General features: G+C 41.5%; 40 protein-coding genes (1 of these 40 only partly in view). 16 read left to right on the top strand and 24 right to left on the bottom strand.

Annotated elements, in window-relative coordinates:
* Positions 1 to 476 precede the first annotated feature (476 nt).
* On the top strand, positions 477 to 2,570 hold the full coding sequence (locus Q4574_RS15345; protein WP_303475080.1) for a lipopolysaccharide assembly protein LapB: 2,094 nt from the start codon (positions 477 to 479) through the stop codon (positions 2,568 to 2,570).
* Positions 2,571 to 2,631: 61 nt separating this feature from the next.
* Here the strand turns inward: Q4574_RS15345 and Q4574_RS15340 are convergent, their stop codons facing one another.
* The 3 genes from Q4574_RS15340 to Q4574_RS15330 form a co-directional block, all read right to left on the bottom strand.
* Positions 2,632 to 4,875 carry a hypothetical protein gene (locus tag Q4574_RS15340; RefSeq protein ID WP_303475079.1) on the bottom strand — a complete coding sequence of 748 codons (2,244 nt, stop codon included), beginning with the start codon at positions 4,873 to 4,875 and terminating at the stop codon, positions 2,632 to 2,634.
* 300 nt (positions 4,876 to 5,175) lie between these two features.
* Entirely contained in the window at positions 5,176 to 5,442 is a 267-nt protein-coding gene (locus Q4574_RS15335; protein WP_303475077.1) for a hypothetical protein, read from the bottom strand.
* A gap of 624 nt (positions 5,443 to 6,066) precedes the next feature.
* Positions 6,067 to 7,143, bottom strand: a complete 1,077-nt coding sequence (locus Q4574_RS15330; RefSeq protein WP_303475075.1) for a hypothetical protein — start codon at positions 7,141 to 7,143, stop codon at positions 6,067 to 6,069.
* On the opposite strand from Q4574_RS15330, the gene Q4574_RS15325 reads away from it, so the two are divergent.
* On the top strand, positions 7,142 to 7,720 hold the full coding sequence (locus Q4574_RS15325) for an aldehyde dehydrogenase family protein (RefSeq protein WP_303475073.1): 579 nt from the start codon (positions 7,142 to 7,144) through the stop codon (positions 7,718 to 7,720). The two genes, Q4574_RS15330 and Q4574_RS15325, sit on opposite strands and share 2 nt — an antisense overlap.
* Positions 7,721 to 7,877: 157 nt before the next feature.
* Here the strand turns inward: Q4574_RS15325 and Q4574_RS15320 are convergent, their stop codons facing one another.
* Together Q4574_RS15320 and Q4574_RS15315 are read right to left on the bottom strand one after the other, a co-directional pair.
* Complete coding sequence (locus Q4574_RS15320) at positions 7,878 to 8,558, bottom strand: transglutaminase family protein (protein ID WP_303475071.1); 681 nt, start codon at positions 8,556 to 8,558, stop codon at positions 7,878 to 7,880.
* Between the two features lie 325 nt (positions 8,559 to 8,883).
* A complete protein-coding gene (locus Q4574_RS15315) occupies positions 8,884 to 9,576 on the bottom strand; it encodes a hypothetical protein (RefSeq protein ID WP_303475069.1) in 693 nt (230 codons plus the stop codon).
* Between the two features lie 212 nt (positions 9,577 to 9,788).
* Here Q4574_RS15315 and Q4574_RS15310 point away from each other — a divergent pair, with 212 nt between their 5' ends.
* A complete protein-coding gene (locus tag Q4574_RS15310; protein ID WP_303475068.1) occupies positions 9,789 to 10,223 on the top strand; it encodes a hypothetical protein in 435 nt (144 codons plus the stop codon).
* A gap of 189 nt (positions 10,224 to 10,412) precedes the next feature.
* On the opposite strand, the gene Q4574_RS15305 is transcribed toward Q4574_RS15310, so the two are convergent.
* A complete protein-coding gene (locus Q4574_RS15305) occupies positions 10,413 to 10,604 on the bottom strand; it encodes a hypothetical protein (protein WP_303475067.1) in 192 nt (63 codons plus the stop codon).
* 362 nt (positions 10,605 to 10,966) lie between these two features.
* On the opposite strand from Q4574_RS15305, the gene Q4574_RS15300 reads away from it, so the two are divergent.
* On the top strand, positions 10,967 to 11,218 hold the full coding sequence (locus Q4574_RS15300; protein WP_303475065.1) for a YdcH family protein: 252 nt from the start codon (positions 10,967 to 10,969) through the stop codon (positions 11,216 to 11,218).
* A gap of 40 nt (positions 11,219 to 11,258) precedes the next feature.
* On the top strand, positions 11,259 to 11,726 hold the full coding sequence (locus Q4574_RS15295) for a hypothetical protein (RefSeq protein ID WP_303475064.1): 468 nt from the start codon (positions 11,259 to 11,261) through the stop codon (positions 11,724 to 11,726).
* A gap of 200 nt (positions 11,727 to 11,926) precedes the next feature.
* Here Q4574_RS15295 and Q4574_RS15290 read toward each other — a convergent pair whose 3' ends face one another.
* The 3 genes from Q4574_RS15290 to Q4574_RS15280 are packed head-to-tail and all read right to left on the bottom strand — an operon-like array spanning position 11,927 to position 14,043.
* Complete coding sequence (locus Q4574_RS15290; RefSeq protein ID WP_303475062.1) at positions 11,927 to 12,598, bottom strand: SCO family protein; 672 nt, start codon at positions 12,596 to 12,598, stop codon at positions 11,927 to 11,929.
* Entirely contained in the window at positions 12,546 to 13,184 is a 639-nt protein-coding gene (locus Q4574_RS15285; RefSeq protein ID WP_303475061.1) for a toxin-antitoxin system YwqK family antitoxin, read from the bottom strand. Before Q4574_RS15285 ends, Q4574_RS15290 begins: the two co-directional genes overlap by 53 nt.
* Positions 13,171 to 14,043, bottom strand: coding sequence for a YHYH protein (locus Q4574_RS15280; RefSeq protein WP_303475060.1), 873 nt, complete (start codon positions 14,041 to 14,043; stop codon positions 13,171 to 13,173). Before Q4574_RS15280 ends, Q4574_RS15285 begins: the two co-directional genes overlap by 14 nt.
* 271 nt (positions 14,044 to 14,314) lie before the next feature.
* Between Q4574_RS15280 and Q4574_RS15275 the strand changes: the two genes are divergently transcribed.
* From Q4574_RS15275 to Q4574_RS15265, 3 genes are all read left to right on the top strand, one after another.
* Positions 14,315 to 14,941 carry a LysE family translocator gene (locus Q4574_RS15275; RefSeq protein ID WP_303475058.1) on the top strand — a complete coding sequence of 209 codons (627 nt, stop codon included), beginning with the start codon at positions 14,315 to 14,317 and terminating at the stop codon, positions 14,939 to 14,941.
* Positions 14,942 to 15,119: 178 nt separating this feature from the next.
* Complete coding sequence (gene msrA, locus Q4574_RS15270; RefSeq protein WP_303475056.1) at positions 15,120 to 15,707, top strand: peptide-methionine (S)-S-oxide reductase MsrA; 588 nt, start codon at positions 15,120 to 15,122, stop codon at positions 15,705 to 15,707.
* A 244-nt stretch (positions 15,708 to 15,951) separates the two neighbouring features.
* Complete coding sequence (locus Q4574_RS15265) at positions 15,952 to 16,893, top strand: LysR substrate-binding domain-containing protein (protein ID WP_303475055.1); 942 nt, start codon at positions 15,952 to 15,954, stop codon at positions 16,891 to 16,893.
* Positions 16,894 to 16,920: 27 nt separating this feature from the next.
* On the opposite strand, the gene Q4574_RS15260 is transcribed toward Q4574_RS15265, so the two are convergent.
* The 7 genes from Q4574_RS15260 to Q4574_RS15230 form a co-directional block, all read right to left on the bottom strand.
* Positions 16,921 to 18,378 (bottom strand): NAD-dependent succinate-semialdehyde dehydrogenase, encoded by a 1,458-nt coding sequence (locus tag Q4574_RS15260; protein ID WP_303475054.1) that lies wholly within the window; start codon positions 18,376 to 18,378, stop codon positions 16,921 to 16,923.
* A 115-nt stretch (positions 18,379 to 18,493) separates the two neighbouring features.
* Positions 18,494 to 19,849: an MFS transporter gene (locus Q4574_RS15255; RefSeq protein ID WP_303475053.1), complete on the bottom strand. Its 1,356-nt coding sequence runs from the start codon at positions 19,847 to 19,849 to the stop codon at positions 18,494 to 18,496.
* Positions 19,850 to 19,879: 30 nt separating this feature from the next.
* Entirely contained in the window at positions 19,880 to 21,037 is a 1,158-nt protein-coding gene (locus Q4574_RS15250; RefSeq protein ID WP_303475052.1) for an iron-containing alcohol dehydrogenase, read from the bottom strand.
* Between the two features lie 67 nt (positions 21,038 to 21,104).
* Positions 21,105 to 23,747 (bottom strand): TonB-dependent siderophore receptor, encoded by a 2,643-nt coding sequence (locus tag Q4574_RS15245; protein WP_303475050.1) that lies wholly within the window; start codon positions 23,745 to 23,747, stop codon positions 21,105 to 21,107.
* 74 nt (positions 23,748 to 23,821) lie between these two features.
* On the bottom strand, positions 23,822 to 24,847 hold the full coding sequence (locus Q4574_RS15240) for an alpha/beta hydrolase (protein WP_303475048.1): 1,026 nt from the start codon (positions 24,845 to 24,847) through the stop codon (positions 23,822 to 23,824).
* A 431-nt stretch (positions 24,848 to 25,278) separates the two neighbouring features.
* Positions 25,279 to 25,872 (bottom strand): glutathione S-transferase family protein, encoded by a 594-nt coding sequence (locus Q4574_RS15235; RefSeq protein ID WP_216048649.1) that lies wholly within the window; start codon positions 25,870 to 25,872, stop codon positions 25,279 to 25,281.
* Positions 25,859 to 26,305, bottom strand: coding sequence for a VOC family protein (locus Q4574_RS15230; protein WP_216048650.1), 447 nt, complete (start codon positions 26,303 to 26,305; stop codon positions 25,859 to 25,861). The genes Q4574_RS15235 and Q4574_RS15230 overlap by 14 nt, the downstream gene beginning before the upstream one ends.
* Before the next feature lie 100 nt (positions 26,306 to 26,405).
* Here Q4574_RS15230 and Q4574_RS15225 point away from each other — a divergent pair, with 100 nt between their 5' ends.
* Complete coding sequence (locus tag Q4574_RS15225; protein ID WP_303475045.1) at positions 26,406 to 27,317, top strand: LysR family transcriptional regulator; 912 nt, start codon at positions 26,406 to 26,408, stop codon at positions 27,315 to 27,317.
* Positions 27,318 to 27,396: 79 nt separating this feature from the next.
* Here the strand turns inward: Q4574_RS15225 and Q4574_RS15220 are convergent, their stop codons facing one another.
* Positions 27,397 to 27,711 (bottom strand): DUF1840 domain-containing protein, encoded by a 315-nt coding sequence (locus Q4574_RS15220; RefSeq protein WP_303475043.1) that lies wholly within the window; start codon positions 27,709 to 27,711, stop codon positions 27,397 to 27,399.
* 611 nt (positions 27,712 to 28,322) lie between these two features.
* Here Q4574_RS15220 and Q4574_RS15215 point away from each other — a divergent pair.
* Positions 28,323 to 30,314 (top strand): serine hydrolase, encoded by a 1,992-nt coding sequence (locus Q4574_RS15215; protein WP_303475041.1) that lies wholly within the window; start codon positions 28,323 to 28,325, stop codon positions 30,312 to 30,314.
* Between the two features lie 149 nt (positions 30,315 to 30,463).
* On the opposite strand, the gene Q4574_RS15210 is transcribed toward Q4574_RS15215, so the two are convergent.
* Entirely contained in the window at positions 30,464 to 31,186 is a 723-nt protein-coding gene (locus Q4574_RS15210) for a tetratricopeptide repeat protein (protein ID WP_303475039.1), read from the bottom strand.
* Between the two features lie 285 nt (positions 31,187 to 31,471).
* Complete coding sequence (locus Q4574_RS15205; RefSeq protein WP_303475037.1) at positions 31,472 to 33,562, bottom strand: TonB-dependent siderophore receptor; 2,091 nt, start codon at positions 33,560 to 33,562, stop codon at positions 31,472 to 31,474.
* 248 nt (positions 33,563 to 33,810) lie between these two features.
* On the opposite strand from Q4574_RS15205, the gene Q4574_RS15200 reads away from it, so the two are divergent.
* Complete coding sequence (locus tag Q4574_RS15200) at positions 33,811 to 35,154, top strand: hypothetical protein (protein ID WP_303475034.1); 1,344 nt, start codon at positions 33,811 to 33,813, stop codon at positions 35,152 to 35,154.
* Positions 35,155 to 35,235: 81 nt separating this feature from the next.
* Here the strand turns inward: Q4574_RS15200 and Q4574_RS15195 are convergent, their stop codons facing one another.
* The 3 genes from Q4574_RS15195 to Q4574_RS15185 all read right to left on the bottom strand — a co-directional run bounded on the left by Q4574_RS15195 (position 35,236) and on the right by Q4574_RS15185 (position 37,713).
* Positions 35,236 to 35,409, bottom strand: coding sequence for a hypothetical protein (locus Q4574_RS15195; protein ID WP_303475033.1), 174 nt, complete (start codon positions 35,407 to 35,409; stop codon positions 35,236 to 35,238).
* A 219-nt stretch (positions 35,410 to 35,628) separates the two neighbouring features.
* Positions 35,629 to 36,366: a hypothetical protein gene (locus Q4574_RS15190; protein WP_303475030.1), complete on the bottom strand. Its 738-nt coding sequence runs from the start codon at positions 36,364 to 36,366 to the stop codon at positions 35,629 to 35,631.
* Positions 36,367 to 36,405: 39 nt separating this feature from the next.
* Positions 36,406 to 37,713: an MFS transporter gene (locus Q4574_RS15185; RefSeq protein WP_303475028.1), complete on the bottom strand. Its 1,308-nt coding sequence runs from the start codon at positions 37,711 to 37,713 to the stop codon at positions 36,406 to 36,408.
* 316 nt (positions 37,714 to 38,029) lie between these two features.
* Here Q4574_RS15185 and Q4574_RS15180 point away from each other — a divergent pair, with 316 nt between their 5' ends.
* The 3 genes from Q4574_RS15180 (at position 38,030) to Q4574_RS15170 (ending at position 42,315) form a co-directional block, all read left to right on the top strand.
* Positions 38,030 to 39,025, top strand: coding sequence for a hypothetical protein (locus tag Q4574_RS15180; RefSeq protein ID WP_303475026.1), 996 nt, complete (start codon positions 38,030 to 38,032; stop codon positions 39,023 to 39,025).
* Between the two features lie 235 nt (positions 39,026 to 39,260).
* Positions 39,261 to 40,982, top strand: coding sequence for a thiamine pyrophosphate-binding protein (locus Q4574_RS15175; RefSeq protein ID WP_303475024.1), 1,722 nt, complete (start codon positions 39,261 to 39,263; stop codon positions 40,980 to 40,982).
* Positions 40,983 to 41,187: 205 nt separating this feature from the next.
* Positions 41,188 to 42,315, top strand: a complete 1,128-nt coding sequence (locus Q4574_RS15170; protein ID WP_303475022.1) for a DcaP family trimeric outer membrane transporter — start codon at positions 41,188 to 41,190, stop codon at positions 42,313 to 42,315.
* Here Q4574_RS15170 and Q4574_RS15165 read toward each other — a convergent pair.
* Positions 42,312 to 43,217: a LysR family transcriptional regulator gene (locus Q4574_RS15165; protein ID WP_303475020.1), complete on the bottom strand. Its 906-nt coding sequence runs from the start codon at positions 43,215 to 43,217 to the stop codon at positions 42,312 to 42,314. The two genes, Q4574_RS15170 and Q4574_RS15165, sit on opposite strands and share 4 nt — an antisense overlap.
* A 177-nt stretch (positions 43,218 to 43,394) precedes the next feature.
* Between Q4574_RS15165 and Q4574_RS15160 the strand changes: the two genes are divergently transcribed.
* Both Q4574_RS15160 and dld read left to right on the top strand, forming a co-directional pair.
* The gene (locus Q4574_RS15160) at positions 43,395 to 45,101 is read left to right on the top strand and encodes an L-lactate permease (protein ID WP_303475018.1); all 1,707 of its coding nucleotides are present in this window, start codon (positions 43,395 to 43,397) and stop codon (positions 45,099 to 45,101) included.
* 124 nt (positions 45,102 to 45,225) lie between these two features.
* Positions 45,226 to 46,929, top strand: coding sequence for a D-lactate dehydrogenase (gene dld / locus Q4574_RS15155; RefSeq protein WP_303475016.1), 1,704 nt, complete (start codon positions 45,226 to 45,228; stop codon positions 46,927 to 46,929).
* 52 nt (positions 46,930 to 46,981) lie between these two features.
* On the opposite strand, the gene Q4574_RS15150 is transcribed toward dld, so the two are convergent.
* Positions 46,982 to 48,137, bottom strand: the 3' portion of a protein-coding gene (locus Q4574_RS15150; RefSeq protein WP_303475014.1) for a methyl-accepting chemotaxis protein. Its footprint extends 494 nt past the window's final position; 1,156 of the gene's 1,650 nt are visible here — the last part of the coding sequence; the start codon falls outside the window, past its right edge; it ends in the stop codon at positions 46,982 to 46,984.

The raw sequence follows: 48,137 nt of genomic DNA, 5'->3' as shown, positions 1-48,137 counted from the left end.
ATTATAGTTTTTTGTTGGTACTCACTAAAAAATATTAAGTTGTTATCACCACAACCTAAAAAGATGCCTGTCCATATTGATAATATTGATATGATCCGTTTACCATCTTAAAATACATGATGTAAAACGTATTGATTAAATTATGAAGAGTGTCTTTATAAATTTATTCACCAATGGCACCGCAGGCTAGCGCACCGCTGGCGTTAGAATTGGTTAATTTATTGCTCAATTGTACTGCCTTAAGCGCAATGTTCACGGGGCTTACTTTTCATTGAACTGGCATGAGAGGCTTATCGATAACAAGGTGGTAAGTCGTGATCAGTCGATGCCTATCGTTGCACAAACGAGTAATTTTTATCGTCATTTCCCCAAAAACTGATTGAAAAGTAATCTCTTCTCGGCAATATATGCAAAGTACGGCAGCATAGTAGCGGTTTTTATGGGGTCGAATTTAACTGTGAGAGTTATTGGGGGCCTTGTTACGAAATTGGTTACATGGTGACTTTGCGGTATGCAATGCGGGTGTGAGCTCAAGTGATATGGAAAATCGACGAAGAGTACGCGGCGTAAAAGCGTCGCGACAAAAATTAGAAGCCGCCATGGCGGATAAAGGCTTTAGTACGCAAATTCAGTTAGCCAAATACTTGGCTGATCTCGAGAATTTGTCGAGCCCGCCCAAAGATTTGATCAACAAGGTGTTTCGCGAGCAACCTGTATCTTTTCACAATCTCACGCGGGTAGCAAAAGCCTTAGGCGTAAAGGTTTACACTCTCATACTAGCTTCTGATGATCCGTCAGTATTTACCTTGGCAAAAGGACAAAGCGCTGAACAAGACACCGGCGCTGAAAAGGCCGAAAGTGACGATGGCGACCAGGTTAAACGTACTGAGGCTAGGTCAAGAATAAGGCGCGCATTACCTTGGTTGGCGTTTGCATTTGTCAGTACGGCGATTATTGTAAGCCTGATAGTTGGGCTAATACCACAAGATAGGGGTGACAGTACGAACAGTACGCATTTCGCCAGCTTGGTTCCCGCTATTGGCCCTACTCGTGTCATAGTGATTGCCGATCTTGAGCTGCGTGGCCTTGGCGCAAAGTTTGTTGAGTACACTCACGACAAGCCGACCATTAATGCTGTGCTTATTGACGATAACGATGCCACGTCGATGAGCAACAAAGCCGCTATTGAAATGTGGGATGCACACGTGGTGATACGCTTGCAACATACTCGCGCAAAACACTACTGGGGGATCACAGTTACCTTGGCCTCAGCGCGGCATAGTTTGGTGGCGTTACAAGAGGTTTTTCATCCCGAGGCGCAGCGCGCTCGCACAGAAAATATTGTTCGTACGCTTTTTAAACGCTTAAATCGAGTGCTTGTCGGTAAGGCGTTAGCGCCGCAATCTATTGCTCAACCCGCTGCCTTTCGGGCCTATGTTGAAGGTGTAGATCGCAGCTACACTAGCTACAATATGTCCCATTACCAGCGCGCCTTAGCGAGTATTGAACAGGCTCGAGAGCTCGACCCTAATTACGGCTTAGCCTATGCAGAGTCTTGTCGAATCAAAGCGAATATGAGTTGGCAGGGAGAAGAAGCCACATTATTAGAGCGGGCGGCTAGCGATTGTGCGAAGGCCGGCGCGCTCGCAGCCCCTCATATTTCGGTCATTCTTGCCAAGGCCGAGCTACTATCGCGTTTGGGCGAAAAGGCCAATGCACTGGCCATGGTGCAAGCAGCCCTGGTATCCGCGCCTCATAACGCCGATGCCTTGAGTCTTTTAGCAGAATTGACCTTGCAGATATGGAGTGGCAACGAGAGTAGCGCTGTATCGGATGAGAATATTCCACGCTTTATCAACCGAGCGCTGGCTCTGTCTTCTGACAACTGGCATGCATACAATACCCTTGGCAATTACTATTTTGCCAAGGGCAATATTGAAATGGCCTTAAAAAATTTTAAGGCTGCCAATCAGTTTGTGAAGCAAGAGGTGATCCTTTCTAATCTGGGAATTATACAGTTGTGCTTAGACGATCTGGCTGGGGCAAAAGCCACTTACGGCGAACTCATTACTCATTTTGAGCACAGTGCATTGGGCTATGAAAACCTCGGCACCGTGTTTTACTATCAGCACAATTTTCACACCGCATTAGACTACAAACTAAGGGCCATTAGTAAACGAAAAGCTGTGAATATTCATCAGATTTGGGGCGATGTTGGTGACGTTTACTGGCAGTTGCAGCAAGTTGATAATGCCATTAACGCATATCAGCAGGCCTTATTGTTGATTGATAAGGACGAGCTGTTAGGCAATGCGTCAGTGAGTCAGCAAGTTGCTAAAGCTTATTATAAAGCACGCCTAAAGCAGTTGGGCGTTACGCAACATGTGTTTCCCCATTTTGAGTCTATCATCAGCCAATTGTTAGCCCATGGCGAGAGGCTTAACGTTAAGTCGAAAACGTATTTAGCCTGGTTGGCACAGCAGTTTGGTCAGACACAAGCGGCGCAGGAGATTTGGGACGCACTGACTTCTACTTGTCCGGTGTATGACCGCTATCCGTTAAAACAGTAAAAAGGGTATTGTGCGTTAGCATCAATACCCTTGAGTGTTTTTACTCGTTAAAGTGAATAGCTTATAAATCGGGGTACAGTACAGCCCTGACCGCGGTGCCTCCGCCCAGAGCAAGAATGGCTATTTCGGCCGAGTCATCTAATAACAGCACTTGATCACCGTCGTTAATAATATAATCACTTTCGATGAGTTCATAATCCTCTACGCCAAGTTGGGTGTGTAAGTACACATAACTTCTTAATATTGGGTAGCCATCATCATCGTAATACCACACTGGGTGTGTGTCGTCTTGCACGAGTTGCACGCCGGTGTTGTTAGTAAAGGCGAATCGGATCCCCGGCGAACCGTTCACGTACAACCACTCCATATAATCCGGGGTCAGTGCGGTGTAGGTGGTATCGTCGGCCACTATGTTGTATTCAGCTTCTAAGGCAAGCGTGATTCCAGTGACCTCGGGAAAGCTAAGGTCCTCACTGGCTGTAACTGCGTATTGGGAAAGTGTTAAATGGATCATGGTAGAGCCGCCAGGTGGTAAACAATCTAAACCAGGAAAGTTGACGCGATTAAAGCTAGTAAAATCATAGCTGTATTCGGTGTCATTAAATGAGTAGGCAACCGTTACCGATTTCGTTAACTCGGTACCGTCTGCTTTCATCATCTGCCAATTGTCGGTATCTTCCAAGCAGAGCTCGTAATCACTGGTATTGGTGATAGCAAAAGCCCCTTCTATGATAGTCTCAAAATAGGCTTCATCGTTCTCGCCGACGTAAGCAACGCCCTTGTCTACTGTGCGAGCATACACTTTTACATTGCTATCAATACTCAAGCTGCCATCGCCGGCACCGTCACCGGTTGTCACTATGGTCGCGGTTAGCGGTTTGGTAAATTTACTATTATCAACGCTTAACAGGCCAACACAGTTTCCGTCATCGGTGGTATAAGACAAGCCGCCATCTAATTGCGCTGCTGTGCTGGTCGCTAGGTTAGTGGCGCAAAACGTTGACTCAGTTGGCGCCTCAGAGCCCACCCAATCTGAGGTATCTACGTATTCATCACTGCTTAACCATTCGACTGAGCCGCTAACTAAAATCGAATCGTTGCCGTCTTCCCAGATAAATTCTGAGTTAGCGAAGGTGATCAACTGCGCCTCGATATCAATAGTAATTTCGCAATTTACGGTGCATTCAAAGTTATATTCAACCCCGTCAACCACCGAAATAATGCTTGCTCCCGTGATGTTGGTGCCATCGGCAAAGGCAGCTACTAAGGCAAACCCATTATTGGGTGATGCGGTTAAATTGCTCAAGGTTTCAACAGAGTCAATATCTTCGCCACCCACTAAGAGAATAGACGTTTCAACGCCGGTAAACTCCACGTAGCCTACGGCGATGTCGCGAACCTCTAAGTAGTCCCAAAAATCGCTCAATGCGCCGTCATTACTGGTAACACTGAGGCTGGTCGAAGAACCTGTATCACTGCCAGAGTCACCACCGGTGTCAGTGTCGTCGTCACTGCCAGTGTCATCGCCAGTGTCTGTGTCGTCGTCACTGCCAGTGTCATCGCCAGTGTCTGTGTCGTCGTCACTACCAGAATCATCGCCAGTGTCTGTGTCGTCGTCACTACCAGAATCATCGCCAGTGTCCGTGTCATCGTCACTGCCAGAATCATCGCCAGTGTCCGTGTCGTCGTCACTGCTAGTATCATCGCCGGTGTCCGTGTCGTCGCTATTGGCTTCATCATCAATACTAGTGAGAGTGGTGTCTAAGTGCGCAACGGCATTGTCTATGGATACCATGCGTTCGTAGTTATATTCTAAGTGGCTGGCGAGTTGTGCGAGGGCAGCCGTGACTTCACTATTTTCGGCAAAGGCTGCGCTAGCAATATCAAAGCTAATGGTATAATTCTCAGCTTCTAGGCGCACGTTTTCACTAATCTCTATACCATTTGAGGGATCTCCGTCGAGATCCAAAGTTTGTAAAAATCGCGCAATATTAATGGCGATATCCGTAGAGTTTGTGGTTGCAAATGAATAGGGAGAAACAATGGCATCGCCGGTCACCGTGCCAAGTTGAATATTGCCTATCGAAAAGGTAACTGTATCACCTTCACTGTATAAAAATGTACCTTCGTCGTCAGTGATCCCCGAAGTTGTTCCCGTGGTGTATTGTAAGCCCTCTACTGCACTGTCTAGAAATACGCCCTCTATTAATTCACCACTGTCATCACTATCACTACAAGCTGTCAGTGTTAATGCGACTGAGGCACCAACGCACATGCGCAAAAATTGATTAAACGTAGCTTTCACGATTTTTTCTCCCTAAATATTTCAGTGAACACAGTGCGAATCTATCCCCATGAAGAATATAAGTTAGCGCAGCGCTGAATCAATGAAATTTGCGCTCGTCGGTTTTTAAGTAGCGTTAACTGGCGTTAAATATCGCTGAGTATTTATACCGAGTTCACGGTGAAAGGAGATGTGTGGGCCATGAGAGATTGCAGTATTTAGCGTATCCAATATGTAAACGTATTGGTTTTACCGGGCTTGAAGTTTAGGCTATCGCCATCAGGAATTGATGGATATCACAGATTCGCAGTGGTAAGCAGTTTAGCTACCAAACCGATGGCTACTCCTTATTCGATACCAGCGTGTCTTACTTTTTAGATATACGTATTTAAGATTTTCTAGTGTATCTGAAAGGGCGCTAATCTGATCGATACTGAAGCCAAAGTACATATCTCGCTCCTCAAGGATATTACATCTGATCAACGTAGACAGCCATTGATCAACGTGGACAGCCATCAACGTAGGATCAACAACAGCCACACACAACGTAACATGGACAGCCACACACAACGTAACATGGACAGCCACAAACTAGACCCTAGGGAAGAGATCAACGTAGACAGCCATAAACTGGGACGTGAGGAACCGTCAACGTGGACAGCCATAAATCACGATCAACGTAGACAGCCACAAACTAGACCCTCAGAAAACTAACTATGTTGAAGTTTGCTTAGTTGAGGTTCGACATATTCTGCTTGTCAACTTTACCCAGGTTTTCGGTCATTGCTTTTAAGAAATGCTTTTAGGCTGGAGTTACGTTTTGGTTTAAGTAGCCATATGAATAAACATTTCCATAGTAGGCATGGCTGAATGCATTAATTTGAGACAAAAAGGCATTAATTTTACAAGGGGTGAGGTGCGCCCGCTTTATTCTTTTTTGGATGGTTCGCCGCAGTACTTGTAAAACAATTTCGAAAAAGCCGACAGTGAATAAGAATTTGTGACAAAGAGTTGTTTCCACGTACTTACTAAAAAATTTACTATTTCAAGGTTGGATGCCGATATATCACTCTATATTTCCCTGTACCAATTGCACTCATGGCCAAGTTAAACCTATATTTGATGGCAAAGATGTTTCACAAAACCAATATGACGCCAAATTTTAGTAGCTTAACCCAAGCAATCAGCCGACTTTGAAGAAGGGCGCAGAGCTTATTTTATCGGTTTCACATCTGCCGGGAATGTATGAAGTGGCAACATGCCTTCTTGCGTCGCAAGGAACAGCACTACATGACTTGAAACCAATTCATATTGATATTCTCTAGCTGTCAGTTTTTTTTCAGTCAGAATTCGCTGTTTGTAGGCTTCGTGGTCTTCTGGAATGAGTTCAATAGTCATAAAGGACGCATAGCGTTTATTGTTAATTTGGGCTTTGTTTATAAGCGTTTCTGCTTCGTATTCATCCATAGGCAAATAGGCACCATGGGACCCTCTTCCTGATAATCCCATTTTGGGTCCGATGTACATAGTTTCAAACACAGCATATTTCTCTTTGAATTTACGGCTGTAATCACTGGGCGATGTGGTTACGATTTCACCATAGGGATAGAAACCATAATCAGTGAATAGCTGAACTAGAAAGCCTTTGTCGTCGAAGCTATATTCAGACATGAGCGACCAGTTAAGCACAGCAACACGGGTGATATGTTTCAATGGTTCGGCGTACTGCATAAGTTCAGGTATTGCTTCGTCTAAAAAGGTCCTCAGTAATCGTCTTTGCTCAAACGGATTGCCATTAAATACGCTACAACGGCTAAGTGAAAAATCTACGCTTTTCATATTTATATCGGGGCAGAAGTACTTGTGTATATGTGCAACCTCTGCAGAACTTAAAAACGCTTTTTTTAGCCTTTCTAGCATCCAGTCTGCACGGCGCTTGGCTAGAGCGACATCATAGGAGGGGGCACCGCCATTTTCACCTTTTGGGGTAGTTTTATACCACTTCACCAGTTCGTTTTTGTCAATAAATGAAGCAATGTCTAGAAAATCTCTAAGGGCTCGAAAACGTCCTTGCCAGTCAGGTACATTAGATGGAGTATAATTGGGTTGATAAGATGGCGCTGCTTTTGTCCCCGTGGAAAGAAGTCCGTTGCTGACCAGTGCTGGGATACCCTCATATACCGGCAAATGAAATGTTTTGTAGTTGAGGTTTTTGAGAGTAAAAGCGTGATCCGCGGTGGCCCATTGCTTGATGAACTCTGGACAGTCATGTAATGCACCATCGCGCATGCTGGTACACAAAGATCAGTACGAGCAGGCAGTCGCAATTGCTAAAGCAACGGCGCAAGGGATAAAAGTTGAAAATCCAATCACCGCAGAGCCTGGGTCCTTGGGTCCCATTTCAAATGGTCGTCAGTATCAAAAAATTCAAGATCTAATTCAAAAAGGAGTATCCGAAGGGGCTGTCATCGAAACTGGTGGCTTGGGCCATCCTGAAGGACTAGATAAAGGCTACTTTGCGCGTCCAACTATCTTTTCAAATGTGAATAATGATATGACCATTGCCCGCGAAGAAATTTTTGGTCCGGTGATGGTTATGATCCCCTATGAAAATTTAGATCACGCTATCGAAATAGCAAATGACACTATCTATGGTTTGGCCGCATATATCCAGGGGTCTCTTGAGGAAGCTAAATCTGTTGCTACAAAAATACGCGCAGGACAAGTCGTAATTAACGGAGCTGAACTCGACTTCTCTGCTCCGTTTGGAGGCTTTAAGCAATCGGGTAATGGTCGTGAATGGGGCGCACATGGATTCGAAGATTTCTTAGAAATCAAAGCAGTAATTGAACCTGTTGAACAATAAAATTTTACCGCATTTGATAGAAATATGGTCTGATCATATCAATTGGTTTGATCAGACCAACCTTTAATCTCAAATGTTAATTAAACTAAAAGGCGAAAACAGATTTTTACATATGCCTATTTATTTAATTGCTTGCTAATTACTGGTTAGTTTGTACTCATTCCTTTTCCATTGCCGGTGCAATATCTGCACTGTATTCTTTATTCGATAGTTTTCCCATAAAATGAGGATAATGTTTATTAAAATTATCCATAATAAAGTCTACAGGTAACTCGGCGAATGTTCCCCAATCGGTAATATACTCCATATGCTTATGTCCCTTCTCTGTAAAAGGTTGAAAGATGGAATCATCTTCACCATTGAACTCCAACGGGAGGCTATGCATTTTTTCACATAAAGAACGATTAAAGGCCGGAGTTGCTTTTACCCACTTTCCCTCAATACACACTTCAACATATCCATGCATTGAAAAAATATCCGTACCCAGCATCTCTAATAATTTCGGTGTAGCAAGGTGATTTTTAACATCAGCTAAACCAAGACGTGCAGGTATGCCAGCTTTTCGACATAGTGCAATCATTAGTGATGCTTTGGGAATGCAATACCCTTCGTTCTTTTCACAACAATAACTCCCTCTAAAGCTATTTATTCCATCAACAAAGCAGTAGGGGTTGTATAAGTAATTGTCTCTAACGAGGTAATATATTTCTATTGCCATCGCTTTTGGGCTGCCAATCTTAATTTGTTCGAATAGGCTTGTTATTTGTGGGTCATCGTAGTCGAAATATTCAGTAGCACACAAATATTGCTGCATGTCTTTTTTAGATATTGCGGTCATTAAACTATTCTTTTGATTTTGGCCAAAAAACTATAATCAGAATATCCTAAAATAGACGAAATAGCATATAAATGTTAATCATATGTTGTTCTATTGTTTAGTTATAATATGATCTCTTAAGTGGTCACTCATAATTAAATATTCTTCAATCTTTGCTCTTAAACTTAGACAGGGCGCTCAGTCATGGACCGGCTTTCAGTCATGGACAGCCACAAACTGGGACAGCTACTAACATAGACAGCCATAAACTGGATTTTTTTAAAGTATGTCCACGTTTAAAAAGATGCCTGTCCATGTTTAAAGTAGTCCATGTTTAAAGTATAACTTAGCTTTTTTCCTTGATGAGCATGCCGTTAACTTTAGCAAAGCTTGCTTTATGATCTTTCAGTAATAGTAGTTGGCTTTCAAAAATATCTTTATAAAGGTTAATGGCGATAATTAAATCCGCTCTGGACCCTGACGATGATACAGCCTCATCCATCGGTAAAACTTGAAGTAAAGAACCTAGCCGTACAAGCGGTGTCACATATGGCCTTGACCACTCACGACTAGCTTGGCTTGCGTGCAAGTATAAGTTTGTTAAAGAAGCATGGTTCACAAGTTCAGCACGTAAAGATTCGTTGTTTAAAACGCTCATATCACCGTTGGTTATAAGCTGCTGGTATGTATCTGAATGGCCTTCAGGAGGGGGCAAGTTGAATGCCGTTTCAAAGAAACTTTGCATCAGCTCCAAATCCGTACCTTTGGGATAATTGGTAATTTGTTGCTGGAACTTTTCTATTATCGGTGCGTTAACCTCAAGAAATTCAATATACTCGTCGGTATTTTTCTCAAGCATCGTAAAGTCGGAGTGTAACCGTTCTATGATTTGTTGCTCACGTTTGTTGTCTTTGCGTTCTTCATTCCAACTGGTGATTTGAAAGGCAATCAAGATGCCGGCCACGACTATGAAAAAATCGATGGCAACAGCAAACCAATTCTGTTCTTTGACGTGTTGTGAAATTCTTCGTAATAACAAATCGAATCCCTCCTGATGTGTTTGCCAAGCTTAGCACAGTAGTTTTGCAATAAAGAATACAATAATAAAGAAGACACCCACCTTTTAAAAATGATCTTGAAAACAGATTAATGGGTTATAGAAAGGCTAAAATTACCTCCGTTTTGGTATAGTATTTACAGTGCCAATATGACTTTTAAGTTTAAAGTTGATTGTGATGAAGGTGTAAGTCAGTGCAATTAAAAAGTAAAAAAAACCGTATATCAGAATTTATTCTCTCGTTGTTGGATAGAACCTCATACACTAGACATGAGCTGGACAAAATAATTGTCGGTTCAATTAGTCGTCGATATTTGTCTGAGCCGATGTATGCGGTAGATCACTTACGAAGAGCACTTGTTGATTACGGATACATGTCAAAGGATCCTGTTACCGATATTTACACCATAACAGAAACAACCGAAAAGCTGCAGGTACAGCATCATCGTATTGAAAGTGGACTGCAAAAGGCAATAGACGACGCACCCGAGGTGAAAGTGCAGTGTGAGTTTTGCGATAATAAAGCTAAGCCATCAGCAATGCTGAACCACTATTATAAGAAGCATTCACTGAAGGATTATTTAGATACGATTAAACAAGAGTTTGGTAATTCTTACATCAATGGTTAACTAATATCGCCAATTACATTGTGTGTCTTTAATCAACGACTTACCTGGTATCTGAAGAAGGTAGAGACGTGTCATATCAAGGTGACAGGAATCTGAAAAGCCATGATGACAGCCATGATTGCAGCCGATAGATTGCAGCCGATAGATTGCAGCCCTTATTACCTGAGTAATAGTGACACGAAAACTGTGTTAATCAAACTTGCGCTTTCGTTGCTTTAGTCGCTCTTCGCGCTTTTTTCTCTGTTTTATTTTATCCCGCCAAACAGAGACAACGATTGCAACAATTATGGCTACAAACAAAAAAGCAATGCCCACTCCAGACCAAAAACACAATTGCTCGTAAACACATGGTAAGCCAATTTGAATTTCAGTGTTGTTCACAATTTTTGCTTACTCCAAACGTAATACTTTGTGCCAATTCGCCAGATGTAAGTGACTTATCATTCTGACCATTTTTACTCTTGATAGAGTAGACCTGTTTTTTGTCAAAAACCTTTCTGTTTCTGCATTATTGCGATCAAATTCAGTAGGAATCAGTAATATTAGGAAAGTCGACGACACTAAGTAGATTCAAATTTTACTTTCAAAAGTAGGGAGCCTCTTAAAAGTTTTGAAAGAATTTAAACGTGCTATTAACTCAGTAGTTTATCCCGTTAAACATGACCTAGATCAATATATAAGGCTGCCTAAGGCGTACACTGAAATTGTCAAATTTAAACCATAAATATGAGGTAAATTGCAGCATGCAAGTAGAAAAACATACGCTTAGTCATGATCTTCCAGAGCATAAACACACTATCCGTCATCTTAAAATGAATGATAGGCACTTTGTTAAACAATTTGATCAGTATCATGATGTTAATAAGGAAATTCATCACATCGAAGAGCAAAATGAAGCTGTTTCAGATGATTATTTAGAGTCGTTAAAAAAACAACGAGTAGTACTTAAAGATCAATTGTTTGCGCAAATAACTGAGACTGAGAAAGCGCTCTAATTTTTAGCAAGCTTTTTGACAATGACAAGGCGGGTATAAAATGAAAATGCACAAAGGTTTAATGGTTTTCTCTGTTTCCCTTCTGCTTTTTGGCGTTATGTTCATCCAGGGATGCACCAGTCAGATGGCCACTAATCTCAGAAAAGTTACTTACCCGCCAGATTTTAAATACGTTGAACCGTCGAAATTGCGTTCAGATATGGATCGCCTCGCACAACAAATGCGTGTTTTAGAGTTTGCGTTAAGCCAGCAACATGAGCCGCAAAGTGTGGGGTTTGCTAATCAACAGCAGCAAGTATTAACTACTTTACACAATATTGAAAAGATTGCTTCTGGACTGCGTGCTGGAGATGCGGGTGCCAGTCACCCTTTTTTGCAAGATTATATGCGTGACTTTGTCAGTAAAGTTGATAATGCACGCATTGCCGCCTCTTTAGAAAAACCGAGTTATTATTTGGCTGGTAAAGTGTCTGGCGCATGCACTAATTGTCATAGTGTAAATCGCTGAAGCAGTTAGAAAGTGAGTGGTTATGAACTACAGCTAAATGCTTCTTAGTGATGTTGATTAGTCACTAACTTTAAAAAAGTCCCTACCTCTTCAACCCTTGTCACCCTATAAGCGTGACAAGGCTATTCGATACCGATTAATCAAATTCTAAACACAGGTTTTACTAGATAGCTGAAAACTGAAATATACTTTATGGAGTCTTACTTTTTCGCAATGTTGCTCTTTTTTAAGTTTTCAATATCGGCAATAAGATACGCCACTGAGGCTTTATTCAGACCATTATATATACCTCGTACATGACGATTTTGGTCAATGAGTAGCAGGCTTTCAGTATGCAGAAAATCATCTGTATTTTGAATGTTACCTAAATCTTCACTGGCAAAATATGCGGATTTAGCAAGTGAATATATTTCGTCTCTATTGCCAGTGGCTAAGTGCCATTTACCACTAACTATGCCATTGGTATTGGCATAATCCTTCAATAGTTCCACTGAATCAGACGTTGGTCTAATGGAGTGTTGAAGAATTTTCACCTCAGGATCATCCAGAAATTTTTCTTGAACCGCTATTAATTTCGATCGAATTGAAGGACAAATTCCGGGGCAGGTGCTAAAGAAAAAACCAGCAACATAAATTTTATTTTCGAAGGTTTTTTCGCTGACTTCTTTACCATCTTGATCCGTAAAACTAAATGGTGGAATTTGATGAAAGTTTTCAAGCTCTTTACTATCCGGCTCTAGCCAGATGGGCGTAAACTCTTCACTGTTGTAGTAGGGCAAAGTATCAGACGCGTGGGTAAATGCACTTAAGAGCAATCCACTAAAGAGAATTGCTTGCTTGATTTTGGTAGTAATCTGGCGAAACGATTTCATTTTCAACCCCAACACAGTTATTTGCTTTTCTAAGACCATAAATCCGCCCATTTTTATATTCAAAATTGGAAAATAGTTTTCCGTTTAATCGCCAGGCTTGTTGCAACCCTATGGGTTTGCCCGCGAGATAGTTAAATTTCTTAAACTTCGCCCCGTTTCTGTACCAGCGCCATGCCGTGCCCTCAACTTTGCCGTTAATATAAACAAAATGAGATCGTCGATTGCCGTTGACCCACCATGTTTTGGTGTCACCATCACGTTTGCCAGAAACATAGTGAGATTCGTACCCTAAGGTTCCATTTGCAAACCATTTGCGTGCGAACCCCTGACGTCTTCCATTCACAAATTCATCGCTGGTGGCTACATTTCCTGCTGGGTGATAACTTCGCATATCACCGCTAAAGGGTTCATTTTGGTATACCCGCTGCCCTTTGCTGTTAATGGCAATTTCTGATTTATCAACAACAAGTGGGGTGACAGGGATAAACGTCTTCGCCGCAGCAATGGCAGTTACTATCAGTACCGCCAACACACATATTGAGTGCGGGCCAAAGCAAAAGCCGTTTTGGCGACTAGTTGATATCACTCGGTGTACCCTGAAAATTACCTGGGAAAATTAAATAGTAGTCACCATTTAAATATTGTTCGGTTGAAACGTGATAGTGATATTCGGCATCTTCTTCTGTTCCGCCGGTATATAAGGTGACTGAAGTATGCCCGTTAGACTCATCAAGATCCGTTGGATAGCCAGCTGTCGAATAGCAACGTCTGCCAAATATAAAAAAGCCATCAGCCATAATGCCAACCAGTGAATCATCATCATAAGACACTGCTCTCGGTTCTAAATGGTAGTGGTAGGTTTGAGGGCCTGTGTGCGCGCCGTTGCGGTCAAAACCCTGAATGACACCTAAGGAAACATCACCATTACCTTCTGAGTCGTTGAATATGGGAGCGCCACTTATGGCAATACCAATAGCGCCAAGAGGTGTGGCTGAAGACGTGGCCGCAAGCTCTGGGTTTACGGGAACCGTTAAATCATAATCATTAATATAATCTTCGATATCCCCTGGTGAGCGTTGCTGATCAAATAATTCAGCATCTTCAGGTTCAACATATAAACCGCTTTCGTTGCCAGAATCCCAGTATGAAGAAGTGTGATCAGGTTTACCTGCTGACTCCAGCGCTACCGTGCAGCCATCTTCAGATAAAACAACAGTGACGTTTGGCGCTGCTACAAATTCAAGAAATGCACTCGATAGTTCAGTCATCGGCGTGTCGCAGGAACTGGTGTCTGAACCTGTATCCGTTCCTGAATCTGTTCCCGTTCCCGCATCACTGTCGTCTTGGGTAAGCGCAGTATCTGATGAACTTCCGCCGCAGGCTACGAGCAATGAAAGCATGCTGAACACACAAACTATACGCAATGGATTTTCTAATTTAAACATAATCGCTCGCTCCGGCCGCTTTCGTTACACAGGGCGGCTTTATTTGTATTAATAAGGTCAATTCATGTGCAATTTAGCATTAAATAAAAATGTAGAATGTGCATTTTCAGAGGAGATTTACCTACAATAAATTGCACTTTTCAGTGGACAGCTATTAAATTTCGTTGTTTAAAAGTTTTATCTCCACAGGTTTACAGTGGTTCGTGTGCTAGGTAACCTTGCTGAATTGAAACCCTAACCACCTTGCTATTAGCAATCTAAGAGAAAATAGATGATACCCATTGAAACTTTACTGATGTTTTTGGCTGCGTCGGTGGCGCTGTCTTTTGCGCCAGGCCCAGATAATATTTTTGTGTTAACCCAGTCAGCACTCAATGGTCGAAAAGCGGGGATTTTAGTGACCTTAGGTTTGTGTACAGGCCTGTTTGTACATACCGCTGCGGTGTCATTCGGTGTTGCCGTTATTTTTCAAACCTCGGCACTGGCGTTTAACATTCTTAAAATCGTGGGCGCTGTTTATTTATTATATTTAGCCTTTCAGGCTTTTCGAGCCGGTGCCGCTGGCTTAGATGCTAAATCAAATACCCAATTGCCTTGGCGACAACTCTATTCACGAGGCATCATCATGAATATTACCAATCCTAAAGTGGCGATATTTTTCCTTGCTTTTCTTCCTCAATTTGCCGATCCCGACAAGGGTTCTGTTACCTTACAAATGGTAATTTTTGGTGGGGTTTTTATTGTTACGGCCCTAGTTATCTTTAGTTTGATTGCCTGGTTTGCTGGTTATCTAGGAGAATGGCTAAAAGGATCTACAAAAGCCCAGGTGGTAATGAATCGAATTGCAGGAACTGTTTTTAGCGCCCTTGCGTTGAGGCTTGTTTTAAGCGAGCGTTGATATGCTTCTGCCATTTATCGCTTGTGGGAACATGAAGCTAAGCCACGTGCTCTATCGCACCAGATAGTCATGAAAGCACAATCAACCCATATTCATGAAAGCACAAAGGAGCTTTCCTGTTCTATATCTTAGAATGCCACAATTTGTTGGCCATATGATTGTTGTTTGAAGGATGTCTATGAAAACTATTTTGTCTGCGCTGATATTCAGTGTGTCGTTATTTTCTACTTATACGCAAGCCGATGAGACTATCTTAGCGGGTGGTTGTTTTTGGTGTATGGAGTCTGATTTTGAGAAGTTAGATGGGGTTACTGATGTCGTATCTGGCTTCACCGGTGGTAGCTCACCAAACCCTACATACAACGGCAATCACCGCGGGCATTATGAAGCGGTCAAAATTACCTATGATGCCAATGTGGTGACTTATCAGCAAATATTAGATCATTTTTGGGTAAACATTGACCCCTTCGATGCACAAGGGCAATTTTGTGATAAAGGCCATAGTTATTTGAGTGCAATTTTTGTTGCTAACGATGAAGAGCGGGGGATAGCTGAAAAATCAAAAGCGGCTGTGCAGGCTAAATTTCCTAGTCAGAAGCTGGTGACACCCATATTAGCGGCTACCCGTTTTTACCCAATTAAAGGCGATGAGATTGGACATCAAGATTTTTACAAAAAGAGTCCGGTTCGCTACAAAATATATCGTTGGAATTGCGGACGTGATCAACGTTTAGAAGAAATCTGGGGCGACAAGGCTAAGCATTAAATTTGCTACAAGTCAGCAGTCAGGGGTTTCGCAGTGCTGTTAAAGGCAAAGGGGGTAGGTTTTTACCTTTTAGTCAATGTTGGTGGGCTTATTTGCTGATTTGGTGGGGTTAAGATATATTGCTTTTCATATCAAGAATATCGAAAAAGTTAACTTTTTTAACAATGTAGGGAAGGGATATTTTCTTATTAAATAAACTAAGTTGAATGATTTATTGCTAACTTTTTGATTTTAAAGGCCTTATATGTCTAAACGTTTGCCGCCGTTAAACACGCTATGGGTATTCCTCACCGCTTCTCGTTTATTAAGTTTTACTAAAGCCGCCGATGAACTCTTCATCACCCGGTCTGCTGTCAGTCGGCAGATTAAAAATTTGGAAGAGTATTTTGGGTTTAAATTATTTGAACGCCATAAAGTGGGTTTAGAACTGACTGAGCAAGGCGTTATTTACGCTAACTCCATATCGAATGTTTTTGCAGATTTAAAAGTTGCCACTGATACAGTCCATCACGGTAGCGAAAATCGAAAACTAAAGTTGGGGATTTCTGCTACTGTTAATTCTACGTGGTTGATGAGTCGGCTATGTCGGCTTGAACAACATCACCCTGAACTGACATTGTCATTTTTTACTAACAGTTTCGATACTGGTAAAGATTCAATCGATTTTTCAGGCGAAAATATGAATGCGGCGATTCGTCTTGGAACAGAAGAGCAATGGCAAGGTTGTCACTTCGACAAACTCATCGATGTCTATGTGCAACCTGTGTGTTCTCCGTCTTTGCTTGATGAATCTCATAACCCTGAGGACATCTTGGATTTAGCCAACTACAATTGGTTGCACTATGGTCACTTGTCAAAATTATGGGCTCAATGGTTATCGAATAGTCGTTATCCTGCTTTGCAAACAGACAAAAAAAATATTGTTCTAGACAATGTTGCTGTGGCGACGCAAGCGGCTGTTGATGGTTTAGGCATTATCCCAATGTATCGACCATTAGCTGATCCCCTTATAAAGGAGGGAAAATTAGTGGTTGCTCATAATTATATGATGCTAAAAAAAGAGTCATACTACTTTGTTTGCCCTGAAAATTATAAAGATAATCAAACACTAAAAATCTTTCGAGACTGGTTAGTTAACGAGTCTGAGCAAGCACAACAACAGTGGGATAAAGAATTTTTAGACTAATACTCTAGGCCTATTGGGGCAGCCTAGCTAGATGCCGCCCATACACAGATATTTGATCTCGATGTAATCGTCGATACCGTATTTAGACCCTTCTCTGCCGTTACCGGATTCTTTTACTCCGCCAAAAGGGGCTACTTCTGAAGAAATAATGCCTTCGTTTATACCTACAATGCCATTTTCTAAGTTTTCGGAAAATCGCCAAATTCTTGCGTAATTTTGGGTATAAACATAAGAAGCCAATCCCGCCTCAGTGGCGTTGGCTAATTCAAGGGCCTGTTCTTCGGTGTCGAATGGAATAATTGGCGCAACAGGGCCAAATATTTCTTCATTAAATATACGCATCTGAGGGGTAACATTGGTCAAAATGGTAGGCAAATAATAATTAGAACCCAACTCGCTTGCTGCGCCGCCTAACACCTTAGTTGCACCATTTCTTTCAGCATCTGTCACTAAAGCATGTATATTTTGTACGGCATCGGTATTAATCAACGGACCCATAGTGACGTTTTCGGTATTGCCGTTTCCTACTATGAGTTTTTTGGTTTGTTCAATAAACTTTTCAGTAAATTCTTGATAGACGCTTCGTTGCACCAAAAACCGGTTGGCACAAACACAGGTTTGGCCAGCGTTACGAAATTTGGATGCAATAGCGCCTTGAACAGCTTGATCTAAGTCAGCGTCTTCAAACACAATAAAAGGGGCGTTGCCGCCAAGTTCCATTGAGGTCTTTTTAACCGTATCGGCACATTGTTTAATTAATAATTTCCCAACCTTAGTGGAGCCTGTAAATGACAGTTTTCGCACTAGTGGATGATCTGTTAACGCTTTGCCTATCTCTATGGCGTCAACTCCTACTACGATAGAAAGTAACCCTTTAGGCAGACCTGCTCTATCGGCTAGCTCAGCTAGGGCCAGCGCACTTAATGGCGTAGCTTCTGCAGGCTTGACCACAACAGCACAACCGGCAGCCAATGCTGGCGCCACTTTGCGAGTGATCATCGCATTTGGAAAATTCCAGGGTGTGATGGCTGCAACTACACCAATAGGTTGCTTAACGGTTAGCAGTCTTTGATTTGCATTGTTACTTGGAATGATATCACCGTAAATACGTTTGGCCTCTTCTGCAAACCATTCAATATATGCAGCGCCGTATTGTATTTCCCCTTTGGCCTCAGCTAAGGGTTTCCCTTGCTCTGCACATAGAATTAACGCCAAATCATCAATGTTCTCCATGATCAGGGCATGCCACTGTTTTAATATTTGAGTTCTATATTTGGCTGTTAGTTGACGCCATTTTTGCATGGCATTTTGGGCACACTTTATCGCTGTATTAGTATCATTTTTGTTGCCGCTAGCAAGCTTGCATATTTCTGTGCCTGTGGCCGGGTTGACTATAGGAAAGGTGTTTCCTGAGTCACCGTTCACCCATTCCCCATTGATAAAAAGTTGTGTTTTTAACAGCAACGGATCGTTTAGCGATAGCATTTTAACCCCATTTGATATTGGCAATAACGTTGATAGAGGGCCTTCGTTTCACTGAAGGCCCTGAATTGGCTGAAGGCTCTCAACCAGTTGAAGACTTATATTTAGTTGAAGACTTCTATTTAGTTGAAGACTCCTCCAATGAAACTAAGGTTGCGCGGTAATGAGGTAAGCATTTTCCTAGCAAAAAGGCCGAGCCGCCCATGGCGATGGCTGAAACTAATATTATTGAGTAGCCAACCATGTCAGGTGAACCAAAAATGTAGTCTGTCGATAAGGCTACCAATGTTGGCCCTAACCCTAAGCCGATTAAGTTGACAATGAACAAATATAAGGCACTGAATTGTCCTCGCATATTTGTCGGCACTACTTCTTGAATTGCTGCAGGTCCTAAACCCATCATAAAGTTTGCAAAGAAAGTTGAGATTGCCAATATAACCAAAATGATCGTTAAATCAGAAAGCAAAGGGTAAATCACCGTAGGAATAATACCTAAGATCATAGCCCACATTGCGACTCGCATTTTCGCATCAGTTTGACCTGCTCTATAACGTTTATCAGCAATAATGCCACCAACAATTACCCCTCCGGCACCACAAAACAGTACGATTAGACCGAATGCCATTCCGACTTCACCACTTGACATTCCGTGTACTCGAATCAAATAACTTGGCACCCAAGCTAAGGCTCCGTAACCAGCAGCGGAAGCTAGGGCTGCTCCAAAGTTATGTAAGAGCACGGTTTTTTTGTTTTTCTTAAAAAACTGAATAACTTCGGCGACGGGAACCGCCTTTTCTTGTTTTTGGCTTCGGGCTGGCTCTTTTAGAGTAAATAGTAGGGGTACTAATAATAACCCCGGCAGACCTACCGCAAGAAATACAGCCTGCCAAGCATACACTTCTCCTAAAATAGGAATGGTGATTGATGAAAATTCCGCAGCCCATTGAATCACCATACCGCCTACAATCAGCGCCATGCCGCCGCCTAAGTAGATACCCATGGTATAAACCCCAATTGCTTTGGATAGGTGTCTTTTCTGCACACTATCGGCGATGAGTGAGTATGCTGCTGGAGATAATCCCGCTTCACCTACCCCCACGCCCATACGAGCAAAAAACAACGACCAATAACTTTTGGCTAAGCCACAAGCAGCGGTCATTAAGCTCCAAATAAAAATTGACCAGGCAATAATACCTCTGCGGCTTTTGCTATCAGCTAATCGCCCTAAAGGTAATCCCATGAGGGTATAAAATAATGCGAATGACAGGCCTTGTAACAAACTCATTTGCGTATCGCTTATGTCCAAATCTCGCTTCATAGGTTCAACTAGTAAACTTAGAATTTGTCTATCAATAAAGGAAAATGTATAAGCTAATAACAATATAAAAATTAAATAGGCCGCATACAGACCTTGTCTTGATGATTGTGTGGGTATAGAAGTTGTTTCAACCGAGCTTTGTGTTTTTTCAGTCATTTCACTATCTCATCTAAAAATTAGAAGGAACTAATAAGCGGCTTGATAAATGGCTAGAATATCTGCTTCGTTCATCGGTCTGGGATTATTAATCAACAATCGTTCTTGTTTCATCGCATCTTTCGCTAGCATTGGCAAAGCGTCTTCATTTACTTCTACACTCGCTAAACGATTTGGAAGGCCAATATCGGCAATTAAATACTCTAAATGTTGGATGAAAGCCTGTGCTTTTTCGTTATCAGACCCAAGGTTCGCACAATCTTCAGGAATAATAACGTCCGCTAATTCAGCATATAAATGCGCTGCAGATGACATATTAAACTTCAGTACATGGGGTAATACCAATGAATTACTCAAGCCATGAGGAATATGGTAATGACCACCCAGTGGATATGCCAAAGCATGAACGGCCGCTACGGGTGCATTGGCAAATGCTTGTCCGGCTAAGGTTGCACCTAACATCATGTTAGAACGAGCGGTTAAATCTTCACCTTGATGCACAGCCGTTTGAATATTGTTTGCCATTAATTTTAACGCTTGAACGGCAAGCATATCTGAATAAATGTTTTTCTTAATTTTACTGGTGTAGGCCTCAATGGCATGGACCATGGCATCAATACCAGTGGCTGCAGTAATATGTGGTGGGAGTTTGACTGTTAGTGTTGCATCTAGCAACGCAATATCGGGCAGTAATACACTAGATACTATTCCCATTTTCATGGCTTCACCTGTGGTCACAATGGAGATAGGTGTCACCTCAGAACCTGTACCAGCAGTCGTTGGAATTTGAATCAGCGGTAATCTTGAGTTTTCAAGTTTGTCGATGCCAAATACATCATTTAAGGTTTGCTTAGAATGAGTAAGTGCTGCAATTAACTTTGCGGTATCTAACGAGCTACCTCCACCTAGACCAATTACCCCGTCAATATTATTGTTTTTGGCAAACGCTAATGCGTTTTCAATAACTTCGGTAGGTGGATCAACCTCGACGTCACTAAAGAGTACATAATTGATTGCACTATTTTCTAAACTCGCAATCATTTTTTGATGTAGCCCTAGTTTTACAATTCCCGGATCGGTAACCAGTAACACATTCTTGATGTTGAGGGTTTGACAATATAGCCCTAACTCAGATGACGCGTTCGGTGCATTAATAATTGACTTAGTAGTATTGAAAACAAATGACATATTTTTAACTTATTTGTTGGAAAGAGGGGAAGCCCCCTCTTTGATTTCTGCAATCATGGTATCGAATTTAGAATGCTAATTTCACTTTCGCATAGAGCACACGGCCTAGTGGGTTATGTTGTTTAGGATCATAACTTAAGCTGCCTTCAGCAATATAAGCACGTGGTGGCATTTCATTGAGTAGGTTTTTAACACCTAAGGTTAATATAGCTTCACTGTCATCGGTAATATAAAAATTAGCCGAATATTGCATATCTACAGTTGTAAATGCGTCTACTGTTGAACTTTCGTTTGGTAAAGCGGACACATCTACTCCAGTGTCATAGCTTGAAACATAGTTAACATTAATTGAAGCTCTTTGGCTTTCACCCAACCAATTAAAGTTTACAGAGCCTTTGGTTTCAGGCATTGAGCGAGCAAAGTTATCAATATTAAATGAGCCAGCCGCTTCAACTACTTCACCGTTATCTTTAGTCAGTTCGTACGAATTAAAATGCGATGCATTTAAACTAATATTAAACTGATCTGATAAAGTCCATGTCGATTCGAAGTCAATACCTTCAACACTTACCGACGATGAATTGAAGTAGTTAACTTTGACAGAAGATAAGAAACCAGCATCAGTACGAATAATATCTACACCATTTGGATCATCAATCAACTTCCCCTGAGCATTTTCAACAGTGATCAAATTGGTATAATCAACACGCCAGAAGTCTACTTTAAAATCCAAGTTATCAGTTGGTTTAAAAATCAAACCTATATTGTAGTTGTCAGATTCTTCAGGCTTTAAATCCTCGTTACCAGTAGCGATAACACCAACAAAGGCACTGGATTTTGCGGTACCGTCATCATTGTAATCGGTAATACTGGTAATAACTGCCGATGAAGCATTTTTCTGTGATAACGATGCGTCTCTAAAGGCGGTACTTGCAGATGCGCGCATAATCCATTGATCAGATATTTGCCAGCGAACGGCTATTTTCGGATCGACACTTGAATCATTTTCTAATTTTTCGTAACGCAGTGCCGCTTTTATTTCAATGTCTTCTGAAACAGGGATAACACTTTCAGCAAACAGGGCAAAGGTGTTTTTATCAGCATCAACTTCTGACAAACCTTGTAGAAAGATTAAATCAACTGGGATAGGGTTGCCTTGGTCATCAAATTTGATTTCATTGACATCATCGGTTTCAACTTTAAAGCTTTCAGTTCGCGCTTGAATACCAGCCGCAAAACCAATTGTTCCGGCTGAAACTTCATATAAATCACCGCTAACAACAGCATCGAGTACTAACAAATCGGTGGTTTTCTCTGATTCTGTCATATAGGTAAAGTCATCGATAACGGATTGGCTAAGGCTAGAGCGATCAAAAGGGTTAAACAGCTCATCGTTATTCGGACCACCAACCCCTGCTAATGCTGCTACTAGTCTTGATTTCAATTGGTCTTGCTGATACTGCTTATAGTTATTTTTACTGTAAGTTAATGCTGTGTCCCAACTCCAACCATTATCAAAGTCACCTACTAAACTTAACGAGGTGCGGAAGGTATCATTTTCACGGGGTGATAAAGCGGGTTCATAATCAGCTCCTAATGGTCGACCTAACCAAACGACACCGACACCAAATGGGTTACCTGAGTCTGTAGGACCAATGTATGGAAACGTTAAGTCTGGGTAACTGGGTGATTGAGGGTTATCTTTTACCTCATTTGAGCTCCAACTAAGATCCGCAGATAAGGCAATTCCGTTGTCAAAATCATGAGATATATTGCTATACAGTTGTGCACGGGTTTCAGTATTCACTAAGTTATATAAAGGCCCATAATTAAAACCACAGCGTGAACCATATGCTTGGGGAATGATCATGCCTAAGGTATCATCTAAGCAGGTGGGGTCAGGTACATTTTCATAGGCACCATAGCTCCCAGCGTAGGGTCCATCGGCTACCTCAGCGTTAGCCAAAAGTAAGAATGAATTACCCAAAGAGCTAAATGCTACATCACCCAACTCAGGTCTATCAGCAATGGTTAGCGGTGTTCTGTCTAAGTAATGACCCGATACTACAATCGAGGTGTTGTCAAATTCAGCTCCCCATAAAAAGCCTATGTCAGTGTCTTTTTGACTACTATCGTCGGCTTTGCTGATTGAAGCGTTAATTTCAAACCCTTCAAAATCTTTACGTAATATAAAGTTAACTACACCGGCAATGGCATCCGAACCATAAGTAGAAGCGGCACCTTCTTTTAACACTTCAACTTGCTCAATAGCATCAATAGGAATATGACTGGTATCCACAAATACACTGCCATCATTGGTCAGTGCTCCTGAAATTGTTTGACGACGACCATTGATGAGCACCAATGTTGAACTTAAGCCTAAGCCGCGTAAATTCACATTACCTGTTCCTTGGCTAGCGGCTTGTGAAAAAGAGTCAGCTTGGTTTTCAGCACCAGAAGAAATCGCTAATTTTCCGATCAGCTCTGAAACCGTGGTGGCACCGGTAGATTGAATGTAATTGTAATCTAGTACTTGTACTGGCTCGGCGGCATCCACTGAGGTACGTTTAATGTATGAACCTGTAACTTGAATTTTTTCAGGTTCGTCTTCACTACTTGTGTTTTGTTGAGCACTTGCTGAGAAAGCTAGTGCAGCCGTGATAGAAATAGCGAGTAACTTTTTTGTAGTTAATATTTTAGTTGTTTTCATAAATTGTGTCCCGAAAGTGTGTGTCCTGAAAATTCGTTTTAAAACAAAACGCGTCTTACTAATTTTTTGGCCTATTAGCTCTGGTACATCACTGAATTGAGCACCATCGCGCACTCAGTGACAGCGTCTTTTGATTGTTGCAATACGCCAAAGTTGATAAACCCATGAAACATGTCGGTATAACAAGAGTGTTTCACTGCTACACCATTTTCGGTGAGTTTATCTACAAACATTTGCCCTTCATCCCTAAGGGGATCAAAGCCACAAGTTAAAATAAATGCAGGAGGAAGGTGTGCAAACTCCTCGGCATTTAATACGTTAAAACGGGGATCGTTTTCATCTTCTTTACTGATGTAATGTTGGTGAAACCATTTTAATAAATTTTCAGTTAACAGAAGATCTTTAGAGAATGCCTCTCGACTTGGAGTGGAATTGTTACCGACAATACTGGGATAGATTAATAACTGAAAATAAGGTTTAAATTTGTTTTTATTGAGTAAGCAATAAACGATAGCTAAATTAGCACCTGCACTATCGCCCCCTAACCCAATGCGTGTTGAATCAAGCTTTAGAGATAGTGCATTTTCCACAATCCAATCTGTAGATTCTTGGGTGTCTTCAATGGCTCCAGGAAAGACCGTTTCTGGAGCGAGTCGATAGGCAACGGAAATAATCACAACATTTGATTGCACACATAGTTGTGCAAGGAATTTGTCATAAGAATGAATGTCACCAAGGACAAAACCTCCCCCATGAAAATAAATAAGTGTAGGGTACAGATTTTCATGTGAGGAGGCTGGCCTATAAACTCGTGCTTCTAATTCATGGTTTGCACACGGAATGCTTATATCTTCTTTGGTGATATCGGTAACATCCTCATGTTCGTAGGGATTCTTCCGAAATTGCCTAACATATTTAGGTTCGAATTCGTATGCTGGAGGTAAAGAATGAATATAGTTAAGCACTTCTTGAGCATGGTCATCAAGACCAGTACTTGATGCTTCGGCTTTGTCTGAGACATTTTCTTTTGCCGTATTTTGACTGCCAAAAAATGTTTCTTTTTCAGTCTGACCTATTTGTTTATTTGCATCTTTTGACAACATTATTCCTAGCCACTGTTATTTTTTTGTTATTTTTTTGTTTTTTGGAAGTGGTAGTTTTTACATCTTAAAAATTGCGCGCTCAAGTAACATATATGAAACACCCTGTTGACATATACTCAACAGTGATGAAAAGTTTATTTGAAACAGTGGGTTATATTATGTTTTTGTATGGTTGCAAGCTAGTTTAGGTAAATAAATTGTTTGATTTATTTTGTGGTAAGTGACAAGGCCAATAACAAATAGAGGGATTATTCTTAATGCTTGTTGAATAAAATACCCAGCAAAGCCAGTTAAATTAAATGGATGGCTAGGGTCTGTAGAAAGCCGATAAAAACAAATTAGCAAAGATAAACGCAGGTTTACCTTTGCTGTGGTATTTAATCGTGAATGGCACGCTAATTTTGTTACGTCTTAAGGTGATTATCACCCTAGTTCCCAGGCATTGAAATGTAACCTGGTAACTGTTCTATTCGATCCATCCATGCGGTGATATTGGTGTACTTAATCATTGTGATATTTCCCTCATGGGCGAGGGACACATAGGGGTATACAGCACAGTCTGCTATTGTTGGTCGACCCGCCGCCAACCAGTCATTGTTTAAAAGGTGGTTATTGATTAACTCTAGAATTCGCTCGGAGCGCTGCGCGCACAGGGCCATATCACTTTGTATGTTGAATTTCTCAATGAGTCTTGCAGTGTTGGGGCCGTGTTGAATTTCATTTGCCGCAACTGACAGCCACTGCATCACATCCGCTTTTAGGTGGGGTTCACTTGGCCACCATGCCTCACCGCCAAATTTACTGGCTAAATAGACTAGTATGGCTTGGGCATCTCGCAGAACCACTTTGCCATCCTCTAAAATTGGAATTTCCCCCCATGGATTTAAGTCAAGTATGTGTTTTTCCTTATGTTCACCTTGCATAAAATCCACAGGAACTATGGTCAGAGGTATCTCTGCTAATGAAGCAAATAACCTTACTTTGTAACAGTTTCCTGAAAGTTCTAAATCATATAGTTTCATTGTTTCCTTCCTCAGGTAGTAATTGATTAAATTCAAGAACGTTTCCATCTGGATCGCGAATAAACAGTGATATTCTCCGTGGTCCTAGTCTTTTCGGTCCTTCAGTAATCATAATTCCCTCTTTTGCTAACCATGCTTGGAATTCACTCATGTCGTTAATAATGAATGCTGGATGGGTAACACCGGGTCGTTTAATTGGTTCGTCTAATAAGACATTCTTTTGCTCTTTTGATTTTGCGCCGTTAAATATCAGATTAATTCTGACGCCAGCGGAGGTGACCATTTCATTGGCTTCACCTTCTGGGATCCGATAGGTTTCTTTAAATCCAAGGCGTTCATAAAAATGGATTGCAGTTTGTCTGTTGCTAACCCTAATTCCAACATGATCATAAGCAAGGGCTGCCTGAGGATTGATAGGGGGCACAAAGCTCATTTTTTTGTCCTTCTGTGTTTAAACTTAAACTATGACACTTTGTGATTTAAAAGATAATACGGTAAATTTGGTAAAGATATTTTCATAAAGTGAAATAATAATGGATCGATTAGAAGCGATGTCAATGCTGATAAAAGTCTTGGAAGCGGGCAACTTCTCTAAAGCGAGCAAAGAGTTGAATGTGCCTTTACCAACATTAAGCCGGAAAATATCGGAACTAGAGGCTCAACTGGATGTTCGCCTGATACATCGAACCACGCGAAAACTGTCATTCACTGAGTCTGGGCTTGAATATATCAAGGCTTGTAAACGCATTCTGGAACAAGTAGAAGAAGCTGAAAGTGATTTAAAAGGCGAGTATTCAGAGCCTAAAGGGGATTTAGTGATTACGGCTCCGGTCATGTTTGGTCGCTTATATGTTTTGCCAATAGTGACGGAGTTTTTATCTTTGTATGCCAATATAAATGTGCAACTTGTGTTGGCTGATGGAAATGTCAATTTGTTTGAAGATGAGGTGGATATGGCGATTCGCATTGGTAAGTTACCGGATAGTTCCTTAATCGCAACACCAGTCGGAAAGATGCGTATCGTTACTTGCGTCAACCCTAGCCTGTTAGAGGAGTATCCGCCGTTAGCTTCCCCAGAGGATTTAGCTGGTTTTCCTTGTGTGACGTTAAAAACGAATATGACAATTCCCCATTGGAGTTTTCGACTTGCTAAGTCTACTTCCCCCGTAAGTATGAATATTGCCTCTCGTTTAACGGTTACCGACAGTGAATCAGCCGTGTATGCGGCAATAAATAAAGTGGGGGCGACACAGCAACTTCATTACCAAGTGATGCAGGGGGTGCAAGCAGGTACTCTAAAAATCGTCTTGCCTGAATTCGAACCAGAATCTGTGCCTGTGCATTTACTCCATAAAACCAGAAAGTACATGCCGCAAAAAATGAAAAGCTTCCTTAATTTCGCAGCTCCCAAACTAAAAGATCGTGTTCAGGCGCTTTGTTCTTAAATGAAAGGCCATTACATTTTCTACCCTTACAGGTAAAACTCTATTCGCTTCATTTTTCAATTTAACATTGGCAATGGGACTAAGTATTGTCCGTCCACTGTACGTTACTTTCGTCTTTTATTGCAGCCTTTAGTAAATCGATTAAAGGTAAAGCACGGTGAGAAAGGCTAACATCAGGCGTTTCTTCGTTATCGTCAGTAAGCTCTTCTGATTCGGCGTGTTGCGTTGCTACTCCGAGCGCAGTCTCCAGGTTCGCAAGAGCTGCAGGGACATCTTTTGCTAGAATTGCACTGGGTACCGTGCCGCTATGCCCCATCATTTTTAGTAATTGCACTGCGATATCTCCGAACATAGTAATGTTGGCACCTGCTTGACTGGAAAAAATTATTAACATGATAATTTAACTCTTCGGGTTGTTCGAAAATGTAATATAAGTGTACACCATACAACACCCTATACTTCAACTAACGAGTTTCACTGCATTGGGTTAAATACCTTCCTATCTGAAGTCTAAACATCGAGGTTATAAGAATTATAAAGACACCAAGGAATTATAAAGACACCCATGTTTAGGAGATACGGAATTATAAAGACACCCATGTTTAGGAGTTACCAACGGAGTTACCAAGACACCCATGTTTAGGAGATACCAAGGGAGATACCAAGACACCCATGTTAAGGGGGGAGCTTCGATTAGCTTTAGTTGATAATCGCGCAGCGCGAGGCCGCAGGTTATAAGGAGAGTTACTAAGACACCCATGTTAAGGGAGGAGCTTCGATTAGCTTTAGTTGATAATCGCGCAGCGTTAGGCCGCAGGTTATAAGGAGTTCGTCCAAGTAGATTGAGTTATAAAAACTCGTGAGCAACCACAAAATTAAAAAGTGTGCTTTAACCCAATGGCTATGCACCTTGTATGATTGCTACCTTGTGCTATACCTTAATTTACTTTTAGTATCGGTTAACTCAAACGCTCATATAAATTTTATTCAGTAAGGGAATACATAATGAATCACTTTATCTCTTTAGCCGTTTTAGTCACTTTGTCTGCGCCATTCAATCTTAGTGCTAAAGATACGCATGTTCTACAACGACTCCAAAGCGTGAAAAAAGAATTAAAAGAAGGGGAGTCGCATAATTACTTTATCAAGGCGGCAGAAAATCACTTTATTTTTGGAGAAGTTGAGCAAGACACAATCGATGTGAAAATTCAGTTATTTGACCCTAAAGGGACAGAAATTAAGGCCTACAATAGCACTGAAATTGGTAGTGAGCCTTTTACATTAGATACTAAAAAGGCTGGCGATTATAAAGTCGTTGTCAGCTCGTTTGGTGAAAGTACCGCTGGCCGTTACTCAATACAATTAGTTCGTAATGAGGCCATCCCTGAGGACCCTGATAAACGCCTCGAACAATTACTCAGCCCATACGATAAGGAAGCGACTCCTGGTGGGATCATTGGTGTGTTTGAAAAGGGGCAGACTACCCACGTTCATTCCGCAGGTATGGCAAATATTGCCCATGGTGTTGCATTTACCCCCGACATGCCAACCAATATTGGTTCTGTTTCAAAGCAGTTTACTGGGATGGCGATGCTACTACTTGAACAGCAAGGAAAGTTAAGCTTAGACGATAATCTTCGGCAGTATTTTCCGGAACTGCCAGATTTTAGCGCAGACATTACCATCAGAAACCTTCTTACACATACCTCGGGTTTACGTGAAATATTTGATTTTTTAGGGATGCGGGGGTGGACGGGCGAAGAATTCATAGACAAGCATCAAGCTATCGAAATAGTGAAAAAGCAAGCAAAGTTACAATCCGCGCCTGGCGAGAAAATGAATTATAACAACACAGGCTTTATTTTAATGGCACTGCTTGTTGAACGCGTTAGTGGACAGCCATTTTCAGACTGGATGCAGGCAAATATTTTTGAGCCACTCCACATGAAAAACACTTATGTAAGACGGGATCCTGGCCATATTATCCCCAATGGGGTTCAAGGATACGATAATGATAAAAATGGCTTTCGAGAAGCTGGAGATTTGTATTCCGCACCGGGAGCCGGTGGTATTTATACTACTGTTGCTGATATGGCAAAGTGGTCGCAGAATTACATCACTGGCGAGTTGGGTGGAAAGGACCTGATCACTAAATTAACGACGCCTGGCATACTTAACAACGGTGAACCGCAAACTTATGCATTAGGTTTGGGCGTCGAAGATTATAAGGGATTATTACGCTACGAACACGGTGGTGCTGATATGGCGCATTATACTAACTATGCATTCTTTCCCGAACTTGAAAAAGGGGTGTTTTTAAACACCAATAATACAGCTTTTAACATGGCTATGTGGAATCAAGTCGTTGACTTGTTTTTTGGCAAGGATTTTACCGAGTCATCGAAAGAAATTGATAATCAAGAAGATATAAGCAGTTTTAGTTTATCCCCAGAATATTTAGCGCAGTTAGCAGGGAAGTTCAAATCAGAATTGCTCGGAATGACTGTGGAGATAATGGCTTCAGACGTACAGCTTAAAATGGTCTTTGACGATAGTAACGCCATGCCCATGATAGCGCTCTCTGAAACGGAGTTTGCGGTGAGCGATGGACAATTCAATGTGCGCTATTCGATGAAAAATGAAAAAATAAGTGGCATCTCCATTAAACCCGGTCTCAGTTCGGATCGTTACGAGTTCACAAAACTCGACATATTTGAACCTACAAAAAAGCAATTGGCTGACTATACAGGTAAGTACTTTTCGAATGAGTTAGAGGTACTTTACACCATCGGCATGAATGAAGAGGATAGCCTCACGCTAAAACTGTACAATCTCCCTGAATTGACCTTAGTTCCGTCGGAACCAGATGTGTTCAGCGAAACGACTACTATATACAGTGATTTGAGTTTCATTCGAGATGCAAGTGGCAAGGTAACTGGAATAAGCCTCAGTAATGGCCGTACCCAGGACGTGATGTTTGAGCGTATGTCCTTGTAAGTTTTTAGAGCGGTTGTATGGGAAGCTCAGCATGCACAGTTATTGGCAAATAACTTGGGGTGAATGAGTACTTTTCCCTACAAGCAGCTTGGCAGACGAGGTCGAAACCTATTCAACCATCAAGTTAGCTCTGGATCAGAGGGACTAAATTACCTATTTAATCGCTCTAGTCGATTTAATCTGGTTAGAGCGATTTTAGCCTTGGCATAGCCTCTTTCTGCCGATTCTTGATACCAGCGTTTTGCTGTAGCGCGATCTTGAGCCACGCCTTTTCCGGCCTCATAGCTGAGCCCTAATTGGTACTGGGGAATGGCATCGCCTTGCTCTGCTGCCTTGAGCCACCACTTTACCGCTAACTCATGGTTTTGTTCAATTCCCGCTGCGAAAGCATAAGCGTTTCCTAAATTATGTTGTGCCAATGTGTTACCCAGTTTGGCTGCTCGTCGATACCATTCAACGGCTTCTTGTGAGTTCTCATTTTTTCCTAGCCCTTCGGCATAAGCGGTTCCCATCAAAAATATGGCCTCGGGAACCTGTTGCTCAGCTAATTCTTCTACTTTAGAAATCACACTCTTAGCAATTTCCTTTGCCTTGTCTTTATCTGCTGGATATCCCATTCTGCCGGTTGAATATACCCTTGCTATCCACATTACGGCCAAAGGATCTTGAGTAGATGCTGCAATTTCAAGTAGTGCTTTCGCCTTGGCATCGTCTACTTGCCCCGTTGCACCTATATACCATTTTATTGACTCTTCTAGTTTGCTATTAATTTGATAGGTTTGTTGTGCACTAGTGTGAAAAGAAATTGAGATGAAAAGAGCGATGAGCAAGAAGCATGATCGAAGAATAGATAATTTATTATAGTTTTTCATTTTAATCCTAAGGCTTATGCTGTGATTGTTGAAAATTGAGCGTTGAACAGATAAATAAAATACACCTAAACTAATGAGTTACTACTAGCCTGTGTAATTTCGTTTTAGAGTACAAGTTAATAGAGCATGGCTCAATGTACTTTTAAAATGAATATTTTGATAAGCAAAAAAGGAAGAAAAAGGTGGTGAATGGCGTAAATAAAAACCGCCCTTATCATGTTATTTAATAAGGGCGGTAATACAGTGCCTTTGTTTAAAAAGCTTAACTAAAGGCAAATTAGTTGTTTAGAAAGATGCTTTAACAGCAAGCCTTGCGGTAGTGCCATCACCTATAGTGACATTATTGGTACCACCACCTGCTAAGTAGTCTTCATCTAACAGGTTCTCAATGTTCAAACGAAAATCAACATTTTTGCCCATTAAGTTTGTGCGGTAGGTTGCACCCACATCAACACGTGCATAACCGTCTTTGGTAACAGTGTTGGCATTGTCAGCAAAACGCTCACCTTGATAGAAAACACCGGCATTCAGGGATAGTTTTTCATTCACTTCATAACGAGACCAGATTGAAGCCGACCATTTAGGGGCATCTGCAGGAGTATTACCCTGATAAGTTTCATCTACTTCATATTCTGCATGTAAATACATAGCAGATGTCATCACGAACCACTTGTCGGTAACAGCACCTTGAGCAGATATTTCAAACCCTTTGTGGGTTTGTAAACCAGATTGAGTCGTCACTGTTTCATAATCTGGATCATCATTTAGTTGCTCAGAAATTAACGTACCTGATTTTTCAATATTGAAAATTGCGGTATTCAACAACAGACGATCTGATACTTCCCATTTAGCGCCAACCTCAATTTGCTTAGAGGTGGTTGCATCGATTTCCATACCAAAGTTTCTGTCTAACTCATCTTCAATGGTTTCACTTGATTGCGGCTCGAAACCTTCTGAGTAGTTTACGTAAATAGTGCTGTTTTCAGCTGGGTGATAAAGCACACCAACTTTTGGCAATAATGACTCGTTATCAGCTCCTTCACGATTTTGTTTGTCGTAACGACCGCCAATGGCTACTTGCCAATGATCATTAAAGGTCATTAGATCTTGGAAATATACACCATAATAATCGTACTCAGTGGTACTTAAGGTTTCATCTCTGTGATAATCAAGATCAGGTAGTGAAGGCTCAACTTCACCAGGCGTGAAGGTAATTGTATCGCCGCGCTCAATTAATTGCCCATAGTAATAATCCAGACCATTGGCGCCAAATAAAAGGTTATGCTCAACGCCACCAATATTCACATCACCATTGAAATCGATAAAGGCGGTTTTAAATTGCCAATCATCAAAACGGTCATAAGGGTTAGAGTTATAACTATCCCCTGCTTGATAACCCGAGGGTAGGCTAGGTGAAGACTCAAAGCGTTCACGTTCGAAAGTTTGTTCGTTATAACCTAGTTTTACTTGCCACTCAGGGTTAATGAAGTAGGTTAATTTAGCGCCAATATTCTCTACAGTTATATCGGTAAAGGCCCAAGAAAAGTCATTGATCGTGTGTTTTTCACTGACGATTTCACCGTTATCATTTAGCCATGCACCTGTGTCTAAACCGGCTTTGTCGTTTGTGCGATCGTAATAAGCATTGATTATAAAGTCGTCGCTAATTTTATGTTCAAGTACCAGTGAACCTAAGAAGCGGTCACGTTCACGAGTTTCACCGTTTTGGTAATCACGGTCAAAATTAACGTCTTGTTTGACTAAAACGGCACGGTAGTTTGTGTCTGCCATGATTTCGCCACCTGCATCTAACATGAAGCGAGTAGACCCAAGTTGGTCAGTATCTGCAGATACTTCTAGAAGACGTGATTTGGTTGGTTGTTTAGTCACCATATTGATCAAGCCGCCAGGTGCAGATTGACCATATAAAATGCTCGAAGGTCCTTTAATTACCTCTACGCGAGATAAGGTTTCGATAGGCTGCTGATAGTGCGACCAATGCTGGTGGCCGTCACGTAGGTAGCCAGTAGAAGAACTTAGTTCAAAGCCTCGAGAGCTGAATACTTCGCGGTTACGTTGCTTAGAGCCTGGAGATAAACTAGCGTCATTGTTCAGCACTTCACCCAACGTAGTCGCCAACTGTTCATTAATGATCGTATCAGGAATGACGGTGACTGACTGGGCAGTTTCTAGGAGAGGAATATTACTTCGCATCGCACCAGATGCATCCTGCACTTGATAATCATTAAAATATGAACCATTTACGCTAATGACCTCAAGGTCTTTTTCGTTATCGCTCGAATCCGGCGTTTGTGCGGCACTTGACAGAGAAATTAGCCCTAAACTAACCCCAACGAAAATCTGGTTTAAACGCATGAAAAGTCCTAAATTTTTTTATATTAATCGACGAAGGACCGAGATATTAGCACAAACACGAATGATATCAATTCTTATTTGCAGTGTTATTTGTGTGTTGATTACTATGGTTTTAACTGATTTAAGCTTTCAGGCGCTGATTGTTATCAATGGATTTGAACAACAGCACCAGTGTTATACAATCAGTAGGAATTTCAAAGAAGCGCGGCGAAAGCATTGCTCGCGCAAATCAGATTTAGGAAGTTAATTTGAAAAGATCAGCGATTTTAGCCGTTTTACTTGTGAGTTTGGCTGCCTGTAAGGTTGCCACTAAAGATAATCAAATGATGAGCACTCAGATGGAAGATGAAGTTATGCAGCCAGCTATAAACAGTATAGCCACTGACTATGTAAAGCTCGTATTGGAAGTTGGACAATTCGATAGTGATGTTGTTGATGCTTATTACGGACCAGAAGATCTTAAACCTGCTGAATTAGAGAAAGGTTCTGATTTCCCTGCAGCAAGCCTTAAAGCCAAAGCACAGTTATTAACTAAACAACTTTCAGCTTTGCCTACAGACGCACTGTCAAAAGAGCAACAAGTTCGATTAACTATGCTTAAAAAACTGCTCATTGCGATTGAAACTAAAATTACTATGTTAGATGGACAAGAGTATGTTTTTGAGGAAGAAGCCAAGTTGTTGTACGACACTGTCCCTCCTAAGTTTCCACTGTCTCACTTCGATAGTTTATTAGCGCAACTCGATACCTTAGTGCCAGGTGAAGGGAACTTATCAGAGCGTTATACCGAGTTCACCAGTCAATTTGTTATTCCAAAAGATAAAATTGATATCGTTTTTAGAACTGCCATTGCAGAAGCGAGAAAAAGAACGTTATCGAAAATATCCTTGCCTGAACACGAGAACTTTGTATTGGAATATGTGACCGACAAAGCGTGGAGCGGTTACAATTATTATCAAGGCAATGGGCAAAGTTTAATTCAAATAAACACCGATTTTCCCATTTATATTACACGGGCAATTGATCTTGCTGCCCACGAAGGGTATCCGGGGCATCATGTTTTCAATGCGTTATTGGAACAAAAATTAGTGAACAAAAATAAGTGGGTGGAGTATTCAATTTATCACTTATTTTCACCTCAATCACTTATTGCTGAAGGTAGTGCTAATTATGGCATTGACGTGGCGTTTCCGGGGGAGTCTAGGTTGCAATATGAAAAACAAGTACTGTTTCCATTAGCGGGGTTAGATGCAAGCAAAGCAGATTTGTATTACCAAGTTCTTGACTTGGTTAGTGAGCTTAGTTACGCAGGTAACGAAGCGGCAAGACAATATTTGAACGGTGATATTAGCAGAGAAGAAGCCGCCGAAATCATGGTTAAATACCAATTGTATAGTCCAGAAAAAGCGTTACAACGCACCCGGTTTGTGGATAAATATCGTAGTTACGTTATTAACTATAATCTTGGCAAAGACTTAGTGGCTGAATACGTAGAATCAAATGGTGGTACTGCTGATCATCCTGATAAGCGTTGGCAAGTATTTGAAGAACTCTTAAGTACCCCGAAAACTGCAAGCATGTTAGAAAATTAACAAAACAGCATAAAACAGAGGTAATTTTTCATTTCAAGGGTTGCCTCTGTCCATGCGCAAACACGCTATTGGGGAAGGATATTATGTGTAGTACATGATTAGTTGGATCACTACCATTATGACTAAAAGTGGCAGTATCCAGCGACTCATTTTCGACATTTGCTCTGCAGATAATCTAAAATTCGAACGCTCGAGTAATGGAATTACGATCAACAAAGAAGCAAACAATACGCCTAAAATAATTAAAACCGTCAAATTTTACTCCTCCTGTTACCACGCTATTCTTCAATACCAATCCAATATCGGCATACTAAAGGGCGCGACTTATTTATAATATACACAATGGGGGGGACGAGAAGTAATTCAAGTAGATCAAAAACAGAGCTTGGAATAGATTATACCGTTCAATCAGTGGAGTAGTGAAACATAACGCTCACCACGAGGGGATAATGAAAGGTAAATATACCTAGTTAATTATCCACCGGTTGAGGAGTAAACTAATGTGTCTTCGGTTACTTTTAAAGCCTGTACCGGCTTTCCTGGATGTCTAAACCAGTAATCACCTTTGCGCCAAATAGTGCCGTCTTCCGCCTCTACTTGTCCTTCTAGTATGAAGCCTTCGTTATAGGTTTCATAGCCTGACTCTCGAACGGGAACTGTTAAACCTTTATAAAATCGAATTAAACAGGATCCCTCTTTACTTAGTTTATCTTCACTCAGCACAAATCTGCGGCCAATCGTTTTCTGGCTAGGCCCTATTAATACTGGCCAGTTATTTTCAATTGGCACCTTGGTGTAAGCAAAGTCTCTTGTACTGGTTTTGTTATCAATATAAAAAGGCTCGTCTTTTGCTATTGCTTTTGGATAATTGAAGTCCAGGTTGCGCGGTGAGCGTCCAATAAAAATTGTTTCTGTTGGAACTGCACTTTTAAAACCGTGCACAAGATAGGGAGGGTGATAAACATAGGATTGGTCACTAAGCCAAGTCTTGTGATCAAAGGTCATTTTTCCCTCAAGTATAAACAGTTCTTCGTAAACTGTATGGTAATGAGGAATGCTAGGTGGATTCGCGCCTTCTTCAGGTACAAAGCGGAAAAGAGCCGTTCTATCGCCGCTATCTTCATTAAAGTTGAGCATTTTACAATAGACGCCTGAGGACAGTTTATCCCAAGGCAGTGCATCAGAGCTTAAATGGTCGATATGATGTCGCATAGTTTTACCTGTACTGTATTTACTAACTGCAGTTCTTTTTTAGTTAGCGGGTTCAGCCGTTAAGGTTTCTATTGGATTAGTCATTTCGTGATTAACTTTATGCTTACCAGCTAGAAAGAAAAACAAACCGGAAGCTATCAATCCTGAACCTACGAAAATGGTATACATCCAATGCCAGCCCATAAATTCTACAAGACGGGTTGTCACTAACGGGGAAACTAGAAACCCTGCATTTACACAGGCTGAACCACAAATTCCCATCGTTGAACCACGTAACTTGGGATGAGATTGGTTCATCAAAAATACAATAGCAATGGAAGCAGTACCGTTTACAAAAATCGCCATAATTGAAAAAACAATAAGATCTTGCCACTGTGATTGAGGCAGCCATATGGCGATGACCAACATGATTGCCCCAAGTGTTGCAAAGGTTAATGTTGTTGCTCTTAATGATAAATAACGTCGACTGATATAAGCGGATAATAGATAGCCGACAATACCAACCACTTGTAGCGTTCCCATTATTAGTGCTGCCATCTCACCGCTATAACCTCTAGCGACTTGAAAAAATGTGGGTAAATAGAAAATTTTGGCACCTGAAGCCAGTCCATAACAGAAAAATGCTGCGCAGAAAGCAAGGGCAGTAAATCGGAAACTACCTGAAAAAATGTCCTTAATTGAACTCGTATTTTGTGCGCTAGCATCATCGTCAGACAATTTAGGATTATTGGGCAAACTCAAAGTAAACAACAGTACCAGTGGCGCGACAATAAACCCCATCATAAAAATCATACGCCAGCCATTATCTAACAATAACGCAACGACTAAAGACGCGAAGAACCATCCAAATGGATAACCACATTGCAGCAAAGAGATGAACCAAGTTCGATTCTTGTCTGAGCTATAATTAGCCACCATGGAAGCAATAATGGGCACTAACGCTGCGCTTAAACCGAAGCTCAGTGCGCGTAGGATAATAAACCCTTGTTGCGAGGTGGCAAGACCCTGTAAACCAACTAATATGGCAGATAACCCCATACAGATTAATAGCATCCAGCGGTGACTCCAGCGGTCAGCTAAAACCCCTGCTATTGGGGCAATGATCATCGCCGCCAAAAAAGATATTGAGATTATCGATCCTGTGTCATTAAGTGAAAAAGCAAAGGTCCCCATTATGTCTGGTAATACGTAGCTAAATAATGACTGGTCCATATTTGTAAGGGTTGAACTTAAAATCGCGATAACGAAAACAAAGATGCCAATATTACGTGCACGCCATTGCATAAAAGCGTTGCCAATTGGTTTTGATTCATTGTTTGGGTTAGGGGTACTTTGGGAATTAATCATTCACAGGACTCTTAATAATAACGTCTTTTTTTTTGACCATATCAGTTATCTAAATATATTGATATATGTATATGTTTAATTTTTTGTGTTTTTAACAGGTGATTTCAGAATGGGTAAATAAATTTAGATTGAAACCTAATCGATATTAAAAAGAGGAGGAGGCTGACGTTTAATATGAAGCAGCGACACCAGCTGATATTGCTAAATTAGATTAGATCATATTTGTCTGTCTCTGAGTATTGACAGTAAATCTCTTTTTTTCCCGCTGCGTATCCTTCATACTTGCGCCACTTTCATTTTAAGCAGCTAAAACTTCATGTTAAAACGGAGTATTTTGAGACTAGTTGGCTCGGCAATCATCGTATCGATAACGATTATTGGCACTTCTATTCATACCTTGTATAGCAAAAAAGAAATTAATATTGATCCCAAATTACATGAAATTTCTGGGATTGAAATTGATAAAAAAAATCGTTTGTGGGCCATTAATGATAGCGGGGATGACCCTAAGCTGTATCAGATAAATCAAGACGGTTCGATTGCTAAAGAAATATTAGTAACCAATGCTAAAAATGTTGATTGGGAAGACATGACTCAAAATAGTTTTGGGCATTTTTTCCTTGGGGATTTTGGTAATAATGATAATAGTCGCAGGTGGCTCACGATCTATAAAATCGAAAATCCCATTGATATTAAAGGCAATACTACAGAAGCTGAAATTATTAAGTTTACCTACCCAGATTTAGATGATAACCCAGTCACACCAGAAAACAGGAATTATGACTTAGAGGCTTTTGTTGAATTGGACAGGCACCTCTATTTGTTTACTAAAAACAGAACTGAGCCCTTTGATGGCATCACTAACGTTTACAAAGTAGGTGATCATGCTGCTAACTTTGATGCTGAATTAATAGGATCATTTAAAACATGTACAACCTTAGGAAAGTTATGCTGGATCACATCTGCCGCACTAAGCCCAAATCGTAAACAGTTGGTGCTTTTGGACTCAACCAGTATTTGGTTATTTGAAAACTTTGAGGGAGATAATTTTTTTAGCGGCGATGTATTTCGCATTGATTTAGGGATCGTCACGCAAAAAGAAGCCGTTACCTTTTTGGATGACAACACCATTGTATTCACAGACGAAGCGTTTAAGGGCATTGGTGGCAATGCTTATGTTATCAAACTTGATGAAGTCGAAAAGATTGTCGTTCGACGTCGAGCTGAAATTATCCCTAAACAAGCACCCAAAGTAATTAAAGGGGCTGAAATTCGAAACCAAAAAAACAAAATTCTTAACGAAAACTCTTAAAACACCCACCGCTTTTCTCACAAACAACACTGCTGCCAGCTTAGTGTCTATTTAAGTAGGCTGCATCCAACCTGTATTTTGACTAGCCTACTTTGCGTTTCAAATTGTTCGTCTTGCATCAATTTGGGTATTCACCTATACGGTATTTAACAATTTTTGTTTTATATTTTATTGAATGATACATTGTTATGCTAATGATTCTAATATGTCAGCTCAGAGCTTTAAGGAATTAAAAATGTCGCAGGTCCAACAAACATCAGGCGGCTCATTGCTGGCTGATAGATTGCACGCCACTGGTGTGAAAACCATCTTTTCTCTCGCGGGTGCGGGACATACTCACTTATTACTACCCCTTGAAGATTTAGGTGTTCGGATAGTCAGTACCCGTCATGAAAGCGGGGCAGTCGGGGCGGCTGACGGTTACGCTAGGGCTACTGGTGAGATTGGCGTTGCCGCAATTATTGCTGAACAGGGTTTACCCAATGCCGTTTCTCCTATATCAACTGCAATGCATGCTGGTTCTCCTTTAGTCGTGCTTGCTACTCGTTTTCCCGATAGTTGGGTTGAAGCCGATGGAGAAGTACCTGTTGATCATCATCAGATGATTTCAGGGGTGTGCAAATGGGTCAGAACGGTTCCATCAGCAGATAAGTTAATTGAATATTTTGATACTGCATGTCGCATTGCTACAGCAGGAAGACCTGGTCCTGTGGTGCTAGTGATTCCGCAAAATTTCTTGATGGCTCCCTGTCATCCTTCGATTGTTGAACTTCCTCATGTTCCCAATCCTCCCATTGTCAATGCCACAGACATTAGAAAAATTGCAGATATGATTGTTGCAGCCAATCATCCCGTTGTCCTGATGGATTCAGGAGCCGTGCCGAAAAAAGGCGAAGAAGCCAAAGTCTATGCGGCATTGAATAAATTCAATAAAGACTTCGATGTACCTATATTTACCTATGGCCAAGCTCGTGGATTGATTCCAGAAGATAACGAATCTGTATTGCCTTGGCCGTTTGGGCAGCTCGTTTTGCCCGAAATAGATTTACTGATCGTGGTGGGAACCCGTTTAAATATGTGGTTTGGTTTCGGGCGAGCTCCGCGGTTTCCTGAGAACATGAAAACAGTACAAATTGATATTGAGGCAGAAACTATCCATCGTAATAATCAAGTCACTTTTGGTGCCGTTGGTGATCCTGCTACTGCAATTCAAGATCTGGCTTTAGAGTTGAATGATCGTGGTTTTTCTGCGGGCAGTTTGCGTTGGTTAGATGGTGCATTGGCTGAACGTAAGGCGCTGGTTGAAGAACGAAAAAGCGGCAACAATAAAGAGATTCATGCACTTGAACTTATTCAGCAAGTTGAAAAAAATCGACCTAAAGATGGCATCTTTGTTGGTGATGGCGCAGATATTCTAAATTGGAGTCAAGCACTGGTCAGAATTGCTCGACCCCGTGGTTATTTAGATCACCACCCGCTAGGCTCTATGGGGGTGTGCTTGCCTATGGCTTTAGGCGCTGCTGCAGCAGAAAGAGACATCGCCACTGCCCAAAACCGTGCGCCAAAACGCACTACTTTATTAACTGGTGACGGCTCATTAGGTTTTTATATTGCAGAGCTCGATACTATTGCTCGGGAAGGCTTACTTCTTACTATTATTGTCGGTAATGATGCCCAGTGGGGTACAGAGGTGCATGGACAGCGCTTGATGACAAAGCGTACCGTCAGTACAGTATTGGACTGGGTTGATTACGCTAAAGTAGCTCAAGGATTCGGGCTTGAAGCACATACGGTTAATACGCGAGACGAATTAAACGGGGCTATCGAACAAGCTTATACGGATACGGGACCTAAATTGGTAAATGTTCGTATTGATCCTGCCGCCGGTATGGAGCTGAAAATAAACCCTCAACTTACTTTTCTAATCTTTAGTGACTTAGCGCCACCTAATCGGTAAGGCTTGCTGAACTTTTCGTTTACATAATTGGTATTTCACAGCGACAGTTTGATTTTTTCAAACTGTCGTAGCTAAGACACAAGCATCTAAACCCTCTTTATTACATCATTTTTGGAAATAATCCTTTGCCAATTGCCGCATATATCGTGCGCCCATTAATCTGTACATTGCCGTGTAATATTTTTGTTAAAGAACGGTTGGTTTTATGTCTTCAAAATTTAAAAAGGCTACTATTGCCGCAATATTCGGCATTTACATAGTTACGCCATTTTCCCACGCAATTGAAATTTTTCATCAAGATGATGGTGAACACGTTACTACAGTGAGTCTTGGTGGATACGCGAAAGTAGATCTTCGTCATGTTAACGGAGATGTTGCGTATCAAGATTATTGGGTGGGTAATTTCCCTGGCGGGGAAGCGACTGATACTTCTCATACCGGGTTCAACGTGCGCGAGTCTCGAATAAACATGAAGGTTAGCCATGATGATGTGTCGGGTTTCTTTGAAATTGATTTCTATGGTGGAGGCGGCAATGAGATTATCAGCAACTCATCGAACGTTAGGATTCGCCATGGCTTTATAAATTATCAAAATTGGTTGGCAGGTCAGACGTGGAGTACCTTTATGCCGCTCAATGTGATCCCTGAAACCCTAGACTTTGGTGGTCCTCACGTAGGCGAGGTATTCATCCGTGCCGTGCAGCTTCGGTATACCTATGGAAATTGGCAGTTCGCAGTTGAAAACCCTGAAACCTGGGGGGATGATGATGTTGGAACACCCTCTAGTGCCCTTGGTCTTACGGGTGATGAAGCCGATGCCGATGAGTCTATTCCCGATTTTGTCGTGCGCTACAATTATCAAAATGATTGGGGCTCATTCGCGGTTGCCGGTTTATTGCGTAAGGTCGATCAAGGCGGCATAAATGAAACCACTGCGGCACTCAATGTTTCAGGTAAAATTGATTCAGTGGGTAAAGATGATTTTCGCTTTCAGGTTACCCTGGGCGAACCCGGCCGTTATGCTTCTACAGCCTTAACTACTGATATTGTGGTCAATCCTGATAACCAGCAAATTGAAGTGGAGCAGTCTTTAGTTTATACCTTAGCTTACCGTCACTACTGGAGTGAGACTTTGCGCTCAACGGCGTTCTACGGTGCAGCTGAAACCGATGTTGCTGAGAAAAAACGTGCCCATTGGGGGCTGAATCTTATCGAATCATTAACTGACTCCTTAAATGTTGGGGTCGAGGTGGGCAATTATCGTGTTGCTGATCCAGATATAGAAAGTGTCAGTTCAAACTATTTACAATTCTCGGCGCAGTACTCATTTTAATAAAAATATTCCTTTTTACGCTGCAGTGCTTGGCGAAAATGCTCAACCAAAAGGTTGAGCATTTTGTTGGGTTGCCGAGTTTTGGGATACACCGCGTAAATTCCTAAATTTTTGGCTACAAAGGGACTTAGCAAGGGGACTAAATGGCCAGACAATAGCTCTTCATGAATAAGTGCTCTGGGAAGATAAGCAATACCAAAACCACTTAATGCACTTTGTTTTAACGTATCCAATGTATTTGTTCTAAAACGACTGTTTACCTGCACGGGATAATCTTGGTCATTTACATGAAACTTCCATGCTTCCATTTTTTTGTCTTCGTATTTGTATAATACACACTGATGTCTGAGTAAATCGTCTGGGTGCTCAGGGGTGCCATTCCGATTTAAGTACTCAGGACTTGCACATACTATCCAAGAGGAATCTATTAACCTTCGACCAATTAAGGATGAGTCTTCAAGATCAGCGGTTCGAATTGCGAGGTCATAACGCTCATCCAACATATCAACTACACGGTTGCTCACCAATAATTCAACATCAACCCCAGGGTATTGTTCGCAAAAATCTGTGAGAGCTTGATTAAGCACCAAATTAGCGGTGACGACTGGCATGGTGATGCGAATTTTACCTCTTACGATGCTGCCAAATCCAGATACCACATCTTGCGCATCTTGAATTGCTTGCTGTGCCACTATGGCTTTTTGATAGAGAGCTTTTCCTGCTTCGGTAAGGCTCAATTTGCGTGTTGTACGGTACAACAACTGCACATTAAGCGCTTTTTCTAAGCGAGCAATACGTTTGCTCACGACAGACATCGTAATCTCGTGTTTAACCGATACTTTTGAGAAAGATCCTTCTTCTACAACAAATACAAATAAAAGGATATCGTCAGCTTTAACCATGGTAGGAGCGTTCTATTATGTCAAAAAAGGAAATAATCATATCGTTAAACCTTATATATTAACAGCCTGTTACTATTGTAGAGTCCATCACAAGATTTTAACTATCAATTAACAATGGTTCGAAGCACGCTTTAAGGTGATTTGACAGCGTATTGTTTACGTTTGAGAGGATGAAGAATGAGTGATATTGGACTCGGGTTGTTAGCCTTAGCACCCATTGGTTTGTCGGCGCTTTTACTGCTTGGTTTACAATGGCCTGCTAAAAAAGCCATGCCGGTAGTGTTAGCCCTAACTATCTTGTTAGCCTTTTTTGTCTGGAATATGACAGCAACTCGGGTCACTGCATCGATTATTCAAGGTTTAATCGTCACTGTCTCTGTCATGTGGATTGTGTTTGGCGCAATATTTTTACTTAATACATTAAAATATACGGGGGCTATTCAGACAATTCGCCAAGGTTTCGCGCAAATATCTCCTGATAGGCGTATACAAGCTATCATTATCGCTTGGTGTTTTGGCACTTTCTTAGAGGGGGCTGCGGGCTTCGGCACACCAGCAGCTATCGCAGCTCCATTGTTGGTTGCATTAGGGTTTCCTGCGATGGCAGCGGTACTCATTGGTATGATGATTCAAAGTACCGCAGTATCATTTGGTGCAGTAGGTACTCCCATTATCATTGGTATCAATAACGGTTTAGACTCAGCCAATATCAGCTCATTACTCGCCGCTGAAGGGTGGCAATGGTCGCAATTTATTCAACATATCACCTCCGAAGTCGCAATTATTCACGCGTTAGTTGGCACCTTCATGCCGGTGTTTATGGTTATTATGCTAACTCGTTTCTTCGGTGCTAATCGCAGTTGGAAAGAAGGGTTTGAAGTCTTGCCATTCGCCATATTTGCAGGCTTAGCCTTCACCGTGCCTTATGCGTTAACTGGTATTTTTCTTGGCCCAGAATTCCCGTCTTTGGTAGGAGGCCTTGTTAGTTTGGTTATCGTTGTGAATGCAGCGAAAAGAGGTTTTTTAATGCCTAAAACCACTTGGCGTTTTGCTGAAAAATCTGCATGGCCTAAAAGCTGGATTGGTAGCATCAATCTTGATACTAGCAACGAAATTCAGCATAACCCTATGTCGCAAACAAAAGCTTGGACTCCTTACTTAATTGTTGCTGGTTTACTGGTGATTTCTCGTGTATCCCCAGAGATAAAAAGTTTTCTGGCGAATATGAGTATTGGTTTAACGGATATTCTCGGTGAGCAAGGAGTTAGCGCAGCATTTAGCCCCCTTTATCTTCCCGGTGGTTTACTCATTATTGCAGCGCTTACTGCGATTCTGTTACAAAGCAAAGGTAAACAAAGACACTTAGCGTTTAGTAGTGCATTGTCGGAATCAAATAAAACCATTATCGGCGCAGGCATGGTGCTTATGTTTACGATCCCTATGGTGCGCTTATTTATTAATTCTGGCGTAAATATAGGCGACATTCCGAGTATGCCGATGGCGAGTGCGCAATTATTTGCTGATATGTTAGGTGACGCGTTTCCGTTAGTGAGCCCCACAATAGGTGCATTAGGAGCATTCATTGCAGGCTCAAATACTATTTCTAATATGATGTTCAGCCAATTTCAATACGAAGTGGCAATGAACTTACATTTATCGCCATCTTTAATTATTGCAGGGCAAGCTGTCGGCGCAGCAGCAGGTAATATGATTGCTATTCATAACGTTGTTGCGGCTAGTGCCACTGTTGGTTTATTAGGGCAGGAAGGTGCTACCTTGCGAAAAACCTTATTGCCAACTTTTTACTATGTTTTAGTGGCAGGGTTGCTGTTGATGTTTGCTACTTACATATTGAATATTAGCGGCCCGCTAACCTCTGGATAGCGTTCTCTATGCACAATGAGTGAGGCCATTTTAGCTAGTTTGTTTCGAATTTAGCCTGTCTGTGTCAGGCCCGTAGAATATATTTATCACACTTATAGATAGGTGGTAGTTGGAGAATTACAAAATGAATCATGACTCTGTTATTTCACAGTTTAAATCAATATTGAATGATGAGCATGTCACAACGGGAGCCCGTGAAACGGAGCACTATCGTTCAGGCTGGCGCTCAGGTCAGGGAAAAGCACTAGCCGTAGTGTTTCCACAGACGTTAATACAGTTTTGGCAAGTGCTTGAGGTGTGTGCGCAAAACAACTGTATCATTATCATGCAAGCGGCTAAAACCGGCCTAACCGAAGGTTCTACACCCAATGGTAATGATTACGATCGTGAAGTTGTGGTTATCAATACCTTGGCAATGGATAAATTACTTATTTTAGGCAGTGGCGAACAAGTTATTGGTTTTCCAGGAACAACCTTGCACTCTCTAGAGAAAACCTTGAAGCCCCTTTCTAGGGCACCACACTCAGTTATCGGTTCCTCAATGTTAGGTGCATCTATGGTGGGTGGCGTGGCGAATAACTCTGGTGGTGCGCTGGTGAAGCGCGGACCTGCATATACTGAGTTATCTCTGTTTGCACAAATTAATGAGCAGGGTGAGTTACATTTAGTGAATCACTTAGGCATTGATCTTGGAGATTCTCCAGAAGAAATTTTAAATAATCTAGAGCAAGGTAACTTTGATCACAACAACCTGAATACGGACAAGCTGGCTAGTGCATCTGATTATCAACAGCGCGTTCGCGACGTTGATGCCGAAACTCCTAGCCGATTCAATGCTGATACAACTCGTCTTTATGAAGCCAGCGGTTGTGCAGGTAAACTTGCTGTATTCGCTGTTAGGCTAGATACCTTTCCAGTGGCCAAGCAAGAAAAAACCTTTTATATCGGTACCAATAATCCCGATACGCTGACTGAGATTCGACGACATATCTTAAGTGAGTTCAGCAATCTACCTGAGGTAGGAGAGTATTTGCACAAAGACATTTTTGATGTGGCCAAAGACTATGGCAAAGATACCTTTTTAAGTGTTAAGTATTTAGGAACAGATAGGCTCCCTAAAATGTTTGCCTTAAAGGGCCGAATCGATGCGGTTTTGAATAAAATATCCTTTATTCCTAAATTCATGACCGACCGGGTGATGCAAGTGGTTGCTAAACTTTTTCCATTACATTTACCGGCTAGAATGATGGCGTTTAGAGCTAAATATGAACATCACCTGATTCTGAAAATGAGTGATGATGGTATCGCCGAGGCACAACAGTTTCTAGCAAATTATTTTGTCGATAAAGCGGAGCGTGGGGGCTATTTTGAGTGCACCGATAGTGAGTCTAGCAGTGCGTTCTTGCACCGTTTTGCAGCTGCAGGCGCGGCCATTCGTTATGAATTACTTCATCAAAAGGAAGTCGGTGAAATACTGGCATTAGATATTGCACTGCGCAGGAACGACCGTCACTGGGTAGAAGAGTTACCGCCGCATATTATGGATAAAATTGATAAAACACTCTATTACGGTCATTTCTTTTGCCATGTATTCCATCAAGATTACGTGCTTAAAAAAGGTGTCGACGCGAAGCTACTCAAAGCTGATATGTTGGCAGTTCTTGATAACAGAGGTGCTAAATATCCGGCTGAACATAATGTTGGACATTTATATAAAGCCGAAGACGGATTGCAACAATTTTATAAGTCATTAGATCCTACCAATACCTTCAATCCAGGTATTGGTAAAATGGATAAATATAAACGCAATTGCTCCTGCTGTATTTAGAAAAATAAAGCCCTACAGCCTGGTTTTTTAAGTGCGGTGATATTTCACCAAGCTAGGCTGTTTTAAAGAATCCCACCTCTTTGTTGAGCTTTTCTGCAAGTTTATCCAAGGCTATGGTGGCTGCGTTGTTCTGTTCTAAGGAATGGACTGTTTTCTTGTTGATTTCATCTATTTGTGCCATCACTCCATTTATGGTGGCTATCACATCTACCTGGTCAGAAGCCGTGTCGGCCACTATAGTCGCATTGCTATAAGAGCTATTCGCACTCTCTTCAATTTCCTCTAATAAGCCCATGGCATTGTGCGTTTTTGTCTGACCATCTTCGACTTTAGGTAAGGTATTTTGCATAACAGTTACTGCAGTGGATGTTTCTCGTTGGACTTCTTCGATGGTTGATTGAATTTCACTGGTAGCTTCGCCTGTGCGCAGCGCGAGTTGTCTAACTTCATCTGCTACTACTGCGAAGCCACGGCCAGACTCACCTGCACGAGCAGCTTCTATCGCCGCATTCAGGGCAAGCAGGTTCGTTTGATCAGATATGCCGTTGATCACATTGGTGATGCCGCCGATTTGATTGGTGAGTGCTTCTAATTTGCTTATTTGATCAACCGCTTGAGAGACGGTTGTAGCGACATTTTTCATGGCGTCTACGCTTAAAGACATAGAGTCTATGCCGTTGTTGGCTCTTTCCACCATGCGTTTGGCATTGACTTTGTTTTTGGAAGCGGTTTCAGATACCACCAAGATATTTTCTTTCATGTCACTTAATCGGGTTCGGGTGCTTACCGTTAACTGATCTTGTTCTTGAGCAAGTAGGAGAATATCGTTTGACCCTTGAGTTACCACGGTTGACTGCTGTTTCAAGTCTTGTGAGGCTCCAACAATTTCCAATACGGTTTTGCGCAGTCGTTCTTGCATTTTGGACATAGTGGCTAACATACTAAACTCATACTTAGTGCTGAGTGATTGCACCAAGTTACCTTGTGCTATTTTCGTAAGAGACGCTGCTGCGATAGCAGGCTCAGCCCCAAGTGATGCTTTCACACTATTGGCAATGATGTAGGCCACTAAAATCGCAAGTATCAACGCGCTAAGGGTGAGGAGCAGCATAGTGGTCTTAAAGGTGGCCGCATTTTCTAAAATATCGTGGGTAGCCTCGATGTTTTTAGCTTCTTGTAAATCAATAAATGCATTAATACTTTCCAAC

The organism is Aliiglaciecola sp. 3_MG-2023 (assembly GCF_030548205.1).
GTDB lineage: Bacteria > Pseudomonadota > Gammaproteobacteria > Enterobacterales > Alteromonadaceae > Aliiglaciecola.
The sequence above is the reverse complement of the archived record's forward strand: the minus strand, read 5'-3'. Positions and strand labels throughout refer to the sequence as shown.

What these genes read in the sequence shown, in the direction of transcription:
- Q4574_RS15325 (WP_303475073.1), top strand. Translation starts at nt 7,142, where the DNA reads ATGCTGGTACACAAAGATCAGTACGAGCAGGCAGTCGCAATTGCTAAA.
- Q4574_RS15330 (WP_303475075.1), bottom strand. Translation starts at nt 7,143, where the DNA reads ATGCGCGATGGTGCATTACATGACTGTCCAGAGTTCATCAAGCAATGG.
- Q4574_RS15320 (WP_303475071.1), bottom strand. Translation starts at nt 8,558, where the DNA reads ATGACCGCAATATCTAAAAAAGACATGCAGCAATATTTGTGTGCTACT.
- Q4574_RS15300 (WP_303475065.1), top strand. Translation starts at nt 10,967, where the DNA reads ATGCAAGTAGAAAAACATACGCTTAGTCATGATCTTCCAGAGCATAAA.
- Q4574_RS15295 (WP_303475064.1), top strand. Translation starts at nt 11,259, where the DNA reads ATGAAAATGCACAAAGGTTTAATGGTTTTCTCTGTTTCCCTTCTGCTT.
- Q4574_RS15290 (WP_303475062.1), bottom strand. Translation starts at nt 12,598, where the DNA reads ATGAAATCGTTTCGCCAGATTACTACCAAAATCAAGCAAGCAATTCTC.
- Q4574_RS15280 (WP_303475060.1), bottom strand. Translation starts at nt 14,043, where the DNA reads ATGTTTAAATTAGAAAATCCATTGCGTATAGTTTGTGTGTTCAGCATG.
- Q4574_RS15275 (WP_303475058.1), top strand. Translation starts at nt 14,315, where the DNA reads ATGATACCCATTGAAACTTTACTGATGTTTTTGGCTGCGTCGGTGGCG.
- msrA (WP_303475056.1), top strand. Translation starts at nt 15,120, where the DNA reads ATGAAAACTATTTTGTCTGCGCTGATATTCAGTGTGTCGTTATTTTCT.
- Q4574_RS15265 (WP_303475055.1), top strand. Translation starts at nt 15,952, where the DNA reads ATGTCTAAACGTTTGCCGCCGTTAAACACGCTATGGGTATTCCTCACC.
- Q4574_RS15260 (WP_303475054.1), bottom strand. Translation starts at nt 18,378, where the DNA reads ATGCTATCGCTAAACGATCCGTTGCTGTTAAAAACACAACTTTTTATC.
- Q4574_RS15255 (WP_303475053.1), bottom strand. Translation starts at nt 19,849, where the DNA reads ATGACTGAAAAAACACAAAGCTCGGTTGAAACAACTTCTATACCCACA.
- Q4574_RS15250 (WP_303475052.1), bottom strand. Translation starts at nt 21,037, where the DNA reads ATGTCATTTGTTTTCAATACTACTAAGTCAATTATTAATGCACCGAAC.
- Q4574_RS15245 (WP_303475050.1), bottom strand. Translation starts at nt 23,747, where the DNA reads ATGAAAACAACTAAAATATTAACTACAAAAAAGTTACTCGCTATTTCT.
- Q4574_RS15235 (WP_216048649.1), bottom strand. Translation starts at nt 25,872, where the DNA reads ATGAAACTATATGATTTAGAACTTTCAGGAAACTGTTACAAAGTAAGG.
- Q4574_RS15230 (WP_216048650.1), bottom strand. Translation starts at nt 26,305, where the DNA reads ATGAGCTTTGTGCCCCCTATCAATCCTCAGGCAGCCCTTGCTTATGAT.
- Q4574_RS15225 (WP_303475045.1), top strand. Translation starts at nt 26,406, where the DNA reads ATGGATCGATTAGAAGCGATGTCAATGCTGATAAAAGTCTTGGAAGCG.
- Q4574_RS15220 (WP_303475043.1), bottom strand. Translation starts at nt 27,711, where the DNA reads ATGTTAATAATTTTTTCCAGTCAAGCAGGTGCCAACATTACTATGTTC.
- Q4574_RS15215 (WP_303475041.1), top strand. Translation starts at nt 28,323, where the DNA reads ATGAATCACTTTATCTCTTTAGCCGTTTTAGTCACTTTGTCTGCGCCA.
- Q4574_RS15210 (WP_303475039.1), bottom strand. Translation starts at nt 31,186, where the DNA reads ATGAAAAACTATAATAAATTATCTATTCTTCGATCATGCTTCTTGCTC.
- Q4574_RS15205 (WP_303475037.1), bottom strand. Translation starts at nt 33,562, where the DNA reads ATGCGTTTAAACCAGATTTTCGTTGGGGTTAGTTTAGGGCTAATTTCT.
- Q4574_RS15190 (WP_303475030.1), bottom strand. Translation starts at nt 36,366, where the DNA reads ATGCGACATCATATCGACCATTTAAGCTCTGATGCACTGCCTTGGGAT.
- Q4574_RS15185 (WP_303475028.1), bottom strand. Translation starts at nt 37,713, where the DNA reads ATGATTAATTCCCAAAGTACCCCTAACCCAAACAATGAATCAAAACCA.
- Q4574_RS15180 (WP_303475026.1), top strand. Translation starts at nt 38,030, where the DNA reads ATGTTAAAACGGAGTATTTTGAGACTAGTTGGCTCGGCAATCATCGTA.
- Q4574_RS15175 (WP_303475024.1), top strand. Translation starts at nt 39,261, where the DNA reads ATGTCGCAGGTCCAACAAACATCAGGCGGCTCATTGCTGGCTGATAGA.
- Q4574_RS15170 (WP_303475022.1), top strand. Translation starts at nt 41,188, where the DNA reads ATGTCTTCAAAATTTAAAAAGGCTACTATTGCCGCAATATTCGGCATT.
- Q4574_RS15165 (WP_303475020.1), bottom strand. Translation starts at nt 43,217, where the DNA reads ATGGTTAAAGCTGACGATATCCTTTTATTTGTATTTGTTGTAGAAGAA.
- Q4574_RS15160 (WP_303475018.1), top strand. Translation starts at nt 43,395, where the DNA reads ATGAGTGATATTGGACTCGGGTTGTTAGCCTTAGCACCCATTGGTTTG.
- dld (WP_303475016.1), top strand. Translation starts at nt 45,226, where the DNA reads ATGAATCATGACTCTGTTATTTCACAGTTTAAATCAATATTGAATGAT.